The organism is Enterobacter quasihormaechei (assembly GCF_004331385.1).
GTDB lineage: Bacteria > Pseudomonadota > Gammaproteobacteria > Enterobacterales > Enterobacteriaceae > Enterobacter > Enterobacter quasihormaechei.
Genome location: NZ_SJON01000010.1, coordinates 1 through 57671, shown reverse-complemented (window position 1 = coordinate 57671; position 57671 = coordinate 1). Strand labels below are relative to the sequence as shown.

Here is a 57671-nt window from a genome sequence, read left to right as displayed (position 1 = left end):
TTTCCTTCACTGTTGATGCTAAAGCCGTCGCCATTGGCGACCACCATCACCTGTTGTCCGGCTTTTACCCGCCATGCCTGGCGCAGCATAGAGAGCTGTATCGCCTGTCCAGGGGCGACATCCCGCAGGCTGACCGCCTCCTGAGCCTGGTTAATGTCCAGCATAGTCCGCGGAGGAAGCTGATCCAGCCGGCCACGCTTCAGCGTTACGCTATCAGGTTGCAGCAGGCTGCCTCGCGGAATCGGAACGGCGGCGACAACATAATTGCCCGTCGCCTGTACCGCAACCTGTAAATACCGTTTTTCGTTGGCGCAACGCGCCAGCACGTTCACGTTGCCCCATAACTTTGTGCTGCCGGTTACGCTAAATGACGGGGCTACGCAGGACGGGTAAAGGTTAGGCGGGGTGCGCACGGTCACGCGTACGTCATCGCTGAAGCCGGCCAGCTTCTGCGCAAAGAAAGCATTGAGCTGGTCCTCTAATCCCTCAGCCTGCACCAGAGGGCTTAAAAGCAACAGGGTCGCCGCCAGGCCACGTTTAAAAGTCCGCATCGCACGTTCCACCATGTCCAGAATTAAGCAAATTCTACCCGCAGTGGTTTTGCATCAACGCAATAAATAGCGACGCATTTTGCGCTTATTCCGTCGATAGGGGAGACGGGGTGAGATTTAAGCTGTGAACTGAAATTTTCTCATCAGCGGAGGAGACATGCTCGATAAACTCGACGCCGCGTTACGTTTTCAGCAGGAAGCGCTCAACTTACGCACCCAGCGGCAGGAGATTTTAGCCGCCAATATCGCCAACGCGGATACTCCCGGGTATCAGGCGCGCGATATTGATTTTTCCAGTGAACTTAAAAAAGTGATGGAGCGTGGACGTGCCGAAGGAACGGGTGTCTCACTTGCCCTGACATCCTCACGGCATATTCCCGCTCAGGCGATGACCGCGCCAGCAACCGACTTACTTTACCGTATTCCCGATCAACCTTCGCTTGATGGTAACACCGTCGACATGGACCGGGAGCGCACTCAGTTTGCCGATAACAGTCTGCAATACCAGACCGGCCTGACGCTTCTCGGCGGGCAAATCAAAGGCATGATGACCGTCCTACAGGGGGGCAATTAGTAAATGGCCTTGCTGAATATTTTTGATATCGCCGGTTCGGCATTAACAGCCCAGTCCAAACGACTGAACGTGGCGGCCAGTAACCTGGCCAACGCCGACAGCGTGACCGGCCCGGACGGACAACCGTATCGCGCTAAGCAGGTCGTCTTCCAGGTGGATGCTGCACCGGGTGCGGCAACGGGCGGCGTGAAGGTGGCGGATGTGGTTGAGAGCCAGGCACCTGACAAGCTGGTTTACGAGCCAGGCAATCCGCTCGCGGATGCCAGCGGTTACGTGAAAATGCCAAACGTGGACGTGGTCGGGGAGATGGTGAACTCCATGTCCGCGTCACGCAGCTACCAGGCAAACGTCGAAGTGCTTAATACCGTGAAGAGCATGATGCTCAAAACACTCACTCTCGGCCAGTAAAGGAGACACGCATGTCCATCGCCGTAAACGTGAATGACCCGACCAATACCGGCGTCAACAGCACCAGCAGTGCGACCGGTTCCAGTTCCCTTACCGGGAGCAATGCCTCCGATTTACAGAGCAGCTTTCTGACCCTGCTGGTGGCGCAGCTGAAAAATCAGGATCCAACCAACCCGATGCAGAACAACGAACTGACCACGCAGCTTGCGCAGATCAGCACCGTCAGCGGCATTGAGAAACTGAACACCACGCTGGGCTCTGTCTCCGGTCAAATCGATAACAGCCAGTCCTTACAGGCCGCCAACCTGATCGGTCATGGGGTGATGATCCCCGGGACCACGATCCTGGCGGGCACCAGCACCACCGAAGGCACATCCACCACAACCACGACGCCGTTTGGCGTTGAGTTGCAGCAGCCGGCCGACAAAGTCACCGCCACAATCAAAGACGCCAGCGGCAACGTGGTGCGCACGATTGAGATTGGCGAGCTTAAGGCGGGCGTTCATACCTTTACCTGGGATGGCAGCCTGACCGACGGCACCAAAGCCCCTAACGGCTCGTATCAGGTTGCGATTAGCGCCAGCAACGGCACCACTCAGCTGGTGGCGCAGCCGCTACAGTTTGCCCTGGTTCAGGGCGTCATCAAGGGTAGCGATGGCAACAAACTGGATTTGGGTACTTCCGGTACCACCACACTCGACGAAGTTCGGCAGATTATCTAAGCCTTCATACTTATCAGGAGTAAGTCATGGCCTTTTCTCAAGCGGTCAGCGGCCTGAATGCTGCGGCCACCAACCTGGACGTCATTGGCAACAACATCGCCAACTCCGCGACCTATGGTTTTAAATCCGGTTCTGCGTCTTTTGCAGATATGTTTGCAGGCTCTAAAGTGGGCCTGGGCGTGAAGGTTGCGGGTATCACCCAGGACTTCACCGACGGCACGACCACCAACACCGGTCGCGGCCTGGACGTCGCCATCAGCCAGAATGGTTTCTTCCGCATGGTGGACGCTAACGGTTCCGTATTCTACAGCCGTAACGGCCAGTTCAAGCTGGATGAAAACCGTAATCTGGTGAACATGCAGGGGCTTCAGTTAACCGGTTACCCGGTTGCCGGCACGCCTCCTACGGTGCAAACCGGTGCGAATCCGCAGGCGATCTCCATTCCCACGACGCTGATGGCGGCGAAGTCCACCACCACGGCCTCTCAGCAGATCAACCTGAACTCCACCGATACCGCGCCAACCGTCGCCTTCGATTCGACCAACCCTGACTCTTACAACAAGAAAGGCACCGTGACGGTGTTTGACAGCCAGGGTAATGCGCACAACATGAACCTGTTCTATGTCAAAAACGCGACTCCGGCTAACTCATGGAAAGTGTATGCGCAGGACGGCAGCGTAGCGGGAGATACCGCTAAGCTGGCAACAACGCTGACCTTTAACGCGAGCGGCGTACTGACGGGTGGTGATGATATCAAGATCACAACAGGTACCGTTCCAGGTGCTACGCCAGCCACGTTTGACATGAGTTTCGCGAACTCCATGCAGCAGAACACCGGTGCGAACAACATCGTGGCGACGAGCCAGAACGGCTATAAGCCGGGCGACCTGGTGAGCTACCAGATTAACGATGACGGCACCGTTGTCGGTAACTACTCGAACGAACAGACCCAGGTGCTGGGCCAGATCGTGCTGGCTAACTTCGCCAACAACGAAGGCCTGAAGTCCGAAGGGGATAACGTCTGGTCTGCCACCCAGTCTTCCGGTGTTGCCCTGCTGGGCACCGCGGGCTCCGGTAACTTCGGCACGCTGACCAACGGCGCGCTGGAAGCGTCCAACGTCGATCTGAGTAAAGAGCTGGTGAACATGATCGTCGCGCAACGTAACTACCAGTCGAACGCGCAGACCATCAAAACCCAGGATCAGATCCTCAACACGCTGGTTAACCTGCGTTAAGCAGCTGACGGGAAAGCGCAATGGATCACGCAATATATACAGCGATGGGCGCAGCAAGCCAGACGCTCAATCAGCAGGCTGTTACCGCCAGCAACCTGGCAAACGCCTCCACGCCAGGTTTTCGCGCGCAGCTCAACGCGCTGCGTGCGGTGCCGGTAGAAGGGCTGTCATTGCCTACGCGTACGCTGGTCACCGCCTCCACGCCGGGTGCCGACATGACGCCAGGCCAGATGGATTACACCGCGCGTCCGCTGGACGTGGCCCTTCAGCAGGACGGCTGGCTGGCGGTGCAAACGGCTGACGGCGCAGAAGGGTATACCCGCAACGGTAATATTCAGGTGAGCGCCACCGGACAGCTTACGATTCAGGGGCATCCGGTGATGGGCGAAGCCGGTCCGCTGACGGTGCCTGAAGGGTCAGAGCTGACCATTGCGGCAGACGGGACCATCTCGGCGTTGAATCCGGGCGACCCGGCCAACACCGTTGCGCCTGTCGGTCGTCTGAAGCTGGTGAAAGCGGAAGGCAATGAGGTGCAGCGTGGCGATGACGGGATGTTCCGTCTGACCCAGGCCGCGCAGGCCACTCGCGGCGCCACCTTACAGGCCGACCCGACCATCCGCGTGATGTCCGGCGTGCTGGAAGGCAGTAACGTCAAACCGGTCGAAGCCATGACCGACATGATCGCCAGCGCCCGCCGCTTCGAAATGCAGATGAAAATCATCAGCAGCGTCGATGAAAACGCGAGCAAGGCTAACCAACTTCTGGCTATGAGTTAACAGGACTCCCTATGATCAGTTCCTTATGGATCGCGAAAACCGGTCTGGACGCACAGCAAACCAACATGGATGTGATTGCCAACAACCTGGCAAACGTCAGCACCAACGGTTTCAAGCGCCAGCGTGCGGTTTTTGAAGATTTACTTTATCAAACGATTCGTCAGCCGGGGGCGCAGTCTTCTGAGCAAACCACGCTGCCGTCCGGTCTGCAAATTGGTACCGGCGTGCGCCCTGTCGCCACCGAGCGTCTGCACAGCCAGGGCAACCTGTCCCAGACCAACAACAGTAAAGACGTGGCAATTAAAGGCCAGGGCTTCTTCCAGGTGCAGCTGCCGGACGGAACCTCTGCCTATACCCGCGACGGCTCGTTCCAGGTGGATCAGAACGGCCAGCTGGTGACGGCGGGCGGCTTCCAGGTGCAGCCTGCCATCACCATTCCGGCGAACGCGCTGAGCATTACCATTGGCCGTGACGGCATCGTCAGCGTTACCCAGCAGGGTCAGGCGGCGCCGGTCCAGGTTGGCCAGCTCAACCTGACGACCTTCATGAACGATACCGGACTGGAAAGCATCGGCGAGAATCTCTACACCGAAACGCAGTCTTCCGGTACGCCAAATGAGAGTACGCCGGGCCTGAACGGTGCGGGGCTGCTGTACCAGGGTTATGTGGAAACCTCTAACGTCAACGTGGCGGAAGAGCTGGTGAACATGATCCAGGTTCAGCGCGCGTATGAAATTAACAGTAAAGCAGTGTCGACGACCGACCAGATGCTGCAAAAACTGACGCAACTCTAAGGTGTAGCCCGGTGCGGTAAACGTCGCACCGGCTCCCTGTTTTCGAAGATGAAGGCAATGCAAAAAAACGCGGCGTTTCGTTATCCGATCCTGACTGTTCTGGCCGTCACCCTCAGCGGGTGTGCCTGGATCCCGTCTAAACCATTGGTACAGGGTGCGACTACCGCCCAACCCGTTCCCGGCCCCGCGCCGGTGGTGAACGGCTCCATTTTCCAGACCGCGCAGCCGATTAACTACGGTTATCAGCCGCTGTTTGAAGACCGTCGTCCGCGTAACGTCGGCGATACGCTGACCATCGTGTTGCAGGAAAACGTCAGCGCGAGCAAGAGCTCGTCGGCGAACGCCAGCCGCGACGGCAAAACCAATTTTGGCTTCGACACCGTACCGCGCTATCTGCAAGGGCTGTTCGGCAACGCCCGTGCGGATGTGGAAGCCTCTGGCGGCAACACCTTTAACGGTAAAGGCGGCGCGAACGCCAGCAACACCTTCAGCGGCACGCTGACGGTCACGGTTGACCAGGTTCTGGTGAACGGCAACCTGCACGTGGTGGGTGAAAAACAGATCGCCATTAACCAGGGCACGGAATTTATTCGCTTCTCCGGTGTGGTTAACCCTCGCACCATCAGCGGCACCAACACCGTACCGTCCACCCAGGTGGCGGATGCGCGCATTGAGTACGTCGGTAACGGCTATATCAACGAAGCGCAGAATATGGGCTGGCTGCAACGCTTCTTCCTTAACCTATCGCCGATGTAAGCGAGGTGACCTATGTATAAATTTCTCTTCGCCGTGGCGCTGTCGCTGGTGGCTACCGTTGCGCAGGCCGATCGCATTCGCGATCTCACCAGCGTGCAGGGCGTGCGTGAAAACTCCCTGATCGGCTACGGCCTGGTGGTGGGGCTGGACGGTACGGGTGACCAGACTACCCAGACGCCGTTCACCACCCAGAGCCTGAATAACATGCTCTCTCAGCTCGGTATTACCGTCCCGGCCGGGACCAATATGCAGCTGAAAAACGTGGCGGCGGTGATGGTGACCGCGTCGTACCCGGCGTTTGCGCGCCAGGGGCAGACCATTGACGTGGTTGTCTCGTCGATGGGTAACGCCAAAAGTTTGCGCGGCGGTACGCTGCTGATGACCCCGCTGAAAGGCGTCGACAGCCAGGTGTATGCGCTGGCGCAGGGCAACATTCTGGTTGGCGGGGCAGGCGCGTCGGCAGGCGGCAGCAGCGTGCAGGTGAACCAGCTGAACGGGGGACGTATCACCAACGGCGCCATCATTGAACGTGAACTGCCAACCCAGTTCGGCACCGGCAACACCATTAACCTGCAACTGAATAACGAAGACTTCACGATGGCGCAGCAGATTGCTGACACCATCAACCGCAGCCGGGGCTACGGCAGCGCCACCGCGCTGGATGCCCGCACCGTACAGATCCGCACGTCAACCGGCAGCAGTAACCAGGTGCGAATGCTGGCCGAAATCCAGAATATGGACGTGAACGTGCCGCTTCAGGATGCGAAAGTTATTATCAACTCCCGTACCGGCTCGGTGGTCATGAACCGCGAAGTGACGCTGGACAGCTGCGCCGTGGCGCAGGGCAACCTCTCCGTGACGGTTAACCGTTCGGCCAACGTCAGCCAGCCGGATACGCCGTTTGGTGGCGGTCAGACGGTGGTGACGCCGCAAACGCAGATTGATTTGCGACAGAGCGGCGGTTCGTTGCAGAGCGTGCGCTCCAGCGCCAACCTGAACAGCGTGGTGCGTGCCCTGAACGCGCTGGGCGCAACGCCAATGGATCTCATGTCCATTCTGCAATCCATGCAAAGTGCAGGCTGCCTGCGCGCCAAACTGGAAATCATCTAAATGCTGACCGATAGCAAACTGTTGACCAGTGCCGCCTGGGATGCCCAGTCGCTCAACGAGCTGAAAACCAGCGCGGGTAAGGATCCGGCGGCGAATATCCGCCCGGTTGCCCGCCAGGTGGAAGGCATGTTCGTGCAGATGATGTTGAAAAGCATGCGTGAAACGCTGCCAAAAGATGGCATGTTCAGCAGCGATTCCACGCGGCTTTACACCAGCATGTACGATCAGCAGATTGCCCAGCAAATGACCGCCGGAAAGGGGCTCGGCCTGGCGGACATGATTGTGAAACAGACCGCAGCCGCTCAGGGTCTGCCGCCTGAAGAGGCCCCGCAGCAGGTGCCAATGAAGTTTGATCTGGAAAAGGTGACCAGTTATCAAAATCAGGCGTTGACGCAGATGGTGCGTAAGGCGATGCCGAAGCCGGCAGAAACGCGTGACGAGCCGCTCTCCGGCGACAGCAAAGACTTCCTGGCGCAGCTCTCCCTGCCGGCGCGTCTTGCCAGTGAAGAGAGTGGCGTCCCGCACCATCTGATTCTGGCGCAGGCAGCGCTGGAGTCGGGCTGGGGGCAACGTCAAATCCGCAGGGAAAACGGCGAGCCGAGCTTCAACATCTTTGGCGTGAAGGCCACCTCCAGCTGGAAGGGGCCGACCACGGAAATCACCACGACTGAATATGAAAACGGTGCGGCAGTGAAGGTGAAAGCCAAATTCCGCGTCTACAGCTCCTATCTTGAAGCGTTATCGGATTATGTCGGGCTGCTGAGCCGGAACCCGCGCTACACCGCCGTGACCCAGGCCGCCACGCCAGAGCAGGGCGCTCAGGCGTTGCAGAATGCCGGCTACGCCACCGATCCAAACTATGCCCGCAAGCTGACCAGCATGATCCAGCAGCTGAAATCCATGTCTGAGAAGGTCAGCAAAGCCTATAGCACAGATCTCGAAAATCTGTTCTGAAAGTTCTCAAGTCCCGGTGGAGGTTGCCGATAACCTTCATCAGGACTTGTGTCTGAACGTATAAAAGGAACCCCCATGTCCAGTTTGATTAACAGCGCCATGAGTGGCCTCAGTGCTGCGCAGTCGGCACTCAATACCGTCAGTAATAATATTTCAAGCTACAACGTGGCAGGTTATACCCGCCAGACCACCATTCTGGGCGCATCAAACAGCACCCTGACCGGCGGCGGCTGGGTGGGTAACGGGGTCTATGTCTCCGGCGTTCAGCGTGAATATGATTCATTTATCACCAACCAGCTGCGCGCGGCGCAGAACCAGAGCAGCGGACTGACCACGCGCTACCAGCAGATGTCAAAAATTGACGACGTGCTTTCGGATACCACTAACTCGCTCTCTGCCAACCTCCAGGATTTCTTTAAAAGTCTGCAAACGCTGGTGAGTAACGCAGAAGATCCGGCTGCACGCCAGACGGTACTCGGGAAGGCGGATGGTCTGGTAAACCAGTTCAAAACCAACGATCAGTATCTCCGCGATCAGGATGCGCAGGTGAATACGGCGATTTCTACCAGCGTCGATCAGATCAATAACTACGCGAAGCAGATTGCCAACCTTAACGACCAGATTTCCCGACTGACTGGCGTAGGGGCGGGCGCATCCCCGAACGAACTGCTCGATCAGCGCGATCAGCTGGTGAGTGAGCTGAACAAGATTGTCGGCGTGGACGTGACCGTGCAGGACAGCGGCACCTATAACATTTCTATCGCCAACGGTTACACCCTGGTACAGGGCAGCAACGCAAGCCAGCTTGCTGCGGTGAAATCCAGTGCGGATCCCGCGCGTACCACGATTGCCTATGTGGATGCCGCCGCGGGCAACGTGGAGATCTCGGAAAAACAGATCACCACGGGGTCGCTTGGCGGGCTGTTAACGTTCCGTTCTCAGGATCTGGATCAGGCGCGAAATACGCTTAACCAGATGGCGCTGGCGTTTGCCGATGCTTTGAATACCCAGCACCAGGCGGGCTTTGATGCGAACGGGGATGCAGGCGGTAAGCTGTTTGATTTTGGCTCCCCGGCGGTACTGAGTAACGGCAAAAACACCGGGAACGCGGCCGTTACGGCAACGATGACGGACAGTACGAAGGTGCAGGCGACAAACTACAAAGTTGAGTACAACGGTACCGACTGGACCATCACCCGTCTGTCAGACAACACCAGCTTCACGGCCAAGCCGGATACTGGCGGTAACCTGTCGTTCGATGGTCTCAACGTCAACATTAGCGGTTCGGCCAATAATAAAGACAGCTTTATCGTGAAGCCGGTGAATGACGTCATCGTGAATATGGACGTGGCGATCAGCGACGAGTCCAAACTGGCGATGGCTTCCGCGAAGGGAAGCGGTGAAAGCGACAATACCAACGGTCAAAAGCTTCTGGATTTGCAGAGCGCCAAGCTGGTCGGTGGGAACAAAACCTTTAACGACGCGTATGCCGCTCTGGTCAGTACGGTGGGCAGCACCACGGCGTCCCTGAAAACCAGCAGCGAAACCAAGGTGAACGTGGTGACGCAGCTGACCAAACAGCAGCAGTCAATCTCCGGGGTTAACCTGGATGAAGAGTATGGCAACCTGCAACGCTATCAGCAGTACTATCTGGCGAATGCGCAGGTGCTGCAAACGGCGAGCGCGCTGTTTGATGCATTGATCAATATCCGCTAAGGCTGAGGCATAAAAAATGCGTATTAGTACTCAAATGATGTATGAGCAAAGCATGCGCGGCGTGACGAACTCCCAAAGCCTCTGGCTCAGCTACGGCGAGCAGATGTCTACGGGCAAGCGCATCAACCGTCCGTCTGACGATCCGATTGCCGCCTCGCAGGCCGTTGTGCTCTCTCAGGCTCAAACGCAAAACAGCCAGTATGCACTGGCGCGCTCCTTCGCTACGACGAAAGTCTCGCTGGAAGAGAACGTGTTATCGCAGGTGACAACCGCAATCCAGGCGGCTCAGGAAAAGATTGTCAATGCGGGCAACGGCACGTTAAGCGACGATGACCGCGCTTCGCTGGCAACGAACCTGCAAGGTATTCGCGATCAGCTGATGAACCTGGCTAACAGCACGGACGGTAACGGTCGCTATATCTTTTCAGGATACAAAACCGAAGCGGCGGCGTTCGACCAGACGACCGGTATGTATCAGGGCGGCGGTACGCCAATCAGCCAGCAGGTTGACTCCGCGCGGACGATGCAAATCAGCCATACGGGCGCTGAAGTTTTCGACAGCTTCACCAGCAATGCAAAGCCGGAGCCAGATGGTAGCGCTCAGGAAACGAATTTGTTCAAGATCCTCGACGCTGCCATCGGTGCGCTGAATACGCCGGTTGGCGATGACGAAACGAAGGCCGAAGCGTTTACCGCGGCAATTGATAAAGCCAACCGTGGCCTGAGCAACTCCCTCAACAATGTATTGACCGTGCGCGCCGACCTTGGCATCAAGCTGGACGAGCTGGGCAAGCTGGATTCTCTGGGTGAGGATCGCGCGCTGGGCCAGACCCAGCAGATGAGTGACCTGGTGGACGTGGACTGGAACTCGGTGATTTCGTCCTACACCATGCAGCAGGCGGCGTTGCAGGCCTCGTATAAAGCCTTTAGCGATATGCAGGGTATGTCGTTGTTCCAGATGAACAGATAATACTCAGACCTTTTGGAACATGTCTTGAAACTGGGCATGTTTTGTCTGCCCAACCCATCCGGGTTGGGCATTTTTTTTACACGCTTTCTGCCTGTGCGGACAGCACCCGGGCGCTTTCAATCACTCTGATAGCCAGCGCAATGGCGCCACACAGGGTCGCCAGCCCAACCACGCCCGTCCAGCCCGCCAGCGTATAGATATTGCTGCCTAATGCCGAACCCAGCGCCATTCCGATGAAAATGACGGTAAACAGCAGGGCGTTAAGACGTCCGCGTGCCTGCGGCTCAAGGCCGTAAACCAGGTTCTGGTGCGCCACGAGGCTGGACTGCAAGCCGAGATCGAAACCCACCGCGGAGATCGCTATCAGGATCAGCTGACCGTGTACACCCAGCGCCGGCATCAGGAACATCAGGGCAAACGACACGGTGACCAGTGCGGCACCCAGCTGGGTCACTTTACCGGCGCCCAGCTTATCGGCCAGGCCACCCGCCAGCGGTGCGGCCAGCGCGCCTGCGGCACCGGCAATACCAAACCCACCCGCCACGGCGCTGCCAAGGTGATAACGTTCCAGCAGCATGACCGCCAGCGTCGACCAGAACGCGCTGAAGGCAATCGACAGAAAACCCTGAGCCAGCGAGGCCCGACGCAGCGCCGGGTAGCGACGCCACAGGTGTTCCATGGAGCGCATCAGCGCCGGGTAGCTGAGCGTGGAGTGAACAGCGAAGCGGGGAAGCACGGCCCACATCGCTACGCCGACAAGCGCAATACTTGCGGCGGCCAGCTGATACATCACCCGCCAGCCAAAGGCTTCACCCACCACGCCGCTTACGGTTCTGGAGAGCAAAATGCCCAGCAGCAGGCCGGTCATCACCGTGCCGACAGTTTTACCCTGTTTCCCTTCCGGTGCCAGGATCGCTGCCGCCGGGACGATATCCTGAGCCATGGTAGCGGCCATGCCAATCAGCAGGCTGGTGAGCAGCAGGGAGTGCAGTTGTCCGGTCAGGCTACAGCCCAGCAAGAACAGCGCCAGGGCCGCGCTTTTTATCAGGATCAAGGTCCTGCGGTCATGACGATCGCCGAGCGGGAGCAGAAACAGGATGCCTAAGGCGTAACCCGCCTGGGTGAGCGTCGGGACCATACCCATGCCTTCGATACTCAGGTGCAGGTCTGTGCCCATCAACGGCAGCAGAGGCTGGGCATAATAGATGGATGCCACGCTGAAGCCAGCGCCAAGCGCCAGCATAACGATTACCCAGCGGCTCACGGCCTGGGTGGTGGTTGTGGTAGTGTTCATAAGATGTTCCTCATTCGTCGTGTGCGGCTATTTTTTATCAGGACGCCTTGCGACGGTAGCGGGCGCAGTGGTAAAACGCTTATACGTTGAACGTATGATAATAAAACCTATGAAAAGAGCTGAGCGTATAGACAGGGTAGAGCTGATGCGCACGTTCGTTCGCATCGTTGAGGCAGGGTCACTCTCTGCGGCGGCTCGCCAGCTGGCAACAACCCAGGCGACGGTAAGCCGACGGTTGCAGTCGCTTGAAACCATGCTGGGCGTGCGCCTGATGCTGCGTACAACCCATACTGCCCGTCTTACCGATGACGGCGAACGCTGCTATCAGCATGCCCGACGGGTGATTGACAGCTGGCTGGCGCTGGAAGACGAGGTGGGGCAGAAAGAGGATGAGCCGGTCGGTGTTCTGCGGGTGAGGGCTCCCCACGCGTTTGGCCAGGATCAGCTTCTGAAGCCGTTAACCGAATTTTTGCAGCGCTATCCGCTGCTCTCAATCGAATGGATGCTCAACGATCGTTCAGTTGATTTCCTCGGCGACAACCTGGACTGTGCTATCCGGGTAGGCGCTGAAGTCGATCCGGCAACCGTGTCCGTGCTGCTGGCTGAAGTGCCGCGCTCGGTGGTGGCGTCGCCGGCGCTGCTGGCCCGTTTTCCCGCCGTTAACACGCCGGACGATCTGCAACACCTCCCCTGGATTGCCATCAGCTCTTTTTACCAACGTCATGTGGAGCTTTTTCATGAGGCATCACCAGCCACGGCGCGTGTGACCATTACGCCACGTCTGAGTACCGACAGCCTGTATGTGGCCCGCAATACGGCGCTCACCGGCCTTGGCGTGGCGGTGGTCTCCAGCTGGACGGTGCAGGATGATATTCAGGAAGGGCGGCTGGTGCACTTGCTGCCGGAGTGGCAGCCGGCAGCGTTACCGGTGCATCTGGTTTACCCCTGGTCCCGCTACTATCCGGCGCGCTTGCGGCGTTTTCTGGAAATGATGCGGCAGATCATGCCGGAGGTCACCGGAATGAGAAAGCCCGTGCAGCAGCCATAAAAAAAGCCGACCCGAAGGTCGGCTTTCAGTCTTAGGGTGTGTTATTCCACAGACTGCGGACGGGTAGCAGGCGCAGTAGCCATGTGCGTTGCACTGTGACCACCGGCAGCACCTTTACCTTCGAAGTTGAATTCCGGACGTACCCAGTCGCTATGGCGCGGCGCTTCAGGCACATACTCTGGTGCCGGGGCGCGGGTCATAGGTGCTGTAGCAACGTGCGCAGGCGCTGGTGCGGCAACTGCCTCAACCGGCGCAGGCTTCACTTCAGGCGCTTTCACTTCTTCGACAACAGGTTCAACCTGAATCTCGACGTCCTGAACCACCTCTTCGGTAACCGTTTCGACGGCAACGTCTGCGGTTTCTTCCACTGCTGGTGCAGGTTCAGCGTGTTCCACGACCTCTTCAGCCACTACGGCATCTTCTTCGGCGATAATCTGCGGGGCGGCATCAACCGGTGCAGCAATCACTTCAGGATGGGTCGTTTCGACTTCCACAGCCTGTGGTGCCGCCGTTTCTACAGCCTGAGGCTCAACAACCTGCGGCTCTGCCACGGTTGCCGCTTCAGTCACGACGTTTTCTGTCGCGGCTACCGGTGCAATCACCTCTTCGGTTACAGCCTGCTCTTCAACAGCCTGCTCAGGGCGAGCAACCGGATAGCGGATCCAGACTTTACCGGAGGCCATCTCTGGTGACGCGCACGCCACGGTCAGCGGCATTGGCGACTGAGTCGGGTAACGCTCGTCACGGTAGCGACGACGACGCTGGCCGCTCACGCGCAGGTGACGTGGAGAACGGCGGGAGCGACGCGGCATGCCTGCGTTGTCACGGTTTTCGCTGCTCTCGTCCTGCTCAACCTGATTTTCCACCACGGCTGGCAGGTCAACTTTCGCAACCTGTGTACCCGTTGTGCTTTCTGGCGCTTCGACCGCGATGACTTCGCTTTCTTCCGCCTGAACAGCACCGACACGTACTTTCTGGGTCAGCTGACGCTGCTTGCGACGCGGCATAACCTGGGTGCGCTCTTCCTGCTCAGCGTCCTGCTGTTCTACAGGCGCTTCGCGATTCAGGTTTTTGACTTCCTGCTGAGCCTGGCGCTTCTCGTCGTTACGACGACGGCTACGCTCGCGGCGAGGCTGCTGCTCGTCACGCTGTTTGCTTTTCTCGGACTCATCGCCCGCCTGCTGGCGAATTTCACGATCTTCAACGTTCTGCTGTTGCTTCTCGCGACGGTTGCGACGGTTGTCCTCGCGTTGCTCACGACCTTCGTTGTTCTCGGAACGATTATCACGGCGCTCATTACGATCGCCACGCTCGTTGCGGTCGTTACGATCGCGACGATTGTTCTGACGCTTACGACGGTCCTGCTGACGCTCTGGTTTCGCTTCTTTTGGCGCTTCTTTTGGCTGCTCAGGCTGAACTTCTTCGCCGGCAAACATTTTTTTCAGCGCACCGATGATGCGGCTCAGGAGACCCGGTTGCTCAGGCTGCGCTTTTGGCGCGGCAGGGGCGGCTTTCTGTACAGCAGGTTTTTCCGCTGGTTTTTCCAGCGTCGCTTCCGGCGGGGCTTCCGGCATGATGAAGGTCGCTAAAGCTGGCTGCTCAGGCAGTTTACGCTCAGCAGGTTCTTCATCGGATGGCAGCGCCATTTCTTCTTCATGCAGCTTCGGCAGCAGGTAGCTGAGGGTGCTTGTCTCTTCGCCTTTACGGACGCGCAGCACGTGATAGTGCGGGGTTTGCATCTCGTCGTTTGGCACGATGATGCAGCGAACGCCACCCTGACGCGCTTCGATTGCGCTGACCGCTGCACGTTTTTCGTTCAGCAGGTAGGAGGCAATTGGCACCGGCACAATGGCGTGAACCTCTTTGGTGTTCTCTTTCAGCGCTTCTTCTTCAATCAGGCGCAGAATGGAGAGGGAGAGAGATTCATTGTCACGCACGGTACCCGTACCGGAACAGCGTGGACACACATGATGGCTGGACTCGCCCAGTGACGGGCTGAGGCGCTGACGGGACATCTCCAGCAGGCCAAAGCGAGAAATATGGCTGATCTGGATACGGGCACGATCCTGACGCACCGCTTCACGCAGGCGGTTTTCAACCGCGCGCTGGTGGCGAACCGGGGTCATGTCGATGAAGTCGATAACGATCAGACCGCCCAGGTCGCGCAGGCGGAGCTGGCGGGCGATTTCATCAGCGGCTTCAAGGTTGGTGTTGAAGGCTGTCTCTTCGATATCGCCGCCGCGGGTTGCACGCGCGGAGTTGATGTCGATGGCGGTCAGCGCTTCGGTGGTATCGATAACGATAGAACCGCCGGACGGCAGACGCACTTCACGCTGGAAGGCAGACTCGATCTGGGATTCGATCTGATAGTGGCTGAACAGCGGGATTTCACCGGTGTACAGTTTAATTTTGCTGGTGAAATCCGGGCGACCCAGTGCGGCGATGTGCTGGCGAGCCAGCTCAAGCACTTTCGGGTTATCAATCAGAATTTCACCGATGTCCTGACGCAGGTAGTCACGGAAGGCACGCACGATGACGTTGCTTTCCTGGTGGATCAGGAACGGCGCTGGACGGCTTTCTGCCGCTTTCTTGATGGCTTCCCAGTGCTTCAGGCGGAAGCTCAAGTCCCACTGCAAGGCTTCGGCAGATTTGCCGACGCCCGCGGTGCGCACGATGAGACCCATGCCGTCTGGCAGCTCAAGACTTGCCAGCGCTTCTTTCAGCTCGGTACGGTCATCACCTTCGATACGGCGAGAGATACCCCCGGCACGCGGGTTGTTTGGCATCAATACCAGATAGCTTCCTGCCAGACTGATAAAGGTGGTCAGTGCGGCACCTTTGTTGCCACGCTCTTCTTTATCGATCTGAACGATAACTTCCTGACCTTCACGCAGAACATCTTTAATGTTCGGACGGCCATGGGAGTTGTAGTTGGCAGGAAAATATTCGCGGGCGATCTCTTTGAGAGGAAGGAAACCGTGACGCTCAGCACCGTAATCGACAAATGCAGCTTCAAGGCTTGGTTCAATGCGGGTGATTTTGCCTTTGTAAATGTTCGCTTTTTTCTGTTCGTGTCCAGGACTTTCGATATCCAGATCGTACAGGCGCTGCCCATCCACAAGGGCGACACGCAACTCTTCTTGCTGAGTTGCGTTGATTAACATTCTTTTCATCGTAACTTACTCGTTATTCTTACATTGACGACAAAGCTGCGGGCAAGGTGACGCTTTCCGGGGTATGAACCGATGGCCTCGTGTCTATTCACGTCGCCAACCTCACGGTTGTCGCTCGCTTAAGAGGCGCAGAGTGTCGGTTGCCTGTATTTCATACGGAAACACAGCGCAATTATCAGGGGAATTGCCTGGGAAAACTCTCCAGAGAACAATCCTTATACCGGGAAGTACTGCAACCCGCAGCCCGCTAACTGCCTGAAAGATCAATACGTCTTACGCCATTGCTGCGTGGATGATCGGTCAGACAAAATTGGTCATTCCGTCGAGATCCTTACAAAACCCGGATTTAACGCGGAAAACGGATTCATTATTCCACTGCTCGCCGGGTTATAGCAAGATGACTTTTACCAATTATCACCCGGTTACTCACAGTTTCTTCACTTCAACGGGGTGATTGGTTTAATAACCACCAAATCGATTGCGCGAAAGCGGAGTGTTCCGGATAAAAGTAAATATAAGCATAGAAAAATGAGTGGCGCTATTGCCTGACGCTATTTAGAATCGCCAACCATGAAAACAGAGACTCCAGCCGTAAAAATGGTTGCCATCGCCGACGATGACGCGGGGCAACGTATCGATAATTTTTTGCGCACCCAGCTGAAGGGCGTGCCAAAAAGTATGATTTATCGCATCCTGCGTAAGGGCGAGGTGCGGGTGAATAAAAAACGCGTGAAGCCTGAGTATAAGCTCGAGGCGGGCGATGAAGTCCGCATTCCACCGGTACGCGTAGCAGAGCGTGAAGAAGAGGTCGTTTCTCCGAAGCTGCAAAAAGTCGCGGCACTGAGCGAGGTTATCCTTTATGAGGACGATCACATTCTGGTGCTGAATAAACCGTCCGGAACGGCGGTACACGGGGGGAGCGGTCTCAGCTTCGGCGTGATCGAAGGTTTACGCGCGCTGCGCCCGGAAGCGCGTTTCCTTGAACTGGTTCACCGTCTTGACCGTGATACCTCCGGCGTGCTGCTGGTAGCGAAAAAGCGTTCTGCCCTGCGTTCCCTGCATGAACAGCTTCGCGAAAAAGGGATGCAAAAAGATTACCTGGCGCTGGTACGCGGCCAGTGGCAGTCCCATGTAAAAGTGGTGCAGGCACCGCTGCTGAAAAACATTCTGCAAAGCGGCGAGCGCATTGTTCGTGTTAATCAGGAAGGGAAACCGTCTGAGACGCGCTTTAAAGTAGAAGAGCGCTACGAATTCGCCACGCTGGTGCGCTGTAGTCCGGTGACGGGGCGTACGCACCAGATTCGCGTGCATACCCAGTTTGCGGGCCATCCGATTGCGTTTGACGACCGCTATGGCGATCGCGAGTTTGATAAGCAGCTGGCGGGTACGGGGCTTTCGCGTCTGTTCCTGCATGCGGCAGCGCTGAAGTTTACCCATCCTAATACCGGGGAAGTTATCCGTATTGAAGCGCCGCTGGATGAGCAGCTCAAACGCTGTCTGAAAGTTCTGCGTGGCTGATTTTGTGCCGGGTAGCGCTGCGCTTACCCGGCCTACATGTATTTCTCCCTCTCCCTGTGGAAGAGGGCCGGGGTGAGGGCATCAGGCCGCAACGGTCACATCGTCAGCGGATTACATTCTTCTCGTCTTAACATCTGGCACAGCGCTATCAGCGGCAGACCCACCAGCGTGTTGGGATCCCGACCGTCCAGCTTGTCGAACAGCGCAATCCCCAGCCCCTCACTTTTGAAACTGCCCGCGCAGTTCAGAGGACGTTCCCGACGCACGTAATCCATAATCTCCTGCTCGCTAAGATGACGAAAGTGCACGTCGAACGGCTCGCATTCGCTTTGCAGATGACCGCTGGCCGAATTATAAAGCGCCAGGCCCGTATAAAAGGTCACAATACTGCCTCGCGCACGCAGAAGTTGCTGGCAGGCGTTTTCTTCCGTATGCGGTTTGCCGGTGATTTCGCCGTCCAGCACGCAAACCTGATCGGAGCCTATAATCAGATGAGCGGGGTAGCGTTCGGCCAGCGATTGCGCTTTCTCCTTTGCGAGACGGGTCACCAGATGACGCGGTGACTCTCCCGGCTGCGGCGTCTCATCAACGTTGGGTGCGGCGCATTCAAACGGGATCCCGAGCTTTTCCAGCAGCATTCGGCGATAGGGGGAAGTGGAAGCAAGTACGAGATTTGGCATATTTTTATCACCAGATATAGCGTATCGATGCCAGCCATTTTAAACTACAGGCCGCAATGTGTGCGAATAATTGGCAAAAGGCAGCTCTGGTTGCCTTTTTCTTTGACTCTATGACGTTACAAAGTTAATATGCGCGCCCTATGCAAAAGGTAAAATTACCCCTGACTCTTGATCCGGTTCGTACGGCTCAAAAACGCCTCGATTACGAAGGAATTTATTCTTCCGATCAGGCCGAGCGTATTGCCGAGTCTGTAGTCAGTGTGGACAGTGATGTAGAATGCTCCATGTCGTTCGCTATCGATAACCAGCGTCTCGCCGTCTTAACCGGTGATGCAAAGGTAACGGTAACGCTCGAATGTCAGCGTTGCGGGAAACCGTTCGTACAGCATGTTCACACAACGTATTGTTTTAGTCCGGTTCGTTCTGACGAACAGGCTGAAGCACTCCCGGAAGCGTATGAGCCGATTGAGGTTAACGAATTCGGTGAAATCGATCTTCTGGCTCTGGTTGAAGATGAAGTCATCCTCTCCTTGCCAGTGGTTCCGGTGCATGATTCTGAACACTGTGAAGTGTCCGAGGCGGACATGGTCTTTGGGGAACTGCCTGATGAAGCGCAAAAACCAAACCCATTTGCCGTATTAGCCAGCTTAAAGCGTAAGTAATTGAGGAGTAAGGTCCATGGCCGTACAACAGAATAAACCAACCCGTTCCAAACGTGGCATGCGTCGTTCCCATGACGCGCTGACCGCAGTTACCAGCCTGTCTGTAGACAAGACTTCTGGTGAGAAACACCTGCGTCACCACATCACCGCTGACGGTTTCTACCGCGGCCGCAAGGTTATCACTAAGTAATCACGCGTCAGCGTGATTAGGCTTAGTGAGGAACTTCCCCGTGCAAACGGGGAGTTTACCGAACCAGGCTGCGACGATACCTTGACACGTCTAACCCTGGCGTTAGATGTCATGGGGGGCGATTTTGGCCCTACCGTGACAGTGCCTGCAGCATTGCAGGCACTGAATTCTAATTCGCAACTCACACTTCTATTAGTCGGTAATCCCGACACAATCACGCCATTACTTGCAAAAGCTGACTTTGAACAACGTTCGCGTCTGCAGATTATTCCTGCGCAGTCAGTTATTGCCAGTGATGCCCGGCCATCGCAGGCTATTCGTAATAGCCGTGGCAGCTCTATGCGCATGGCGCTGGAGCTGGTGAAAGAAGGGCGAGCGCAGGCTTGCGTCAGCGCCGGAAATACGGGCACGCTGATGGGGCTGTCGAAATTATTGCTCAAGCCGATTGAGGGCATTGAGCGTCCGGCGCTGGTGACGGTGTTACCGCACCAGCAGAAGGGCAAAACGGTGGTGCTCGATCTGGGCGCTAACGTAGATTGTGATAGTACAATGCTGGCTCAGTTTGCCGTGATGGGGTCGGTGCTGGCAGAAGACGTGGTCGGGATTAACAACCCCCGCGTTGCGTTATTGAATATTGGTGAAGAAGAAACCAAAGGCCTGGACAGTATCCGCGACGCTGCGGAAATACTCAAACAGGTTCCCTCCATCAACTATATTGGTTATCTCGAAGCCAATGAGTTGCTGACGGGCAAAACGGACGTATTAGTGTGTGATGGCTTCACCGGAAACGTAACGTTGAAGACCATGGAAGGGGTCGTACGAATGTTCCTTTCCCTGCTGAAATCGCAGGGAGACGGTAAAAAAAGGTCCTGGTGGCTGATTTTATTAAAGCGTTGGTTACAAAAAAGCCTGACGCGGCGATTCAGTCACCTCAACCCCGACCAGTATAATGGCGCCTGTCTGTTAGGATTGCGCGGCATCGTGATTAAGAGTCATGGCGCCGCCAATCAGCGAGCCTTTACCGTCGCGATTGAACAGGCAGTGCAGGCGGTGCAGCGACAAGTTCCTCAGAGGATTGCCGCTCGCCTGGGATCTGTATTAGCTAAAAGTGACTGAGCGTACATGTATACGAAGATTTTAGGTACCGGCAGCTACCTGCCAAAACAAGTGCGTACCAACGCCGATCTTGAAAAAATGGTAGATACGTCTGACGAGTGGATTGTCACGCGCACAGGTATCCGTGAACGTCGTATCGCCGCGCCAGACGAAACTGTGTCCACCATGGGCTACGAAGCCGCTCAGCGCGCGCTTGAGATGGCAGGCATTGATAAAGAACAGATCGGGCTTATTGTGGTGGCGACAACGTCTGCCACGCATGCCTTCCCAAGCGCGGCGTGCCAGGTGCAGAACATGCTCGGCATTAAAGGCTGCCCGGCGTTTGACGTTGCCGCAGCGTGTGCGGGCTTCACCTATGCGCTGAGCATCGCCGATCAGTACGTGAAATCGGGCGCGGTAAAATATGCGCTGGTGATCGGCGCTGACGTGCTGGCGCGTACCTGCGATCCAACCGATCGCGGCACGATCATTATTTTTGGCGACGGTGCGGGCGCGGTACTGCTGGGGCAGTCCGACGAGCCGGGCATCATCTCCACGCATCTGCATGCTGACGGTCGCTACGGCGAACTGTTAACGCTGCCTAACGCCGATCGCGTTAACCCGGACAGCGCGATCTACCTGACGATGGCGGGTAACGAGGTGTTTAAGGTGGCCGTCACTGAACTGGCCCACATCGTTGACGAGACGCTGGAAGCAAATAATCTGGACCGCGCCGCGCTCGACTGGCTGGTGCCGCACCAGGCTAACCTGCGTATTATCAGCGCGACGGCGAAGAAGCTGGGCATGTCAATGGATAACGTTGTGGTGACGCTCGATCGCCACGGCAATACCTCTGCGGCATCGGTACCGTGCGCATTTGACGAAGCGGTACGCGATGGACGAATTAAACGGGGCCAACTGGTCTTGCTTGAAGCCTTCGGTGGTGGGTTCACCTGGGGTTCCGCGCTGGTTCGTTTCTAGGATAAGGATTAAAAAATGACGCAATTTGCTTTTGTGTTCCCGGGACAGGGCTCGCAAACCGTTGGGATGTTGTCTGAAATGGCGGCAAACTATCCGGTTATCGAAGAGACTTTCCGTGAAGCTTCTGACGCGCTGGGTTATGATCTGTGGGCGCTGACCCAGCAGGGTCCGGCCGAAGAGCTGAACAAAACCTGGCAGACCCAACCGGCACTGCTGGCTGCCTCCGTTGCGCTGTGGCGCGTATGGCAGCAGCAGGGCGGCAAAGCGCCAGCGTTGATGGCGGGCCACAGCCTCGGCGAATATTCTGCGCTGGTCTGTGCGGGCGTTATTGCCTTTGCTGATGCGGTTCGTCTGGTTGAATTGCGTGGTAAATTCATGCAGGAAGCGGTGCCAGAAGGCACGGGCGGCATGTCTGCCATCATCGGTCTTGATGATGCTTCTATTGCGAAAGCGTGTGAAGAATCTGCTGAAGGTCAGGTGGTTTCTCCGGTAAACTTCAACTCGCCGGGCCAGGTAGTTATTGCCGGTCATAAAGAAGCGGTTGAACGTGCCGGTGCCGCCTGTAAAGCTGCGGGCGCGAAGCGCGCGCTGCCGCTGCCGGTGAGCGTGCCGTCTCACTGTGCTCTGATGAAGCCTGCCGCCGATAAGCTGGCGGTTGAGCTGGAAAAAATGACCTTTAACGCACCGACGATTTCCGTTGTGAATAACGTCGATGTGAAATGCGAAACCGCACCCGACGCTATCCGTAACGCGCTGGTTCGCCAGCTTTACAGCCCGGTGCAGTGGACCAAAACCGTTGAGTTTATGGCGTCTCAGGGCGTTGAGCATCTGTACGAAGTCGGCCCTGGTAAAGTTCTCACCGGCCTGACGAAGCGTATTGTTGACACCCTGACGGCCTCGGCGATTAACGAGCCGGAAGCAATGAAAGCGGCACTCTCGCAATAAAAGAGGAATACCATGAGTTTTGAAGGAAAAATTGCCCTGGTGACCGGCGCAAGCCGCGGTATCGGGCGTGCTATTGCTGAAACACTGGTTGCGCGCGGCGCGAAAGTGATCGGGACTGCGACCAGCGAGAAGGGCGCAGAGGCCATCAGCGAGTATCTGGGTGCGAACGGTAAAGGTCTGGTACTGAATGTGACTGAGCCAGCATCTATCGAATCTGTTCTGGAAAATATTCGCGCAGAGTTTGGCGAAGTGGATATTCTGGTCAATAATGCCGGGATCACTCGCGACAATCTGCTGATGCGAATGAAAGATGATGAGTGGAACGATATTATCGAAACCAACCTGTCATCTGTATTCCGTCTGTCAAAAGCGGTAATGCGCGCTATGATGAAAAAGCGTCATGGTCGTATTATCACTGTGGGTTCTGTGGTTGGTACCATGGGAAATGCTGGTCAGGCTAACTACGCTGCGGCGAAAGCAGGTCTGATCGGTTTCAGTAAGTCGCTGGCGCGTGAAGTCGCGTCCCGCGGAATTACTGTAAACGTTGTTGCTCCGGGCTTTATTGAAACGGACATGACGCGTGCGCTGACGGATGATCAGCGTGCGGGTACGCTGGCGGCAGTTCCGGCGGGTCGTCTTGGCGACCCTAAAGAAATCGCCAGCGCGGTTGCATTTTTAGCCTCTGACGAAGCGGGTTACATCACTGGTGAAACCCTCCACGTCAACGGCGGGATGTACATGGTTTAATCACGATCGAAAATATTTGCGTTATTTGGGCAAATGGCCTCAAAATAACGTAAAATCGTGGTAAGACCTGCCGGGATTTAGTTGCAAATTTTTCAACATTTTATACACTACGAAAACCATCGCGAAAGCGAGTTTTGATAGGAAATTTAAGAGTATGAGCACTATCGAAGAACGCGTTAAGAAAATTATCGGCGAACAGCTGGGCGTTAAGCAGGAAGAAGTTGTGAACTCCGCTTCCTTTGTTGAAGACCTGGGCGCAGATTCTCTTGACACCGTTGAGCTGGTAATGGCTCTGGAAGAAGAGTTTGATACTGAGATTCCGGACGAAGAAGCTGAGAAAATCACCACCGTTCAGGCTGCCATTGATTACATCAACGGTCACCAGGCGTAAGTGAACATCTCCAGGCGGTCATTCGACCGCCTGAGTTTTATCTTTTGTAGTCCCACGAATCTCTTTTTTTATCCCTCCCTGGAGGACAAACGTGTCTAAGCGTCGTGTAGTTGTGACCGGACTTGGCATGTTGTCTCCTGTCGGCAATACCGTAGAGTCCACCTGGAAAGCTCTCCTTGCCGGTCAGAGCGGCATCAGCCTAATCGACCATTTCGATACTAGCGCCTATGCAACGAAATTTGCTGGCTTAGTAAAGGATTTTAACTGTGAAGAGATCATCTCGCGCAAAGAACAGCGCAAGATGGATGCCTTCATTCAATATGGAATTGTCGCTGGCGTTCAGGCCATGCAGGATTCTGGCCTTGAGATTACGGAAGAGAACGCTACCCGTATCGGCGCTGCTATCGGCTCCGGGATTGGCGGCCTTGGCCTGATTGAGGAAAACCATACGTCTCTGATGAATGGCGGCCCGCGTAAAATCAGCCCGTTCTTCGTTCCGTCTACGATTGTAAACATGGTGGCAGGTCACCTGACCATTATGTTCGGCCTGCGTGGCCCAAGCATCTCAATCGCGACAGCCTGTACGTCTGGCGTGCATAACATCGGCCAGGCCGCGCGTATTATCGCGTACGGCGATGCAGATGCTATGGTTGCGGGCGGTGCTGAAAAAGCCAGTACCCCGCTGGGTGTCGGTGGCTTCGGTGCAGCGCGTGCGCTCTCAACCCGTAACGATAACCCGCAGGCGGCAAGCCGTCCGTGGGATAAAGACCGTGACGGTTTCGTGCTGGGTGACGGTGCGGGCATGATCGTACTGGAAGAGTACGAACATGCGAAAAAACGTGGCGCGAAAATTTATGCTGAAATCGTTGGCTTTGGCATGAGCAGCGATGCGTATCACATGACGTCACCACCAGAAAATGGTGCGGGCGCCGCGCTGGCTATGGCTAACGCGATTCGTGATGCGGGCATTACTCCGGCACAGATTGGCTACGTTAACGCACACGGGACGTCTACTCCTGCGGGCGATAAAGCAGAAGCGCAGGCTGTTAAGTCTATCTTCGGCGAATCTGCCAGCCGTGTACTGGTGAGCTCCACGAAATCCATGACCGGTCACCTGCTGGGTGCGGCGGGCGCGGTAGAGTCAATCTACTCTATCCTGGCGCTGCGCGATCAGGCTGTACCGCCAACCATCAACCTGGATAACCCGGATGAAGGTTGCGATCTGGACTTCGTTCCTCACGAGGCGCGCCAGGTGAGCGGTATGGAGTACACCCTGTGTAACTCCTTCGGTTTCGGTGGAACTAACGGTTCTCTGATCTTCAAAAAGGTCTGAGTCTGATTAGTCACTGATGTTAAAAAAGGTCCGCTTGTCGGGCCTTTTTTATTAGGTGAAATCCACTTGTCCGGCTATCAACATCCTGCCAGACTGTGCCTCCACGCATAAGGAGCCACCATGTTTTTAATCAATGGCCTTGAGCAAGAAACGCTGCCGGCAAGCGACAGGGCGACCCAGTTTGGCGATGGCTGTTTCACAACCGCGCGTATTCTCGACGGTGGCGTGTGCCTGCTCGAAGCCCATATCCTTCGTTTACAAAAAGCCTGCGAAACGTTACTGATCCCCTTCTCAGCGTGGGGCATTCTCGAAAGCGAGATGCGTCGGTTGGCGTCAGCGAAAACAAGCGGCGTTTTAAAGGTGATCATCAGCCGCGGAAGCGGCGGGCGAGGGTACAGCGGCTCTGCCTGTCTGCATCCTACGCGGATCCTTTCCGTTTCAGATTATCCTTCCCACTACGCGCACTGGCGTGAAGAGGGCGTAGCGCTGGCGCTGAGCCCGGTACGCCTGGGGCGAAACCCGATGCTTGCCGGAATAAAACATCTTAACCGCCTTGAACAGGTGCTTATTCGTACTCATCTTGAGCAGACGGAGGCCGGGGAGGCGCTGGTTCTTGACAGCGAAGGGTACATTACGGAATGCTGTGCGGCTAATTTACTCTGGCGGAAGGGCAGTGGCGTATTCACGCCTTCGCTGGAGCAGGCCGGCGTCAACGGCATAATGCGACAGTTTTGTTTGCAACAGCTGGCACGCGCTGACGTTCGCGTTGTCGAAGTTAACGCTAAGGAAGAGGCGCTGCTGGCCGCGGATGAAGTTGTTATCTGCAATGCGCTAATGCCCGTTGTCCCCGTTCGCGCTTATGGCCACACGTGCTGGTCATCCCGCGAGCTGTTCCAGTTTCTGGCCCCGTTATGTGAGCAAACCAGGTAGTCATGAAGAAAATGTTACGCTTTGTCCTCCTTCTTATCGTTGCGTTCGGTATTGCCGGCGGAGCGGGAGTGTGGAAAGTCCGTCAGCTGGCGGACAGCAAGATCCTGATTAAAGACGAGACGATTTTTACGCTGAAAGCGGGTACCGGGCGGCAGGCGCTTGGTCAGCAGCTGTATGGCGACAAAATCATCAACCGCCCACGTGTCTTCCAGTGGCTGCTGCGTATTGAGCCTGAACTGTCCCACTTCAAGGCCGGGACCTATCGCTTTACCCCTGGCATGACCGTGCGCGAGATGCTGCAACTGCTGGAGAGTGGTAAAGAAGCCCAGTTCCCGCTGCGTTTTGTTGAGGGTATGCGTCTGAGCGATTACCTCAGGCAGCTGCGCGACGCGCCGTATATCAAGCATACGCTCAAGGATGATCGCTACCAGACGGTTGCGGAAGCCTTAAAATTCGACCATCCCGAGTGGATCGAAGGCTGGTTCTGGCCCGACACCTGGATGTACACGGCAGGCACGACGGACGTGGCAATCCTGAAGCGCGCGCACAACAAAATGGTCGCGGCGGTAGAGTCTGCCTGGAAAGGGCGAGCTGAAGGCCTGCCGTATAAAGATCAAAACCAGTTCATGACGATGGCCTCTATCATCGAGAAAGAGACGGCCGTCGCTGCCGAACGCGATCAGGTTGCCTCGGTGTTTATTAACCGTCTGCGCATCGGCATGCGTTTGCAGACCGATCCTACCGTTATCTACGGCATGGGCGAAAACTACAGCGGCAAGATTTCCAGAAAAGATCTGGAGACGCCAACGGCGTATAATACCTACGTCATTAGCGGCTTGCCGCCTGGACCGATCGCAACACCAGGTGAAGCCTCGTTGAAGGCTGCCGCGCACCCGGCCAGGACACCGTATCTCTATTTTGTGGCTGATGGAAAAGGGGGGCATACCTTTAACACCAACCTGGCCAGCCACAATCGCTCTGTTCAGGACTATCTGAAGGCACTTAAGGAAAAAAATGCGCAGTAAATACATTGTCATTGAGGGACTCGAAGGGGCGGGAAAAACCACCGCCCGTAACGTGGTGGTTGATACGCTGACATCGCTTGGCGTCGCCGACATGGTCTTCACCCGCGAGCCGGGCGGTACGCAGCTGGCGGAAAAACTGCGCAGTCTGGTTCTGGATATCAAATCCGTCGGCGATGAAGTTATTACCGACAAAGCGGAAGTGCTGATGTTCTATGCAGCGCGCGTTCAGCTGGTGGAGACGGTGATCAAGCCCGCGCTGACAGAAGGGAAATGGGTAATTGGCGATCGCCACGATCTCTCAACCCAGGCGTATCAGGGCGGTGGCCGAGGTATCGATCAGGCTATGCTGGCTACGCTTCGCGACGCGGTTCTGGGCGATTTCCGTCCTGACCTGACGCTGTATCTCGACGTGACCCCTGAGGTGGGCCTGAAGCGCGCCCGGGCGCGCGGCGAGCTGGACCGAATTGAACAGGAGTCTTTTGACTTCTTTAACCGCACCCGCGCGCGTTATCTGGAACTGGCCGGACAGGACAGTACCATTCGTACCATCGACGCGACGCAATCCCTGGAAGACGTGACGCGTGATATTCAGCAGACCGTTACGCAGTGGGTACAGGAGCAGCAGGCATGAAATGGTATCCATGGTTGCGCCCGCACTTTGAACAGCTGATTAACAGCTATCAGGTTGGTCGGGGGCATCATGCGTTACTGATCCAGACCCTGCCGGGCATGGGCGATGATGCGTTGATCTACGCCATCACGCGCTTTCTGATGTGCCAACAGCCGGAAGGGCATAAAAGCTGCGGCAAGTGCCGGGGCTGCCAGCTCATGCAGGCGGGCACGCATCCTGACTATTACACCCTCGAACCCGAGAAGGGCAAAAATACGCTCGGCATCGACGCGGTGCGTGAGGTCAGTGAGAAACTGTACGAATATGCGCGTCTGGGAGGGGCGAAAGTGGTGTGGCTGAAGGACGCCGCGCTGCTCACGGAAGCCGCTGCCAACGCGCTGTTAAAAACGCTGGAAGAGCCGCCAGAAAATACCTGGTTTTTCCTCTCCTGCCGCGAGCCGGGCCGACTGCTGGCGACGCTGCGTAGCCGCTGCCGACTTCACCACCTTGCAGCCCCCCAGGAGTCGTGGGCGCTCGCCTGGCTGGAGCGTGAAGTGACGGTGTCACAGGATGCGGCGCTCTCGGCGTTGCGCCTGTACAGCGGTGCGCCTGCGGCTGCGCTGGCCTTATTGCAGCCTGAGGTGTGGTCCCAGCGTGAAACGCTTTGTCGTGCGGTTGAATCAGCCCTCGATAACCATGACTGGCTGAGCGTCCTGCCAGCGCTGAACAGCGATCAGGCTCCGGAACGGCTCCACTGGCTGGCCGCACTGCTGCTGGATGCGCTCAAAATCCAGCAAGGGGCGACGCTTCTGACTAACCCTGACGTGTGGACGCTGGTCACCACGCTGGCGAATCGCCTGTCCGGGTCGTCGCTGCACGCTATCCTTCATGATATCTGCCAGAGTCGTGAACAACTTTTGACGGTAACGGGTCTTAATCGCGAGCTTTTACTGACCGACCAGTTACTGCGTATCGAACACTACCTGCAACCGGGTGTTATACCGCCGGTTTCCCACCTCTGAGAGAGACATTATGTTTTTAGTCGACTCACACTGCCATCTTGATGGCCTGGATTATCAATCCCTGCATAAAAATGTGGACGACGTGCTGGCGAAAGCAGCCGAGCGCGATGTGAAATTTTGCCTGGCCGTGGCGACCACGCTGCCGGGCTACCGCACCATGCGTGAACTGGTTGGCGAGCGTAACAACGTTGTCTTCTCCTGCGGCGTGCATCCGCTGAATCAGGATGAAACGTACGAGGTTGAGGATTTACGCCGCCTTGCCGCAGAAGAGGGCGTCGTGGCGATGGGCGAGACCGGCCTCGACTACTTCTACACGCCAGAGACGAAACCTCGCCAGCAGGAATCCTTCCGCAACCATATCCGTATTGGTCGTGAACTGAATAAGCCGGTTATCGTTCATACCCGCGACGCACGCGCCGACACGCTGGAGATCCTGCGGGAAGAAAAGGTGACGGATTGCGGTGGCGTACTACACTGTTTCACAGAAGACAGAGAAACTGCGGGTAAGCTGCTTGATTTAGGCTTTTATATCTCGTTTTCGGGGATCGTTACGTTCCGTAATGCTGAACAGCTGCGTGATGCGGCGCGCTATGTTCCGCTGGATCGTATTCTGGTGGAAACCGATTCCCCGTACCTGGCGCCGGTGCCTCATCGCGGCAAAGAGAACCAGCCGGCGATGACCCGTGACGTTGCTGAGTATATGGCCGTTCTGAAAGGTGTCAGTATTGACGAGCTGGCTCGCGTGACCACGGAAAACTTCGCCAGCCTGTTCCATATCGACCCCGCCCGCCTGCAATCTGTCTGATACGCCTGTTTTTTTTAGGCTCGTAATTAATAAGCAAAACGAGTAAAGTTCACCGCCTCATTCAGGGCGGTGATGGCGTTTTTAGACACATCCAGACATGCTTTATGTAAATATCTGCAAGTTTTTTGGTCGTCTTGAACTGAAACGTGATAGCCGTCAAACAAACTCAGAGGGAATTATTTTACTCTGTGTAATAAATAAAGGGCGCTTAGATGTCCTGTCCACGGCGCGGTACTCCCCCCGGGCCAATGCGTGAAAGCGTAAAAAAAGCACAAATACTCAGGAGCACTCTCAATTATGTTTAAGAATGCATTTGCTAACCTGCAAAAGGTCGGTAAATCGCTGATGCTGCCAGTATCCGTACTGCCTATCGCAGGTATTCTGCTGGGCGTCGGTTCTGCAAACTTCAGCTGGCTGCCAGCCGTAGTTTCCCACGTGATGGCCGAAGCAGGCGGTTCTGTTTTTGCTAACATGCCGCTGATCTTCGCTATCGGTGTTGCGCTGGGCTTCACCAATAACGACGGTGTATCCGCTCTGGCGTCCGTTGTTGCTTACGGCATCATGGTGAAAACCATGGCTGTGGTTGCGCCGCTGGTCCTGCATTTACCTGCTGAAGAGATTGCCGCTAAGCACCTGGCTGACACCGGTGTTCTCGGTGGTATCATCTCCGGTGCGATTGCAGCGTACATGTTTAACCGCTTCTATCGCATCAAGCTGCCTGAGTATCTGGGCTTCTTCGCGGGTAAACGTTTTGTGCCGATCATTTCGGGTCTGGCCGCGATTTTCACCGGTGTGGTCCTGTCCTTCATCTGGCCACCAATCGGTACGGCTATCCAGACCTTCTCTCAGTGGGCGGCTTACCAGAACCCGGTTGTGGCGTTCGGTATCTACGGCTTCATTGAGCGCTGCCTGGTACCATTTGGTCTGCACCACATCTGGAACGTTCCATTCCAGATGCAGATTGGTGAATACACCAACGCAGCAGGTCAGGTGTTCCACGGTGACATCCCACGCTACATGGCGGGCGACCCAACGGCAGGTAAACTGTCTGGTGGCTTCCTGTTCAAAATGTACGGTCTGCCAGCCGCTGCGATTGCTATCTGGCACTCTGCTAAACCAGAGAACCGTGCAAAAGTGGGCGGTATCATGATCTCCGCAGCGCTGACCTCGTTCCTGACCGGTATCACCGAGCCGATCGAGTTCTCCTTCATGTTCGTTGCGCCGATCCTGTACATCATCCACGCGGTACTGGCAGGTCTGGCATTCCCAATCTGTATCCTGCTGGGTATGCGTGACGGTACGTCCTTCTCTCACGGCCTGATCGACTTCATCGTTCTGTCCGGTAACAGCAGCAAGCTGTGGCTGTTCCCAATCGTGGGTGCGGGCTACGCAGTGGTGTACTACACCGTCTTCCGCGTGCTGATCAAAGCACTGGACCTGAAAACTCCGGGTCGTGAAGATGCAACTGAAGACAGCAAAGCCGGTGCGACCAGCGAAATGGCACCTGCACTGGTTGCGGCCTTCGGCGGTAAAGAAAACATCACTAACCTGGACGCGTGTATCACTCGTCTGCGTGTGAGCGTTGCCGACGTGGCGAAAGTAGACCAGCCGGGTCTGAAAAAACTGGGCGCAGCGGGCGTCGTTGTTGCAGGTTCTGGTGTTCAGGCTATCTTCGGAACAAAATCCGATAACCTGAAAACCGAAATGGATGAGTACATCCGCAACAACTAAGCTGTGACCTGGGGAGACTAAGGCAGCCGAATGGCTGCCTTTTTTATTGCTGCGGTTTGTGGTGCGGGGTGGCGGCTACGCCTTACCCGTCCTGAATGAGGGGTAGGCCCGGTAAGCGTAGCGCCACCAGGCTTAAACTCAGAAGTCGTAGCTCGCGCTCACCGAAACGTTCAGCGGTGCGCCATACACCACATACGATCCGACGTAGTCGTAATACTCTTTGTCGAACAGGTTGTTGACGTTAGCCTGAACGGCAAAGTCTTTGGTGACCTGATAGCGGCTGAACAGGTTCACCAGCCCATAGCTGCCTTGCTCCGCGCGGGAACGTCCTGCCGGACCGCCTTCCACGTCCGTCCATACCTTGTTCTGCCAGTTTACGCCACCGCCCACGGTCAGCTCCGGCAGCATGGGCAACTGATAACGGGTGAACAGCTTCATGGTCGTGCGCGGCTGATCGGAACTGACGGCGTTGCCATTTTTATCTTCAGCAATGTAACGCGTCGCGCCGAAGGTCAGCTGCCAGTTATCGGTCAGGGCACCGTTGAGCTCGAATTCAACGCCTTTGCTGACCACGCCGTCCAGCGATTCATAAATCGACTCACCGCTCGGCATGTAGGTATAGGTGTTGCTTGCGACGTTATCCTGCTCAATGCGGAAAATCGCCAGCGAGGTGGTGAGGCGGGTATTAAACCAGTCGGCCTTCACGCCCGCTTCATAGCTTTTGCCCGTGGTAGGGTCGAGATAACGTCCGCTGGCGTCGCGCTTATCCTGCGGCTGGAAGATGGAGGTATAGCTGACGTAGGTCGACCAGTCCTCATTGATGTCATACACCAGGCCCGCGTACGGCGTTACGTCATCTTGGGTACTTTCCAGACGGGTGTTTGGGGAACCTGCCGGATTATAGCGAATGTTATAGCTGGTGTAGCGCGCGCCCAGAATCAGGTGCAGCGGGTCGGCCAGCGAGAAACGCGCGGAGGAATAGGCTGAAGACTGACGAATATCATCTTTGCTGTAGAGCTTCCACGGGGTCCACTGCGGATCGGCAATGTTCCCGTTCCAGTTCTTAAAGTTGCCGACGTCAACCATGCCGTATACCGCATCCGGCATAGTATTGTCGTAATGGTTGCGCTGACGGCTGAAGCTGCCGCCGAACATCATTTCGTGCTGACGACCAAAGAGATCGAAGCCGCCGCGCAGGAAAGCGTCGACCGCATCCTGTTTACGTTCCCCGCGGTTCCAGCCGCCGTAACCCACCAGGCCCGCGCCGGTCTCTTTATCAGGATAACCAGACATATACATCAGCTTAGAGTCAAAGTTGGTTTCAGCATGCATGCCGTTGATGTGCGCTTCCCAGCCATTATCGAAACGCTGGGTCAGGTTAGCGAAGATGCGGGTGCTGTCTTTATCCGAATAGGCCCAGTCAGGCGCGACGGTCTGGCTGCGATTGTAGTTGGTCTTACTTCCGTCGCTGTACCAGGTCGGCAGGCCACCCCAGGTTGGGTCGGCGGTATGGCTTTCCTGATACTCATACCCTACCGAGAGGGTCGTGCTGTCGGTGACATCTGCGTCCATCACACCGTAGAGGAATTTCTTCCGGTAGTGGTAGTTATCCACGAAGCTGTCGTTATCCTGATAACCGGTGATAAGACGGCCCCGCACCTTACCTGACTCCACCAGCGGCGCCTGGAGATCCAGCACGTAGCGCTGCTTGTCCCAGCTGCCGTAGCTGGCAGAGACGTTGCCTTTAAATTCCGGGCTGTCCGCATGCTTGCGCACCATATTAACGTACGCCGCCGGGTTGCCCGTACCGGACATCAGGCCGGTGGCGCCACGGACCACTTCAATGCGGTCATAAATTGCGGTGTCGGCGGCGGTATCACCAAAGTTCCACACTTCACTGATGGACGTCGGAAGGTCGTCATAGGCGTAGTTGCTGACGAAAAATCCGCGTGAGTAAAACACGGTACGGTCGCTATCCTGTACCTGCGCCGTAATGCCCGTGGTGTTCGTCAGCACCTGGCCGATAGATTGCAGATTCTGATCAGCCATACGCTGCTGGCTAATGACGCTGACGGACTGTGGGATATCACGAGGGACCAGCAACAGTTTGGTGCCGGTAGTGGTGGTTTTTACGCTGTAATCCTGATCCTGGCTGGCAGACAGATCCTGTGTGTTGTCAAAACCTCCGTCAACGACGACGGTATCTTCGGTTGAAGCAGCGAAAGCGGCGGTTGGCGTCAATGCCATAGCAATGCAGGCTGCCAGCAACGAAGGTGTTGCGACAGGCTGGCGTTGCCCATCCCTGGTGTGATTAATGAAAGACATCATCAAACCCTTAGTGAATGGTGAAGGTGGTGCGCGACAGCTCCGCTAGCACGGGCTGACGTCGTTTTCTATGTTAAAAATGCGCATGAAAATGCAAATGCGAAATATACGCATTGTGATTAACGCTGTAAACAGATGTTTCGGGATGAACTGAAATCAGGTTTCAGAATAGAAATGTCCTAAAGCGATGCCTCTTCAGCCAGATGGCGGACAATCAGGAAAGAAATCACGGGAGAAGGTTGAAAGGACAGGAGAAAGTCGCTCATACTCTTGTGTTGTGTCATGCAGTAAAACAGACAATGTGTGTTAACAACGGACGCACGACGCCAGATTAAATTTAAAAGGAAAATGTCATGGCTGAAGAAACGATTTTCAGTAAAATTATCCGCCGCGAAATTCCGTCGGATATTGTCTATCAGGATGAACTGGTCACGGCTTTCCGCGACATTTCTCCCCAGGCGCCGACGCACATCCTTATTATTCCCAATATTCTCATCCCGACCGTCAATGACGTTAAAACCGAGCACGAAGTGGCGCTAGGCCGTATGCTTACGGTGGCCGCGAAAATCGCTGAGCAGGAAGGGATTGCTGAAGACGGATACCGTTTGATCATGAACTGCAATCGCCATGGCGGGCAGGAAGTCTATCATATTCATATGCATCTGCTGGGTGGACGTCCACTGGGACCGATGCTGGCACATAAAGGTCTTTAATATGTTAATTGGGCGTATTGCAGCGCTGATCGTGACGCTGGTAATGGTAGGGTGCAGCGCGCGTCCTGCCATCCCGGTCAGTGAAGAACAGACGCTGGTGATGGAGTCTTCAGTGCTTGCTGCGGGCATCACGGCCGAGCAGCCTTCACTGACCATTAGCGAAATCCAGTCTTCTGCCTCCTCTACGCTCTATAACGAAAGGCAAGAGCCAGTGACGGTGCATTATCGATTCTACTGGTATGACGTGAGAGGTCTTGAGATGCATCCGCTTGAGGCGCCGCGCAGCGTGACCATTCCGGCAAGATCGTCGGTCACGCTCTACGGCAGCGCCAGCTATCTGGGTGCACATAAGGTGAGACTTTATCTTTATTTGTAAGGGGTGAACCTTGATTAAAACGATGAGCCGTTATGCGCTCCTGAGTGCCTTCGCACTCTTTCTGGCAGGCTGTGTGACGCGAACTGAAGAACCTGCACCGGTGGATCAGGCGAAGCCGGGGACGGAACAGCCCACAACGCCGACGGAACCTGTGCCAACCGTGCCGTCTGTACCGACCATTCCGGCGCAGCCTGGCCCGATCGAACATCAGGACGATACCGCACAGCCTGCGCCGCGCGTGCGCCACTATGACTGGAACGGCGCGATGCAGCCGATGGTGGGCAAAATGTTGCAGGCACAGGGCGTTACGCCCGGCAGCGTCCTGCTGGTGGACAGCGTGAACAACCGTACGAATGGTTCCCTGAATGCGGGCGAAGCAACGGAAACGCTGCGCAATGCGCTGGCGAACAACGGTAAATTTACGCTGGTCTCAGCCCAGCAGCTCGCGGTCGCTAAGCAACAGCTTGGTCTGTCGCCTCAGGACAGCCTGGGTTCGCGCAGTAAAGCCATTGGTATTGCCCGCAACGTTGGCGCGCAGTATGTCCTTTATTCTAACGCGACGGGTAACGTGAATACGCCGTCGTTGCAGATGCAGTTAATGCTGGTTCAGACCGGCGAAATTATCTGGTCAGGTAAAGGTGCCGTTACGCAACAATAAGCGCACGCGTCATGATGTCCTGACGCGCTATTTCCCTCAGTACCGTGTTATCGCGCCGCAAGCCCCCGTCGGGCTTGGCGGCGCGAGTTGCATTATTGAGCATGGTGATCATCGGCTGGTTTTACGCCAGCATCACGATGCCGCCGCGCCTGCCTCCCATTTTCGTCGTCAGTTCCGCGCCCTGAAGCGCCTGCCCGCCGACCTTGCGCCGCAGCCCCATCTCTTTATCAGGGACTGGATGGCGGTGACGTTTATTGCGGGTGAGATCAAACGCGAGCTACCCGATCCCCCGACGCTGGCAGCCATGCTGTATCATCTGCATCGCCAGCCGCGTCTGGGCTGGCGGGTAACGTTGCTCCCCTTGCTGGAACGCTACTGGCAGCAGGCCGCGCCTGGACGACGCACACCATTCTGGCTGGCGCAGCTGAAGCGGCTGCGTAAAGCAGGAGAGCCGCAGGCGTTACGCCTGGCACCGCTGCATATGGACGTCCACGCGGGGAATATCGTTCATACGGCGGCAGGCGAGAAACTTATCGACTGGGAATATGCCGGGGACGGTGACGTGGCGCTCGAACTTGCCGCGGTCTGGATGCCCGACGAGGCCTCGCGCGGGCAGCTGATAGCCGCTTATGCCCGAAACGCCAACATGAATGCGCTCGCCCTTGCGCGGCAGGTTGCGCGCTGGCGGCCGTGGGTAATCATGCTCATGGCGGGCTGGTTTGAAATGCGCTTTCATCAAACAGATGACGAACAATTTATTGCGCTGGCAGATGATGCCTGGCGCCAGTTACAAACGAAAGGATAAGAGAGGTTGGTGTGGGTCCAGTAATGTTGGATGTTGAGGGGTTTGAGCTGGATGCGGAAGAGCGCGAAATCCTGGCGCACCCGCTGGTAGGGGGGCTGATTCTTTTCACCCGCAATTATCACGATCCGGCGCAGCTGCGTGAGCTGGTTCGTCAGATCCGCGCGGCTTCGCGCAATCACCTGGTGGTCGCGGTAGATCAGGAAGGTGGCCGCGTACAGCGTTTCCGGGAAGGGTTTACCCGTTTACCTGCCGCGCAATCTTTCGCAGCGCTGCTGGGAACCGAAGAGGGCGGTCAACTGGCGCAGGACGCTGGCTGGCTGATGGCCAGCGAGATGATCGCCATGGATATCGACATCAGCTTCGCTCCGGTGCTGGACGTGGGCCACATTAGCGCGGCAATTGGTGAGCGTTCGTATCATGACGATCCGCGTATCGCGCTGGCAATGGCGACGCGCTTCATTGACGGAATGCATAACGCGGGCATGAAAACCACCGGCAAACACTTCCCGGGCCACGGGGCGGTGACGGCGGATTCCCATAAGGAAACCCCGCGCGATCCGCGCCCGGAAGCAGAAATTCGCGCTAAAGATATGTCTGTTTTCCGCTCGCTGATTACCGATAACAAGCTGGACGCGATCATGCCTGCGCACGTCATTTACAGTGATGTCGATCCGCGCCCGGCCAGCGGCTCTCCGCACTGGCTGAAAACCGTGCTGCGTCAGGAGTTAGGCTTCAACGGCGTAATTTTCTCCGACGATTTATCCATGGAAGGAGCGGCGATCATGGGCAGCTATGCTGAACGTGGACAGGCATCTCTGGATGCGGGTTGCGATATGATCCTCGTCTGCAATAATCGTAAAGGTGCGGTGAGCGTGCTGGATAACCTGTCGCCGATCAATGCTGAGCGTGTTACACAATTGTATCATAAAGGTTCATTTAGTCGTCAGGAGCTGATGGACTCGGCGCGCTGGAAAGCGGTAAACGCCCGGCTCGAAGCCCTGAACGAGCGCTGGCAGGCACATAAAGCAGCCCTTTAATTCATCCCGGAAGGCGTAGCGTGGTGAGACGATGATCATCTATTTACACGGTTTTGACTCAAACAGTCCTGGTAATCATGAGAAAGTGCTGCAATTGCAGTTTATCGATCCGGATGTTCGGCTGATTAGCTACAGCACGCGTCATCCGAAGCATGACATGCAGCATCTGCTGAAAGAAGTGGATAAAATGTTGCAGCTTAATATCGACGATCGCCCGCTAATTTGCGGCGTAGGGTTGGGGGGATACTGGGCAGAGCGCATCGGTTTTTTGTGCGATATGCGCCAGGTCATTTTCAATCCTAACCTGTTCCCGAACGAGAACATGGAAGGCAAGATTGACCGTCCGGAAGAGTACGCCGATATCGCAACCAAATGCGTGAGCAATTTCCGTGAAAAGAACCGCGATCGCTGTCTGGTGATCCTCTCCCGCAACGATGAAGCGCTGAACAGCTCCCGCGCCGCCGAGCTTCTGCATCATTACTACGAAATTGTCTGGGACGAAGAGCAGACCCACAAGTTCAAAAACATCTCGCCGCATTTGCAGCGTATTAAGGCCTTCAAAACGCTGGGCTGATTTCCCTGAACCTGATAGAGGCCCGGTACGCGAAAGCGTGCCGGGCCTCTTTTTTGTCGGAATTGTCTACTTTTAAACCATCAAAACTTGATACATATCAATTTTGGTATGACCAATGCGCCTGACGTGCTATTCTCAATGAATCTGAATGGTTTCAGCGCAGTAACCTGTTGTTAATTAAGGGTTATTTCTATAACTTTTAATTAACAATTGGTTAATAATTTGAGGGGGTCACGTTGACTACGCCATTGAAAAAGATAGTGATTGTCGGCGGTGGTGCTGGCGGACTGGAGCTGGCGACACAGCTGGGTAAGAAGCTGGGGCGCGGTAAGAAAGCCAAAATTACGCTGGTGGATCGTAACCACAGCCACCTGTGGAAGCCGCTCCTGCACGAAGTGGCGACCGGGTCGCTGGATGAGGGCGTGGATGCGCTGAGCTATCTGGCGCATGCGCGTAACCACCATTTCCAGTTCCAGCTGGGCTCCGTGGTGGATATCAACCGTGAAAATAAAACCATCACGCTGGCCGAGCTGCGGGATGACAAAGGCGAGCTGCTGGTCCCTGAGCGCAAGCTGGCCTATGACACGCTGGTGATGGCGCTGGGCAGTACGTCCAATGACTTCAACACGCCAGGCGTGAAAGAGCACTGCATCTTCCTGGATAACCCGCATCAGGCGCGTCGTTTCCATCAGGAAATGCTTAACCTGTTCCTGAAGTACACCAATAACATGGGGGCCAACGGCAAGGTTAACATTGCTATCGTGGGCGGCGGGGCAACGGGCGTGGAGTTATCGGCGGAGTTGCACAATGCGGTTAAGCAGCTGCACAGCTACGGCTACAAGGGGCTGACTAACGAAGCGCTGAACGTGACGCTGGTGGAAGCAGGTGAACGCATTCTGCCGGCGCTGCCGCCGCGTATCTCCGGCGCTGCCCATAACGAGCTGACCAAGCTGGGCGTGCGCGTACTGACCCAGACCATGGTGACCAGCGCGGATGAGGGCGGTCTGCATACCAAAGACGGCGAGTACATCCAGGCCGACCTGATGGTCTGGGCCGCTGGTATCAAAGCGCCTGATTTCATGAAGGATATCGGTGGGCTGGAGACGAACCGCATTAACCAGCTGGTGACCGAGCCGACGCTGCAAACCACGCGCGATCCGGACATCTTCGCCATCGGTGACTGTGCCTCCTGCGCGCGTCCGGAAGGCGGGTTTGTGCCTCCTCGCGCTCAGGCAGCACACCAGATGGCAAGCCTCGTGCTGCACAACATCCTGGCGCAGGCGAAAGGCAAACCGATGAAAGCCTATGTCTACAAAGACCATGGCTCTCTGGTGTCGCTCTCCAACTTCTCCACCGTAGGCAGCCTGATGGGCAACCTGATGCGCGGCTCCATGATGGTTGAAGGGCGTATCGCCCGCTTCGTGTACATCTCTCTGTACCGTATGCACCAGATTGCGCTGCACGGCTACTTCAAAACCGGCTTAATGATGCTGGTCGGCCGTATCAACCGCGTGATCCGCCCACGCCTGAAGCTGCACTAATTTATCCCTCCCTCCGGGCCCGCCGGAGGGAATTTTTAGCACATCATGCTGTTCATCCTGCTCCTGACGCTTAAGAGTTCTCCTAAACACGCCTTATGCCAGGTCAATGCCCCATTTTTTGATCCTTTGTCTTATTGGCGAAGCGCTTAGCGCACTGCAAAATTGCTACCAATTGCAACAAAGGAGGAAGTCCCGTGAATAAATCAATGTTGGCGGGTATAGGGATTGGCGTCGCAGCTGCGCTGGGTGTGGCTGCCGTTGCCAGTCTGAACGTACTTGATCGTGGCCCGCAGTATGCGCAGGTGGTTTCCGCTACACCGATTAAAGAGACGGTCAAGACGCCTCGTCAGGAGTGCCGTAATGTTTCTGTCACCCATCGTCGTCCGGTTCAGGACGAAAACCGTATCGCGGGCTCCGTGCTGGGTGCGGTTGCCGGTGGGGTGATTGGTCATCAGTTTGGTGGTGGCCGTGGTAAGGATGTCGCGACGGTTGTCGGTGCGCTGGGTGGCGGTTATGCCGGTAACCAGGTGCAGGGCGCGATGCAGGAAAACGACACCTACACCACAACGCAGCAGCGCTGTAAAACCGTGTATGACAAGTCTGAAAAAATGTTGGGTTACGACGTAACCTACAAAATCGGCGACCAGCAGGGGAAAATCCGTATGGATAAAGATCCTGGCACGCAAATCCCGCTCGACGGTAATGGTCAGCTGATACTGAATAACAAAGCGTAAAAAAGATGTTCTCTGAACTTAGCTCCTCATGCGCTCAGGCTGAGGAGCTTTTTTTTGCTTCAGAGCTTAAGCAGTTCCGGCCACAGGCGCAGCGTTGTTTGCGTAATACCCTGCAACTTTTCCAGCGTCGCGCCTTCACGGGCGCTTATCGACATCCCCTGCAAAATACAACTCAGATACTGGGCCAGCTCCTGCGGACGGCAGTGCGCCGGAATTTCGCCGCGCTGCTGGCGCTGAGTCAGAAACGTACTGAGCGTCTCCTCCTGCATCGCATGACGTGATTTAACCGTGTTGGCTATCTCCTTCGACGATGCGGCGAGGGTGGCGGAGGTGTTGATCATAAAACAGCCCGCGGGCGTGTCTTTACTGGTGAAGCAGGTTGCAACCGCGCAGAAATAATCCCGCAATGCCTGCTCAACGGTTTTATCTTCACAGAACAGCTGCGCTTCATGTTTTGACGCGAAGCGCGAGATGTATCTGTCCAGAACGGCCCGGAATAAGCCTTCTTTGTTGGTGAACTCTGCATAGAGGGTAGGGGCTTTTGCGCCGGTTGCTTCCACCAGATCGGAAAGCGACGTGGCTTCATACCCATGCTGCCAGAAGAGCGTCATGGCCTTATCGAGCGCCGCATCCCTGTCGAACACTTTTGGTCGGCCACGGCTTTTCTTTGCGCAACTCGTGACGTCGGTTGTCATATGCCGTTGGTCCTCTGTTGATTTGTTGAATAATCATTATAAAAATAAATGCCTGCTACGACCAGCAGTGATTTCTGAAAAATAATTTTAATTTATCTTTATGAAATATAAGGCAAAACAAATTAATTTAATGGTCATTATAAAAATGGGTTGACGTGTGACCTGGATCACATCTATCATTTATCTATCGATCGTTAATTAAATAACTAACGACCACACCATCATCTGCTAAAGGTAAAAAATTATGAAAAACGTTAAAACCCTCATCGCTGCCGCCGTTCTGAGTTCACTCTCTTTCGCAAGCTTCGCTGCTGTTGAAGTTCAGTCTACTCCAGCAGACCAGCAGAAAGTCGGTACCATCTCTGCCACCGCCGGGACTAACCTGGGCTCTCTGGAAGATCAGCTGGCGCAAAAAGCTGACGAAATGGGTGCGAAATCATTCCGCATCACCTCTGTGACCGGTCCTAACACCCTGCACGGTACCGCAGTTATCTACAAATAAGCGTAACGCAACCCTCCGTTATGCCACTGCAATAAAAAACGCCCTGCTCATGCAGGGCGTTTGTCGTTATGACTGGTTTACATCGACTGTTGCGCAATCTCATGATGCCGCGTGACGTTGGTCGGCATTCCCGAGCGCGCTTCCATCGCCCGCTCCATCACCGCGCCATCGGTGTTGGCGTTTGTTTTAAAGCTCACCATAGCCGCATTCAGATTAATAGGCAGCGTCTGCGGATCGTCATTGATGTTTTTCGACAGCGGCTGGTGGATCTCAACCAGACGGACGCCACCCGGCTCTTCAGACACCTTAATCGGCGTGTTGATGATATTCACTTTCGTGCCAGGGGTAATCACGCTGTACAGCGTCTTGATGTCGTCATCGCGCAGGCGAATACAGCCGGAGCTGACGCGCATCCCGATCCCGAAATCCGCATTCGTGCCGTGCAGAAGATAAACCCCACCGTAGGCCGCCAGGCGGATCGCGTGGTGCCCCATCGGGTTGTCCGGGCCAGCGGGAACCACAGCGGGCAGATCGATACCTTGTGCTTTATAGCGGGCGCGAATGTTTGCCGTCGGCGTCCAGGTAGGATTGGCGCGCTTATCAGAGACGGTGGTGACCATGGTCGGGGTAAGCGTATCGCCCCCCAGCTGGCCGATACCGATAGGGTAGACGGTGACTTCATTCTTGCCCGGCGGGTAGTAATACAGACGCAGCTCGGCGAGATTAATCACAATGCCCTGACGCGGCGCGTCCGGGAGAATGGTTTGCAGTGGAATCGTCAGCACGCTGCCGGCCCGGGGCACATAGGGGTCAACGCCCGGGTTGGCCTGCAACAGCGCCAGGAACCCGACATTATATTTTTTGGCAATTGCTTCCAGCGAGCCGCCATCATTTTCAACGACATGGAAGCGGTTCTGGCCCACGACGTTGCTGCCAGCAGGCGGAAGAGGCCAGGTATTAGCGCGCGCGGGCAGCGCAACGGCAACCGCTGCGGCCAGCGCAAACAGCGTGATCCAGCGGGTAAAACGCGAAGAGGTCATCATTATCATAATCCATACAAATGATAAGGTTATTGTTTTATAAGGCGTTAATGATAAGTATGGCGAATGTATAGTCGGGAAGATTGGGCGAAGTGCAAAGAGTTTGTAAATTGTCCCCCACCAGCCGAACGCTGGCGGGGGCAATCATTTAAGCGATAGCGTTCTCTTCCAGCTGGCGCATAAAGTTACGCACCCAGTCCATGCGTGTTTTACGCTCTGTCAGATCCTGGGTGAATTTCAGACGCGTCGGGCCATCAAGACGGAAATGCTGCGGCTGTTTTTGCAGCAGGCCAATCAGCCACATCGGGTCGACGTGGTTCTTCTCGGCAAATTCAATCATGCCGCCTTTCTCGTTGCCTTCGAGCTTGCGGATCCCCAGCTTCTGGGCCTGCTGACGCAGCCGGGCGATATCCAGCAGGTTGCGCGCCGCGTCCGGCAGAATGCCGAAACGATCAATCAGCTCAACCTTGATCTCCTCGAGCTCGCCTTCGCTTTTCGCGCTGGCAATGCGTTTGTAGAACGACAGTCGCGTGTTGACATCAGGGATGAAGTCGTCCGGCAGCAGGGAAGGCATGCGCAGCTCCACTTCGGTCTGCTGGCTGGTGAGATCTTCCAGAGACGGTTCACGTCCGGCTTTAAGCGCGTCGACGGCATTTTCCAGAAGCTCCATATACAGCGAGAAACCGATAGTTTCCATGGAGCCGCTCTGGTCTTCACCCAGCAGCTCACCGGCGCCGCGGATCTCCAGATCGTGCGTCGCCAGCGCAAAGCCCGCGCCCAGATCTTCCAGCGAGGCGATGGCTTCCAGACGCTTTTGCGCGTCGGTGGTCATCGCCTTCGGATGCGGCGTCAGCAGCCACGCGTAGGCCTGATGGTGCGAACGCCCGACGCGGCCGCGCAGCTGGTGCAGCTGGGCCAGACCGAAGTGATCCGCGCGCTCGATGATGATCGTGTTTGCCGTCGGAATGTCGATCCCGGTTTCAATGATGGTGGTACACACCAGCACGTTGAAGCGCTGGTGGTGGAAGTCGTTCATCACCCGCTCCAGCTCGCGCTCGCGCATCTGGCCGTGACCGATGGCGATGCGCGCTTCCGGCACCAGCTCTGCCAGCCTGTCGGCGGCTTTCTGGATATTTTCGACGTCATTGTAGAGATAGTAAACCTGGCCGCCGCGCAGCACTTCGCGCAGGATCGCCTCGCGCACCACCAGATTGTCATACTCGCGCACGAAGGTTTTCACCGCCAGACGGCGCGCCGGCGGGGTGGCGATAATCGACAGATCGCGCATGCCGCTCATCGCCATGTTCAGGGTGCGCGGGATCGGCGTTGCGGTGAGGGTCAGGATGTCGACGTCGGCGCGCATCGCTTTGATGCGCTCTTTATGGCGCACCCCGAAACGGTGCTCCTCGTCGACAATCAACAGGCCCAGATCTTTCCACTTCACGTCGCTTTGCAGCAGCTTGTGGGTACCGATCAGGATATCAATTTTGCCTTCGGTTGCCTGCTCCAGGATCTGCGTCTGCTCTTTGGCGCTGCGGAAGCGGGACAACATTTCGATACGCACCGGCCAGTTGGCGAAGCGGTCGCGGAAGTTGTCAAAGTGCTGCTGGGCAAGAAGGGTGGTCGGCACCAGCACCGCCACCTGCTTGTTGTTCTCAACCGCCAGGAAAGCGGCGCGCATCGCCACCTCGGTTTTACCGAAGCCCACGTCGCCACAAACTAAACGGTCCATCGCCAGCGGCTGGCACATGTCGCTCAGCACCGCGTTGATGGCCTGAGCCTGATCCGGCGTAGTTTCAAACGGGAAGCTGTCGCAGAACAGCTGGTATTGCTCCTTATCATGCTTAAACGCATAACCCTCTTTGGCCGCTCGCTGGGCGTAAATGTCCAGCAGCTCGGCGGCCACGTCGCGCACTTTTTCCGCCGCTTTCTGCCGCGCGCGTGACCAGGCGTCGCCACCCAGCTTATGCAGCGGCGCGTTATCTTCGGCACCGCCCGCGTAGCGGCTGATCAGGTGCAGAGACGACACCGGCACGTACAGTTTGGCGTCGTTGGCGTAGGTCAGCATCAGGTATTCACCTTTGATGCCACCGGCTTCGAGGGTGGTCATACCCTGATAGCGACCCACACCGTGTTCCAGGTGCACGATCGGCTGGCCGGGATGCAGCTCGGCCAGGTTGCGGATCAGGGTGTCCGGGTTGATGGTGCGACGGCTGTCCTGACGACGGCGCGCCACGCGTTCGCCCAGCAGATCGCTTTCACAAATCAACGCCAGGTTATTGAGCGTATCAATGAATCCGTGCTCGGCGGCGCCGATCATCAGGTAACGACCGTTACCGGTCGCCTCGCTCAGCCGCAGAATGCGTTTTGGTGCGACCTTAATCCGTCCCAGCAGTTCACCCAGCGCTTCACGGCGACCTTCGCTTTCAACGGAAAACACCACCGGTCCGGTAAAGGACTCAAGAAACTTGCGCAGATTATCCAGCGGGGATTTCTGCTGCGCCTGGACGGCCAGATCGGGCAGCGTCCGGAACGCGAGATTGGTGTTCGCCGCCTTATCGGCAAGCGAGTCGGTTTTGAGCTGCATGCGCGGCCAGCGTTTCAGCTCGGCGTTGAGCTCATCGGTACGCAGCCACAGCATTTCCGGCGGCAGCAGCGGACGCATCGGGTCCACGCCCCGGTTTTCAAAGCGGGCGCGCGTCTCGCTTTCAAAGCGGCTGGCGCTGGCGTCGATGTCGCCGGTATTCACAATCAGCGTGTTTGCCGGGAAGTAGCTGAACAGCGCCGGCAGCGGCTCGTTAAAGAACAGCGGCTGCCAGTATTCGATCCCGGCCGGCAGGGTGCCCTTGCTGACCTGCTGATAAATATGTTCAGCATCACGCTTCACGTCGAACCTGTCGCGCCACTGGCTGCGGAACAGTTCGATGGCGGTTTTATCCGTCGGGAACTCATGGGCGGGCAGCAGGTTAATGGATTCCACCTCTTCCAGCGTGCGCTGGGTATCGGCGTCGAACACGCGAAGGCTGTCGATCTCGTCGTCGAAGAAATCCAGACGATACGGCTGATCGCTGCCCATCGGATAGAGATCCAGCAGCGCGCCGCGCGTCGCGTACTCGCCGTGCTCCATCACCTGGTCGACATGACGATAGCCAGCGCCGTCCAGCTGCACGCGCAGGGCATCGCGCGACAGGCGCTGGCCTTTTTTCATGACCAGCGCGTGGCCGTGCAGGTAGCTGTGCGGGCAAACGCGCTGCATCAGGGTATTCACCGGCACAATCAGCACGCCGCGCTGCATGGTGGGAAGCTGGTACAGCGTCGACAGGCGCGAGGAGATAATCTCCTGGTGCGGAGAGAAACTGTCGTAGGGAAGCGTTTCCCAGTCGGCCAGGCTGAAGACCAGGCTGTCGGTGAACTGGCGGATCTCATCGTGCAGGCGCAGGGCGTTTTGCATGTCCGGGGCAACCAGCACCACCGGCCCAGGATGCCGCTCGGCAATTTCCGCCACCAGCGTGGCGCAGGCCGCGCCCGTCAGTTCGCCGAGCTGGCGTTGATCGCCTGGTTTAACAGGCAGGGAATAACGATAGTGTTCAGGCATGGCTATGTCAGAGTCTCTTGGGGATATACCAACAGTATTGGGGCATATCACTGATACGCAATGTCTTTATTATCCTCGATCGTTTTGCATTAGCAAATCGTAACCGCACAAGAGGAAAAGAGCCCCCGGACGGGGGCGGGGCAGGTTAGCGGGTAGCGGGCACGGCTGAAACACGCGCGGGTGGGGAGAAGAAAAAATCGCCAAAGAGAGCGGTGGAGAGCTTACGAGCCCCCAGCCCGACCAGCGTGCAGACGAGCAGGCTGATAAACGGATAGACCAGAATCAACGCAAGTTCAGCCCAGACAGGCCAGTACGCCGCATTCATTTCGCCGATCAGGATCAGGCTAAACGCCTCAATTAAAATGCGGTGGGTGGTGTAAATCGCGATAGTGTTCGACCCGATGACGTTCAGCAGATTATTGGGGTGAACGGCATAACGCTGCTCAATGCTGTAGAAAAGTTTCATGATGACCACGATCGACAGCAGAGAGAGCGGCAGAGGGATGTTAGCGAACCACAGCACCACGGACAGCGCGGCAGAGGCAATGAGTGCCAGCCAGCTGCGGCGCAGATTCAGCCCTTTCATCCACGCCATCAGCTGCGCGCCGTACCATGCGCCGAGGCTGTAGTAGATCATATTGCGCACGACGCTGTTCATTCCCCACCACGGCAGCGGCAGGAAATTAATTGCGACGCTTGCCAGCGCCAGAATTCCCAGCATCGGCAGTTTCCAGCGGCTCAGCAGTTTACAGAGCGTGAAGTAGACCACTAACGCGTACAGATACCACAGGCTGGTGCTGGCCGTGAGCATCCCCAGCACAAACCCTGAAACGGAATCGGCGTAGGCCGCATTGGAGGAGGTTGCCAGTTCACGCTCGGGGGCGAGCCAGGCGTTCAGATGGGTCAGCGCCTGCCATTGCAGTACGCCCCACAGCGCCAGCACCCAGACGATGCTCCAGATGCGCTTGTCGAGACTGGTACGCCAGTTCACCTCGTCAATGTATCGGCGGATCAAATAGCCGGAGATGAAGAAAAATACCGGCATACGGAACGGGGCGAGGTAAAGGTTAAAGTAGACCCAGCATTTGGCGAGAAGGCCTGATAGCGGATGCTGTAGCCCGTCCAGGTGAGGATAAAAGGTGATCACCGAGTGGTAAATTACCACCAGGCAGATGCACAGGCCTTTTATCTGGTTAATCCATAATGCTTTTTGTTTCATGGTGCGTGACGACCTTGTTGCCAAAAACGAAACGCCGATTGTTGTAAAATGAAGCCCTGATGTAACGGGTAACAGTCTGTATCAGGACGATTTTCGGAAAAGGTGGAGGCTGTCTGGCGGAAGAACGGTCAGTAGCATGATGATTTATCTGAATTTTTCGGAAAAATGATTACCGAATCTTACGGTTTCAGTCATTTACGCTTAACGGATTCGCTTATATACTCGTGGGTCTGCTATCAGCAAACAGACGGATTTCATGTATCAACCTGTCGCACTCTTCATAGGCTTACGTTACATGCGTGGGCGCGCCGCGGACCGCTTCGGTCGCTTTGTCTCCTGGCTTTCGACTATTGGCATTACGCTTGGCGTGATGGCACTGGTGACGGTGCTTTCCGTCATGAATGGCTTCGAGCGCGAGCTGCAAAACAATATCCTGGGGCTGATGCCGCAGGCCGTTCTCTCTTCCACTCAGGGTTCCGTTAACCCGCAACAGCTGCCGGAAAGCGCGGTGAAGTTACAGGGTGTCACCCGCGTTGCGCCCCTTACAACGGGCGATGTGGTGCTGCAAAGCGCCCGCAGCGTGGCGGTCGGGGTGATGCTCGGTATCGATCCGGCACAAAAAGATCCGCTGACGCCGTTTCTGGTTAACGTGAAGCAAACCGACCTCGAACCGGGTAAATATAACGTCATCCTCGGCGAGCAGCTGGCCGGGCAGCTTGGCGTTAACCGTGGCGATCGGCTGCGCGTGATGGTGCCCTCAGCCAGCCAGTTTACGCCGATGGGGCGTCTGCCAAGCCAGCGCCTGTTCAACGTGATTGGCACGTTTGCGGCGAACAGCGAAGTCGATGGTTACCAGATGCTGGTGAACATTCAGGACGCCTCGCGTCTGATGCGCTACCCGGCGGGCAATATTACCGGCTGGCGTCTGTGGCTTGACGCGCCGCTGAAGGTAGACACCCTCAGCCAGCAGGCGTTACCGGAAGGGACGAAATGGCAGGACTGGCGCGACCGTAAAGGCGAGCTGTTCCAGGCCGTGCGCATGGAGAAAAACATGATGGGGCTGCTGCTAAGCCTGATCGTGGCCGTTGCCGCGTTTAACATCATCACCTCGCTGGGGCTGATGGTGATGGAGAAGCAGGGCGAAGTCGCCATTCTGCAAACCCAGGGCCTGACCCCGCGCCAGATCATGGCGGTATTTATGGTTCAGGGCGCCAGCGCCGGCATCATCGGTGCGCTGCTCGGGGCGGCGCTGGGCGCGCTGCTCGCCAGCCAGCTCAACAATCTGATGCCGATCATCGGCGCGCTGCTCGATGGCGCGGCGCTGCCGGTGGCTATCGAGCCGCTACAGGTGGTCGGTATTGCGCTGGCCGCGATGGCCATTGCGCTGCTTTCTACGCTTTATCCTTCCTGGCGGGCTGCCGCCACTCAACCCGCTGAGGCTTTACGTTATGAATAAGATCCTGTTGCAGTGCGACAACCTGTCCAAACGCTATCAGGAAGGCGCTGTGCAGACCGACGTGCTGCACAATGTGAGCTTTAGCGTGGGTGAAGGCGAGATGATGGCGATTGTCGGCAGCTCCGGCTCCGGCAAAAGTACGCTGCTGCACCTGCTGGGCGGGCTGGACACCCCAACCGAAGGCGATGTGATCTTCTCCGGACAGCCGCTGAGTAAAATGTCGTCAACGGCGAAAGCCGAACTGCGTAACCGCGAGCTGGGCTTTATCTATCAGTTCCACCATCTGCTGCCGGACTTCACGGCGCTGGAAAACGTGGCGATGCCGCTGCTGATTGGTAAAAAGAAACCGGCGGAAATTAATGCCCGCGCCAGCGACATGCTAAACGCGGTAGGGCTGGGACATCGCGGTAATCACCGTCCGTCCGAGCTTTCCGGCGGTGAGCGTCAGCGTGTGGCGATCGCCCGCGCGCTGGTCAACAACCCGCGTCTGGTGCTGGCGGATGAACCGACAGGTAACCTCGATGCGCGTAACGCAGACAGCATTTTCCAGCTTCTCGGCGAACTGAACGCCGCGCAGGGTACCGCGTTTCTGGTGGTGACCCACGATTTGCAGCTTGCTAAGCGGATGGGCCGTCAGCTGGAAATGCGCGACGGTCGTCTGAACGCAGAACTGACGCTGATGGGAGCGGAGTAATGGCTTCACCGTTATCGTTACTCATCGGGTTACGCTTTAGCCGCGGTCGTCGCCGGAGTGGGATGGTATCCCTTATCTCCGTGATCTCCACCATCGGCATTGCCCTGGGCGTGGCGGTGTTGATCGTCGGCTTAAGCGCCATGAATGGCTTTGAGCGTGAACTGAATAACCGCATTCTGGCCGTTGTTCCTCACGGTGAAATCGAGCCGGTAAACCAGCCGTGGTCCAACTGGCAGGATGCCCTGAACAAAGTGGAAAAAGTGCCGGGCATCGCGGCGGCTGCACCTTACATCAACTTTACCGGGCTGGTGGAGAGCGGGGTTAACCTGCGCGCCATCCAGGTGAAAGGGGTAAATCCTCGTCAGGAAGCGCGTCTGAGCGCGCTGCCGCGCTACGTGCAAAATGGCGCATGGGCAAACTTTAAGGCTGGCGAGCAGCAGATCATCATGGGTAAAGGCGTTGCCGACGCGCTGAAGGTGAAGCAGGGCGACTGGGTATCGATCATGATCCCGAACGCCAGCGCCGACCACAAATTGCAGCAGCCTAAACGTGTGCGTCTGCACGTGACCGGTATTTTGCAGCTAAGCGGCCAGCTCGACCATAGCTTCGCCATGGTGCCGCTGGAAGATGCGCGTCAGTACCTGGACATGAGCGACAGCGTGACGGGGATAGCCATTAAGGTTAACGACGTTTTCAACGCCAATAAGCTGGTGCGTGATGCCGGCAGCGTGACCAATAGCTACGTCTACATCAAAAGCTGGATAGGCACTTACGGCTACATGTACCGCGATATCCAGATGATCCGCGCGATTATGTATCTGGCGATGGTGCTGGTGATTGGGGTGGCGTGCTTTAATATCGTCTCGACGCTGGTCATGGCCGTTAAGGATAAGAGCGGCGACATCGCCGTGCTGCGTACCTTAGGGGCAAAAGACGGTCTTATTCGCGCCATTTTCGTCTGGTACGGTTTGCTGGCGGGGCTGTTTGGCAGCCTCTGCGGCGTGGTCATCGGCGTGGTGGTGTCCCTTCAGCTGACGCCGATTATCAACGGGATTGAAAAGCTTATCGGCCATCAGTTCCTGTCCGGCGATATCTATTTTATTGACTTCCTGCCGTCTGAACTGCACTGGCTGGACGTTATTTATGTGCTGGTTACAGCACTTTTACTGAGTCTGCTGGCAAGCTGGTATCCGGCGCGTCGCGCAAGCCGTATCGATCCGGCGAGGGTATTAAGTGGCCAGTAATTTCGTCATGGTTTAGCGGTCTTTGGGCCGCTGAATCAAGCAGAGGAATGCATCATGTATTACGGATTTGATATTGGCGGCACTAAGATTGCGCTCGGCGTGTTTGATAACGATCTCACACTCCGGTGGGAAACGCGCGTGCCCACGCCGCGTGAAAGTTACGATGAATTTCTAACCGCTATCGCCGCGCTGGTAGCACAGGCGGATGAGCGGTTTGGCGTCAAGGGCAGCGTCGGCATTGGAATTCCGGGTATGCCCGAAACCGACGACGGCACGCTGTATGCCGCCAACGTTCCCGCTGCCAGCGGCAAGCCGCTGCGCGCCGATCTCTCGGCCCTCCTTGAACGCGACGTGCGTTTAGACAACGATGCCAACTGCTTTGCCCTTTCCGAAGCCTGGGACGACGAGTTTCGTCGCTATCCGCTGGTGATGGGGCTGATCCTCGGGACGGGCGTCGGTGGCGGGATTGTCATTAACGGCAAGCCCATTACCGGACGCAGCTACATCACCGGCGAATTTGGCCACATTCGTCTGCCGGTGGACGCGCTGGACGTGGTCGGGCGCGATTTCCCGCTTACCCGCTGCGGCTGTGGTCAGCACGGCTGCATTGAAAACTATCTGTCGGGACGGGGGTTTGCATGGCTGTATGAACACTTCTATCATCAGAAACTTGAGGCCCCCCAAATCATTACCTTGTGGGAACAAGGGGATGCACAGGCGCGAGAGCACGTTGAACGCTATCTCGACCTGCTGGCGGTGTGTCTGGGCAACATCCTGACCATCGTCGACCCGGATCTGCTGGTGATTGGGGGTGGGCTGTCAAACTTCACTGCGATTACGGAACAGTTGTCCGGGCGTCTGCCCCGACATTTATTGCCGGTCGCCCGCGTGCCGCGCATTGAGCGTGCGCGACACGGGGACGCAGGAGGCATGCGCGGAGCCGCATTCCTTCATCTCACCGATTAGTTTACGAGGTTACTATGCTGTCGCGTCGCCAGGGTCGACTCAGCCGTTTTCGCAAAAATAAACGCCGCTTACGTGAACGCCTGCGTCAGCGGATCTTTTTCAGAGACAGGATGATGCCAGAAGCGATGGATAAACCCAGAGTGGTGGTGTTGACCGGGGCGGGGATCTCCGCCGAGTCCGGTATTCAGACCTTCCGCGCGGCGGACGGGCTGTGGGAAGAACACCGAGTTGAAGATGTGGCGACGCCGGAAGGTTTCGCCCGCGATCCGGCGCTGGTTCAGGCGTTCTACAACGCCCGCCGTCGCCAGCTTCAGCAGCCGGAGATTGCGCCAAACGCGGCGCACCTGGCGCTGGCAAAGCTGGAGGAGGCGCTGGGAGATCGTTTTCTGCTGGTGACGCAAAACATCGACAATCTTCACGAAAGAGCCGGTAACCGCAACGTCATTCACATGCACGGCGAACTGCTCAAGGTGCGGTGCGCATGGAGTGGTCAGGTGCTGGACTGGAAAGAGGACGTGCTGGACGAAGACCGCTGCCACTGCTGCCAGTTTCCTTCGCGTCTGCGTCCGCACGTGGTCTGGTTTGGCGAAATGCCGCTGGGAATGGATGAGATCTACAGTGCCCTGGCCATGGCGGACGTCTTTATCGCCATTGGTACCTCAGGCCATGTCTATCCGGCGGCGGGATTTGTGCACGAAGCGCGACTGCAAGGTGCCCATACGGTGGAGCTCAATCTGGAGCCAAGCCAGGTCGGCAGCGAGTTTGAAGAGAAGCATTACGGTCTGGCAAGCGAAGTGGTGCCGGCCTTTGTGGATAAACTCCTGAAGGGGCTGTAAGGGTAACGGGCGACCTTGCGTCGCCCGTTATGCATTAACGACCGGCTTTCAGCTTCTGATAATACTCTTCATAAAGGCGGCTCGCGTCACCGACGTCGTTCTGCCATTCCCCTTTGCTGATGGTTTCAGCGTCCGGATAAAGCGATTTATCATTTGCCACTTCGGGGCTTAGCAGCTTCCGCGCGGCCAGGTTCGGCGTCGGATAGCCGATGGTTTCCGCCACCTGTTTTGCCACGTCCGGGCGCAGCAGGAAGTTAATCAGCTTCAGGGCGCCATCCACGTTTTTCGCATTAGCCGGAATTGAGAGGCTGTCCATCCAGAAGATCCCGCCTTCTTTCGGCCAGACAACCTCCAGCGGTGTCCCGGCCTGACGCGCAACGAACGCCGAGCCGTTCCAGACCATCCCCAGGTTCACTTCACCTTCCATATACGGGTTGGCCGGGTTATCGGAGTTGAACGCCGCCACGTTTGGCATCAGCTTTTTCAGTTCGTTATACGCTGCTTCGATCTCTTTCGGATCGGTGGTGTTGCCGGAATAGCCGAGTTTACGCAGCGCAATCTGGAACACTTCGCGCGCATCGTCGGTTAACAGCAGGCTGCTTTTGTATTCCGGCTTCCACAGGTCGGCCCACGAGGAAACCGTTTTTGGATCGACGGCGTCGCTGTTGACGCCAATTGCCGTCGCACCCCAGATGTAGGGAATGGAGTAGTCGTTGTTGGGGTCGAACGGTTTGTTCAGCATCTCAGGATCGAGGTTTGAAAAATGGGTTAGCTTCGTTTTGTCGATCTTCTGGATCATGCCCTCTTTGCGCATTTTGTCGACGAAATAGGTCGACGGCACCACCAGGTCATACGCGCCATCTTTGTAGGTTTTAAGCTTGGCATACATGGTCTCATTCGACTCATAGGTGGAATAGATCACCTTGATGCCCGTCTCTTTGGTGAACTGCTCCAGCAGGCCCGGCGGCACATACTCGGTCCAGTTGTAGAAATAGAGCGTTTTACTGTCATCAGCGTGCGCGGCACCCATACCAAGCACCAGCGCCGCAGCGGCAAGCATTTTTTTCATTTCTGTGTCCCCTGAGATTTTGTTTTATCACGAGCAATAACCTGGCTGGCAATGACCAGAACCAGCGATAACACCAACAGAATAGTCGCCAGCGCGTTCACTTCGGGTGAAACACCGACTTTAACCATTGAGTAGATCTTCAACGGCAGAATTTCATAGCTCGGCCCAGTGACGAAGGAGGATACGACCACATCGTCCATCGACAGGGTAAAGCTGAGCAACCACCCGGCTGCAACGGCAGGCATCGCCAGCGGCAGGATGATTTTGCGCAGAATAGTCATCTCGCTGGCACCCAGATCTTTCGCCGCTTCCAGCATGCGCACGTCGAACCCTTTCAGACGCGCGTAGACGGTCACCACCACAAACGGCAGGCAGAAGGTGATGTGCGAGAACAGCAGCGACCAGAAACCGAGCTGGACGCCCAGCAGCATAAACAGCACCAGCAGTGAAATGGCCATCACGATGTCTGGGGACATCATCACTACAAACAGCATGCCGCTGACGAACGGCTTACCGCGAAAACGGTAGCGGTACAGCGCCACGGCGGTCAGCGAGCCAATCAGCGTCGCGAAGGTGGCAGAGAACACCGCCATCGTCAGCGAGTGCTGCGCGGCCTGGAGCAGGCTGTCATTGTTCATCAGCAGGCCATACCATTTGGTGGTAAACCCTTGCCAGTTGATCCCGAAGCGTGAACTGTTAAACGAGTTCACGATCAAAATGATTATCGGAATATAGAGATACGCATAAATGGCGGTCATAAAACCACCGCGAAGCAGTCGACCGATCATTCCAGCTCCACCTTCTTATTCAGCAAGCGCGAGGCACGCCAGTAGACCAGCAGCATCAGCCCCATCACCACCGTCAGCGTAATGCTGGTGGCCGAGCCGAACGGCCAGTCGCGGATGTTCAGGAACTGGCTCTTGATCACGTTGCCGATCAGCAGGTTTTTCGCCCCGCCCATCAGGTCCGACACGTAGAACAGGCCCATCGCCGGCAGCATGACCAGCAGACAGCCGGCGATAATGCCCGGCATGGTCAGCGGAATAATGATGCGGATAAAGGTTTGCAGCTTGCTGGCCCCCAGGTCTCTCGCGGCTTCCAGCAGCGGTTTATCAAGCTTTTCAATGCTGGAGTAGAGCGGCATCACCATAAACGGCAGCAGGATATAGACCAGGCCGACGATCACCGCGCTCGGGGTGAACATAATGCGGATCGGCGTATCGATAATCCCCAGCCACAGCAGAAACTCGTTCAGATAACCTTTGGTGCTGAGGAAGATCTTCAGCCCGTAGATGCGGATTAACGAGTTGGTCCAGAAGGGCACAATCAGTAAAAACAGCAGCAGCGGACGCACTTTTTGCGGCAGGCGAGCCAGGAACCACGCGAACGGATACCCCAGCACCAGGCAGGCAACGGTGGCAATCAGCGCCATATTGAGCGAGTGCAGCAGCACGTCAAAGTAGAGCGGATCGAGCAGGCGCGCGTAGTTGTCCAGCGTAAAGACCATCGCGACGAAGTTCGCGTCGTCGCGGGTCAGGAAGCTGGTTACGATGATCATCAGGTTGGGTAGAAAGACAAACAACACAAGCCAACCGACGATCGTGGCAATCACCACATTCTGGAACTTACTTGTGTTCTTCATCAGCCAGTACAACCTCCCAGCTTTCTACCCAGTTGATGACCATCTTCTGATCCAGCGAGTGGTCGAAGTCCGGATCGTCCTCGTTGAAGAACTCGCTGACCATCACCATTTTGCCGTTTTCCAGTTCGACCACGGATTCGAGGGTCATGCCTTTATAGTTGCGTTCGCGAACGTAACCGATCAGACCTTCGGCGTCAGCCGTGTCGTGGATCTCATCGACGCGGAGATCTTCCGGGCGCAGCAGGACGTTGAGCCTTTGTCCCTTTTCCACGGCAAAGTTCACCGTGATGTTGCATTCGCGGCCTTCCACGTTGGCGCGCACGCGCTGCTCGTCAAGACGCTCAATCACCGTGGCGTTGAAAATATTGATTTCACCAATGAAGCTGGCGACGAACAGGTTTTTCGGCTCTTCGTAAATTTCACGCGGCGTACCGTCCTGCTCGATCTTGCCGTCGCGCATCACCACGATACGGTCCGACATGGTCAAGGCTTCTTCCTGATCGTGAGTAACAAACACGAACGTGATGCCGAGCTTACGCTGAAGCGCTTTCAGCTCGTTCTGCATCTGCTTGCGCAGCTTGTAGTCCAGCGCAGAGAGGGATTCATCCAGCAGGAGCAGGCGCGGTTTGTTGACCACGGCGCGGGCAATGGCCACGCGCTGCTGCTGTCCGCCGGATAGCTGATGCGGCTTTCGCTGGGCAAACTCTTCCAGCTGCACCATACGCAGGGCTTCGGTGACGCGGGGCGGGATCTCGCTGGCCGCTGTTTTTTGCATCCGCAGGCCAAACGCCACGTTCTCAAACACGGTCATGTGCGGGAACAGGGCATAGCTCTGAAAGACGGTATTGACGTGGCGATCTTCGGCAGGAACCTGGGTAATGTCCTGGTTCTCAAGATGGATGTGGCCGTTATCGACGCTTTCCAGCCCGGCGATAAGGCGCAGGACGGTGGTTTTGCCGCAGCCGGAGGGGCCAAGCAGCGTGAGAAACTCACCGTCATTGATGGTCAGATTCAGGTCGGAAATGACATCTTTGCCATCAAAACTTTTACGAATTCGTTCCAGTTGCACCAGCGGTGAAAGGGAACGGGGTTGTGTATTCAATTTTCGCGCTGTCCCATATAGACGCCTCAGGCAGCAGACTGAAGCGGGGTTTGTGTGTAACCACCTTGGTGACTCGTAATGAGGGCGGACATTCTACGGTAAACCCATTGAATCGCCAATCCTTCTCACTTATTCATAAGCTACATTTATTAACGCAGAACGATATAAACGTAAAAAGTTCTCGTTTGCGGGATAAAAGTGACCTGACGCAATATTTGCGTTTTGCTGCTTACTGATAATGTTGTCACAAAAAGTGAGGGTGACTGCATGGATAAACTACTTGAGCGTTTTTTACATTACGTTTCGCTGGATACCCAATCTAAGCCGGGTGTCCGACAGGTGCCAAGCACCGAAGGCCAGTGGAAGCTGCTCAACCTGCTGAAAGAGCAGCTTGAGGCCATGGGGCTGGTCAACGTCACGCTGAGCGAAAAAGGTACTGTGATGGGAACGCTGCCGGCCAACGTTGAGGGCGATATCCCGGCGATTGGCTTTATTTCTCATGTCGATACCTCACCTGATTTTAGCGGTAAACACGTTAATCCGCAGATTGTAGAAAACTACCGCGGCGGTGATATCGCGCTGGGGATTGGTGACGAAGTGCTGTCGCCGGTGATGTTCCCGGTGCTGCACCAGCTGCTGGGGCAGACGTTAATTACCACCGATGGCAAGACCCTGCTGGGCGCCGATGACAAAGCGGGTATCGCCGAAATCATGACGGCGCTGGCGGTGCTGAAGGGACAAAATATCCCGCACGGCGATATCCGCGTCGCCTTCACGCCGGATGAAGAGGTGGGTAAGGGCGCGAAACACTTTGACGTTGAGGCGTTTAACGCTCAGTGGGCGTACACCGTCGACGGCGGCGGCGTGGGCGAACTGGAGTATGAAAACTTTAATGCAGCATCGGTGACGATCAAAATTGTCGGGAATAACGTCCACCCGGGCTCTGCGAAAGGGGTGATGGTGAACGCGCTGTCGCTGGCCGCGCGTATTCATGCGGAAGTTCCCGCCGAAGAGAGCCCGGAGATGACGGAAGGGTATGAGGGTTTTTATCATCTGACCAGCATCAAGGGGACCGTGGACAGCGCGCAGATGCACTATATTGTCCGCGATTTTGACCGCAAAGCCTTTGAGGCGCGCAAGCGTAAGATGATGGAGATCGCGAAAAAAGTCGGCAAGGGGCTGCATCCGGATTGCTATATTGAGCTCATCATTGAAGACAGCTATTACAATATGCGCGAGAAGGTGGTGGAGCATCCGCACATTCTGGATATCGCCCGGCAGGCGATGCGCGATTGTGACATCGAGCCGGTGATGAAGCCGATCCGGGGTGGAACCGATGGTTCGCAGCTGTCGTTTATGGGCCTGCCGTGCCCGAATCTGTTTACCGGCGGGTATAACTACCATGGCAAGCATGAGTTCGTGACGCTGGAAGGGATGGAGAAAGCGGTGCAGGTGATTGTGCGCATAGCCGAGTTAACCGCGAAGCGGTAAGAAAAAGCCCGGTGGCGCTGCGCTTACCGGGCCTACAGGAACGGCTTTTGTAGGCCGGGTAAGGCGTAGCCGCCACCCGGCAAATGAACAGGGAGTTCACATGTCAAACTACCGCCGCCATTACATCCCCGGTGGGACCTGGTTTTTCACCGTCAATTTGCAAAACCGCCAGAGCGATTTGCTTACTCGCCACATCGAAAGCCTGCGTTCCGCTACCGCCGCGGTTAAGCGTGCTAAGCCCTTCACCATTAACGCCTGGGTTGTCCTGCCTGAACATATGCACTGTATCTGGACCTTACCGGAAGGGGACAGTGACTTTTCGGCGCGCTGGCGCGACATCAAAAAAACGTTCAGCCGCAGCATAGAGATGCGCCACGTCTGGCAACCGCGTTTCTGGGAACACACCATTCGCAATGAACAGGATTACCGGCGGCATAGGGATTACGTCTACATCAACCCGCTGAAGCATGGCTATGTCAGCAAAGTCATTGACTGGCCCTATTCAACGTTTCATCGGGATGTGCTTGAAGGGCTATATCCCGCAGAGTGGGCGGGTGAGGTGGAGGATTTTGTGGCGGGGGAGCGGAAGTAAAAAAGCCCGGTGGCGCTTC

At 56.4% G+C, this 57671-nt stretch carries 56 protein-coding genes (1 of these 56 running past the window's edge); 43 read left to right on the top strand and 13 right to left on the bottom strand.

Annotated features, from left to right (window positions below; all coding sequences use genetic code 11):
• On the bottom strand, positions 1-551 hold the 5' portion of the coding sequence (gene flgA, locus E0L16_RS14090) for a flagellar basal body P-ring formation chaperone FlgA (protein ID WP_131637186.1). It extends 109 nt beyond the left edge of the window; the window shows 551 of its 660 coding nt (coding positions 1-551); the start codon lies at positions 549-551; the stop codon falls past the left edge of the window.
• A gap of 157 nt (positions 552-708) precedes the next feature.
• Between flgA and flgB the strand changes: the two genes are divergently transcribed.
• The 11 genes from flgB to flgL all read left to right on the top strand — a co-directional run bounded on the left by flgB (position 709) and on the right by flgL (position 10566).
• A complete protein-coding gene (gene flgB, locus E0L16_RS14080) occupies positions 709-1125 on the top strand; it encodes a flagellar basal body rod protein FlgB (protein ID WP_131637185.1) in 417 nt (138 codons plus the stop codon).
• A 3-nt stretch (positions 1126-1128) separates the two neighbouring features.
• Positions 1129-1533 (top strand): flagellar basal body rod protein FlgC, encoded by a 405-nt coding sequence (gene flgC, locus E0L16_RS14075; RefSeq protein ID WP_003857997.1) that lies wholly within the window; start codon positions 1129-1131, stop codon positions 1531-1533.
• Between the two features lie 11 nt (positions 1534-1544).
• A complete protein-coding gene (gene flgD, locus E0L16_RS14070) occupies positions 1545-2255 on the top strand; it encodes a flagellar hook assembly protein FlgD (protein ID WP_131637184.1) in 711 nt (236 codons plus the stop codon).
• Positions 2256-2281: 26 nt separating this feature from the next.
• The gene (flgE, locus tag E0L16_RS14065; RefSeq protein ID WP_063449074.1) at positions 2282-3490 is read left to right on the top strand and encodes a flagellar hook protein FlgE; all 1209 of its coding nucleotides are present in this window, start codon (positions 2282-2284) and stop codon (positions 3488-3490) included.
• 20 nt (positions 3491-3510) lie between these two features.
• Positions 3511-4266 carry a flagellar basal body rod protein FlgF gene (locus E0L16_RS14060; protein ID WP_063449073.1) on the top strand — a complete coding sequence of 252 codons (756 nt, stop codon included), beginning with the start codon at positions 3511-3513 and terminating at the stop codon, positions 4264-4266.
• Between the two features lie 11 nt (positions 4267-4277).
• Positions 4278-5060, top strand: a complete 783-nt coding sequence (gene flgG / locus E0L16_RS14055; RefSeq protein ID WP_000625853.1) for a flagellar basal-body rod protein FlgG — start codon at positions 4278-4280, stop codon at positions 5058-5060.
• A 57-nt stretch (positions 5061-5117) separates the two neighbouring features.
• Positions 5118-5816 carry a flagellar basal body L-ring protein FlgH gene (gene flgH, locus E0L16_RS14050; RefSeq protein ID WP_003857987.1) on the top strand — a complete coding sequence of 233 codons (699 nt, stop codon included), beginning with the start codon at positions 5118-5120 and terminating at the stop codon, positions 5814-5816.
• Positions 5817-5828: 12 nt separating this feature from the next.
• Positions 5829-6926: a flagellar basal body P-ring protein FlgI gene (locus tag E0L16_RS14045; protein WP_063449072.1), complete on the top strand. Its 1098-nt coding sequence runs from the start codon at positions 5829-5831 to the stop codon at positions 6924-6926.
• Entirely contained in the window at positions 6927-7880 is a 954-nt protein-coding gene (gene flgJ / locus E0L16_RS14040) for a flagellar assembly peptidoglycan hydrolase FlgJ (RefSeq protein ID WP_112791712.1), read from the top strand. It begins immediately after the preceding gene.
• Positions 7881-7955: 75 nt separating this feature from the next.
• On the top strand, positions 7956-9596 hold the full coding sequence (gene flgK / locus E0L16_RS14035; protein WP_131637183.1) for a flagellar hook-associated protein FlgK: 1641 nt from the start codon (positions 7956-7958) through the stop codon (positions 9594-9596).
• Positions 9597-9612: 16 nt separating this feature from the next.
• Positions 9613-10566 (top strand): flagellar hook-associated protein FlgL, encoded by a 954-nt coding sequence (gene flgL, locus E0L16_RS14030; protein ID WP_131637182.1) that lies wholly within the window; start codon positions 9613-9615, stop codon positions 10564-10566.
• Positions 10567-10642: 76 nt separating this feature from the next.
• On the opposite strand, the gene E0L16_RS14025 is transcribed toward flgL, so the two are convergent.
• Positions 10643-11860 carry an MFS transporter gene (locus E0L16_RS14025; protein WP_131637181.1) on the bottom strand — a complete coding sequence of 406 codons (1218 nt, stop codon included), beginning with the start codon at positions 11858-11860 and terminating at the stop codon, positions 10643-10645.
• 109 nt (positions 11861-11969) lie between these two features.
• Here E0L16_RS14025 and E0L16_RS14020 point away from each other — a divergent pair, with 109 nt between their 5' ends.
• Positions 11970-12908 carry a LysR family transcriptional regulator gene (locus E0L16_RS14020; protein ID WP_180979050.1) on the top strand — a complete coding sequence of 313 codons (939 nt, stop codon included), beginning with the start codon at positions 11970-11972 and terminating at the stop codon, positions 12906-12908.
• Between the two features lie 41 nt (positions 12909-12949).
• Here E0L16_RS14020 and rne read toward each other — a convergent pair whose 3' ends face one another.
• Complete coding sequence (gene rne / locus E0L16_RS14015; RefSeq protein ID WP_131637180.1) at positions 12950-16081, bottom strand: ribonuclease E; 3132 nt, start codon at positions 16079-16081, stop codon at positions 12950-12952.
• Positions 16082-16651: 570 nt separating this feature from the next.
• On the opposite strand from rne, the gene rluC reads away from it, so the two are divergent.
• Positions 16652-17599, top strand: a complete 948-nt coding sequence (gene rluC / locus E0L16_RS14005; RefSeq protein WP_063866362.1) for a 23S rRNA pseudouridine(955/2504/2580) synthase RluC — start codon at positions 16652-16654, stop codon at positions 17597-17599.
• Between the two features lie 95 nt (positions 17600-17694).
• Here rluC and E0L16_RS14000 read toward each other — a convergent pair whose 3' ends face one another.
• A complete protein-coding gene (locus E0L16_RS14000; protein ID WP_107535120.1) occupies positions 17695-18279 on the bottom strand; it encodes a Maf family protein in 585 nt (194 codons plus the stop codon).
• Between the two features lie 140 nt (positions 18280-18419).
• On the opposite strand from E0L16_RS14000, the gene yceD reads away from it, so the two are divergent.
• The 14 genes from yceD to ptsG all read left to right on the top strand — a co-directional run bounded on the left by yceD (position 18420) and on the right by ptsG (position 30746).
• The gene (gene yceD / locus E0L16_RS13995) at positions 18420-18941 is read left to right on the top strand and encodes a 23S rRNA accumulation protein YceD (RefSeq protein ID WP_003857966.1); all 522 of its coding nucleotides are present in this window, start codon (positions 18420-18422) and stop codon (positions 18939-18941) included.
• 16 nt (positions 18942-18957) lie between these two features.
• Complete coding sequence (gene rpmF / locus E0L16_RS13990; RefSeq protein ID WP_003857964.1) at positions 18958-19131, top strand: 50S ribosomal protein L32; 174 nt, start codon at positions 18958-18960, stop codon at positions 19129-19131.
• 81 nt (positions 19132-19212) lie between these two features.
• Positions 19213-20247 carry a phosphate acyltransferase PlsX gene (gene plsX / locus E0L16_RS13985; RefSeq protein WP_207388508.1) on the top strand — a complete coding sequence of 345 codons (1035 nt, stop codon included), beginning with the start codon at positions 19213-19215 and terminating at the stop codon, positions 20245-20247.
• A 6-nt stretch (positions 20248-20253) separates the two neighbouring features.
• Complete coding sequence (locus E0L16_RS13980; RefSeq protein WP_063866364.1) at positions 20254-21207, top strand: beta-ketoacyl-ACP synthase III; 954 nt, start codon at positions 20254-20256, stop codon at positions 21205-21207.
• Between the two features lie 15 nt (positions 21208-21222).
• Positions 21223-22152: an ACP S-malonyltransferase gene (gene fabD, locus E0L16_RS13975; RefSeq protein ID WP_023335277.1), complete on the top strand. Its 930-nt coding sequence runs from the start codon at positions 21223-21225 to the stop codon at positions 22150-22152.
• A 12-nt stretch (positions 22153-22164) separates the two neighbouring features.
• Entirely contained in the window at positions 22165-22899 is a 735-nt protein-coding gene (gene fabG / locus E0L16_RS13970) for a 3-oxoacyl-ACP reductase FabG (protein WP_023335278.1), read from the top strand.
• Between the two features lie 154 nt (positions 22900-23053).
• Positions 23054-23290 carry an acyl carrier protein gene (gene acpP, locus E0L16_RS13965; protein ID WP_003857954.1) on the top strand — a complete coding sequence of 79 codons (237 nt, stop codon included), beginning with the start codon at positions 23054-23056 and terminating at the stop codon, positions 23288-23290.
• A 91-nt stretch (positions 23291-23381) separates the two neighbouring features.
• Positions 23382-24623: a beta-ketoacyl-ACP synthase II gene (gene fabF / locus E0L16_RS13960; protein WP_063866366.1), complete on the top strand. Its 1242-nt coding sequence runs from the start codon at positions 23382-23384 to the stop codon at positions 24621-24623.
• A 120-nt stretch (positions 24624-24743) separates the two neighbouring features.
• On the top strand, positions 24744-25553 hold the full coding sequence (gene pabC / locus E0L16_RS13955) for an aminodeoxychorismate lyase (protein ID WP_131637178.1): 810 nt from the start codon (positions 24744-24746) through the stop codon (positions 25551-25553).
• A gap of 2 nt (positions 25554-25555) precedes the next feature.
• Positions 25556-26578 (top strand): cell division protein YceG, encoded by a 1023-nt coding sequence (yceG, locus tag E0L16_RS13950; RefSeq protein WP_102749687.1) that lies wholly within the window; start codon positions 25556-25558, stop codon positions 26576-26578.
• Positions 26568-27209: a dTMP kinase gene (tmk, locus tag E0L16_RS13945; protein WP_131637177.1), complete on the top strand. Its 642-nt coding sequence runs from the start codon at positions 26568-26570 to the stop codon at positions 27207-27209. Before yceG ends, tmk begins: the two co-directional genes overlap by 11 nt.
• Positions 27206-28210 carry a DNA polymerase III subunit delta' gene (gene holB / locus E0L16_RS13940; protein ID WP_112791721.1) on the top strand — a complete coding sequence of 335 codons (1005 nt, stop codon included), beginning with the start codon at positions 27206-27208 and terminating at the stop codon, positions 28208-28210. The genes tmk and holB overlap by 4 nt, the downstream gene beginning before the upstream one ends.
• A 10-nt stretch (positions 28211-28220) precedes the next feature.
• Positions 28221-29015, top strand: a complete 795-nt coding sequence (locus E0L16_RS13935; RefSeq protein ID WP_112791722.1) for a metal-dependent hydrolase — start codon at positions 28221-28223, stop codon at positions 29013-29015.
• Positions 29016-29312: 297 nt separating this feature from the next.
• Positions 29313-30746 carry a PTS glucose transporter subunit IIBC gene (gene ptsG / locus E0L16_RS13930; protein WP_003857942.1) on the top strand — a complete coding sequence of 478 codons (1434 nt, stop codon included), beginning with the start codon at positions 29313-29315 and terminating at the stop codon, positions 30744-30746.
• 138 nt (positions 30747-30884) lie between these two features.
• Here ptsG and fhuE read toward each other — a convergent pair whose 3' ends face one another.
• Complete coding sequence (gene fhuE / locus E0L16_RS13920) at positions 30885-33071, bottom strand: ferric-rhodotorulic acid/ferric-coprogen receptor FhuE (protein WP_131637176.1); 2187 nt, start codon at positions 33069-33071, stop codon at positions 30885-30887.
• 353 nt (positions 33072-33424) lie between these two features.
• Between fhuE and hinT the strand changes: the two genes are divergently transcribed.
• The 8 genes from hinT to E0L16_RS13880 all read left to right on the top strand — a co-directional run bounded on the left by hinT (position 33425) and on the right by E0L16_RS13880 (position 39509).
• A complete protein-coding gene (gene hinT / locus E0L16_RS13915) occupies positions 33425-33784 on the top strand; it encodes a purine nucleoside phosphoramidase (protein ID WP_006809243.1) in 360 nt (119 codons plus the stop codon).
• Between the two features lies 1 nt (position 33785).
• Positions 33786-34160: a YcfL family putative periplasmic lipoprotein gene (locus E0L16_RS13910; protein ID WP_063866373.1), complete on the top strand. Its 375-nt coding sequence runs from the start codon at positions 33786-33788 to the stop codon at positions 34158-34160.
• A 13-nt stretch (positions 34161-34173) separates the two neighbouring features.
• On the top strand, positions 34174-34818 hold the full coding sequence (gene lpoB / locus E0L16_RS13905) for a penicillin-binding protein activator LpoB (RefSeq protein ID WP_131637229.1): 645 nt from the start codon (positions 34174-34176) through the stop codon (positions 34816-34818).
• Positions 34799-35623, top strand: a complete 825-nt coding sequence (gene thiK, locus E0L16_RS13900) for a thiamine kinase (protein WP_131637175.1) — start codon at positions 34799-34801, stop codon at positions 35621-35623. The genes lpoB and thiK overlap by 20 nt, the downstream gene beginning before the upstream one ends.
• Before the next feature lie 11 nt (positions 35624-35634).
• The gene (gene nagZ / locus E0L16_RS13895) at positions 35635-36660 is read left to right on the top strand and encodes a beta-N-acetylhexosaminidase (protein ID WP_131637174.1); all 1026 of its coding nucleotides are present in this window, start codon (positions 35635-35637) and stop codon (positions 36658-36660) included.
• Between the two features lie 31 nt (positions 36661-36691).
• Positions 36692-37234: an alpha/beta hydrolase YcfP gene (gene ycfP / locus E0L16_RS13890; protein WP_032624474.1), complete on the top strand. Its 543-nt coding sequence runs from the start codon at positions 36692-36694 to the stop codon at positions 37232-37234.
• Positions 37235-37470: 236 nt separating this feature from the next.
• Positions 37471-38775 (top strand): NAD(P)/FAD-dependent oxidoreductase, encoded by a 1305-nt coding sequence (locus E0L16_RS13885; RefSeq protein WP_107535128.1) that lies wholly within the window; start codon positions 37471-37473, stop codon positions 38773-38775.
• A gap of 194 nt (positions 38776-38969) precedes the next feature.
• The gene (locus E0L16_RS13880; protein WP_074160888.1) at positions 38970-39509 is read left to right on the top strand and encodes a glycine zipper 2TM domain-containing protein; all 540 of its coding nucleotides are present in this window, start codon (positions 38970-38972) and stop codon (positions 39507-39509) included.
• Positions 39510-39568: 59 nt separating this feature from the next.
• Here E0L16_RS13880 and E0L16_RS13875 read toward each other — a convergent pair whose 3' ends face one another.
• Positions 39569-40204 carry a TetR/AcrR family transcriptional regulator gene (locus E0L16_RS13875; protein ID WP_131637173.1) on the bottom strand — a complete coding sequence of 212 codons (636 nt, stop codon included), beginning with the start codon at positions 40202-40204 and terminating at the stop codon, positions 39569-39571.
• Positions 40205-40448: 244 nt separating this feature from the next.
• Between E0L16_RS13875 and bhsA the strand changes: the two genes are divergently transcribed.
• Positions 40449-40706, top strand: a complete 258-nt coding sequence (bhsA, locus tag E0L16_RS13870) for a multiple stress resistance protein BhsA (RefSeq protein WP_006809234.1) — start codon at positions 40449-40451, stop codon at positions 40704-40706.
• A 77-nt stretch (positions 40707-40783) separates the two neighbouring features.
• Here bhsA and ldtC read toward each other — a convergent pair whose 3' ends face one another.
• The 3 genes from ldtC to E0L16_RS13855 all read right to left on the bottom strand — a co-directional run bounded on the left by ldtC (position 40784) and on the right by E0L16_RS13855 (position 46560).
• Positions 40784-41749 carry a L,D-transpeptidase LdtC gene (gene ldtC, locus E0L16_RS13865; RefSeq protein ID WP_131637172.1) on the bottom strand — a complete coding sequence of 322 codons (966 nt, stop codon included), beginning with the start codon at positions 41747-41749 and terminating at the stop codon, positions 40784-40786.
• 145 nt (positions 41750-41894) lie between these two features.
• A complete protein-coding gene (gene mfd, locus E0L16_RS13860; RefSeq protein ID WP_102749694.1) occupies positions 41895-45341 on the bottom strand; it encodes a transcription-repair coupling factor in 3447 nt (1148 codons plus the stop codon).
• A gap of 145 nt (positions 45342-45486) precedes the next feature.
• A complete protein-coding gene (locus tag E0L16_RS13855) occupies positions 45487-46560 on the bottom strand; it encodes an acyltransferase family protein (protein WP_131637171.1) in 1074 nt (357 codons plus the stop codon).
• 256 nt (positions 46561-46816) lie between these two features.
• On the opposite strand from E0L16_RS13855, the gene lolC reads away from it, so the two are divergent.
• From lolC to cobB, 5 genes are read left to right on the top strand one after another with little or no spacing between them, the layout of a single operon-like run.
• A complete protein-coding gene (gene lolC / locus E0L16_RS13850; protein ID WP_107535131.1) occupies positions 46817-48016 on the top strand; it encodes a lipoprotein-releasing ABC transporter permease subunit LolC in 1200 nt (399 codons plus the stop codon).
• The gene (lolD, locus tag E0L16_RS13845) at positions 48009-48710 is read left to right on the top strand and encodes a lipoprotein-releasing ABC transporter ATP-binding protein LolD (RefSeq protein ID WP_032624471.1); all 702 of its coding nucleotides are present in this window, start codon (positions 48009-48011) and stop codon (positions 48708-48710) included. Before lolC ends, lolD begins: the two co-directional genes overlap by 8 nt.
• The gene (lolE, locus tag E0L16_RS13840; protein WP_107535132.1) at positions 48710-49954 is read left to right on the top strand and encodes a lipoprotein-releasing ABC transporter permease subunit LolE; all 1245 of its coding nucleotides are present in this window, start codon (positions 48710-48712) and stop codon (positions 49952-49954) included. The genes lolD and lolE overlap by 1 nt, the downstream gene beginning before the upstream one ends.
• Before the next feature lie 54 nt (positions 49955-50008).
• Entirely contained in the window at positions 50009-50920 is a 912-nt protein-coding gene (nagK, locus tag E0L16_RS13835; protein WP_131637170.1) for an N-acetylglucosamine kinase, read from the top strand.
• A 14-nt stretch (positions 50921-50934) separates the two neighbouring features.
• Entirely contained in the window at positions 50935-51756 is an 822-nt protein-coding gene (cobB, locus tag E0L16_RS13830; RefSeq protein WP_063449043.1) for a Sir2 family NAD+-dependent deacetylase, read from the top strand.
• 34 nt (positions 51757-51790) lie between these two features.
• Here cobB and potD read toward each other — a convergent pair whose 3' ends face one another.
• Genes potD through potA form a run of 4 tightly spaced genes read right to left on the bottom strand, consistent with a single transcriptional unit; the run spans position 51791 to position 55599 of the window.
• On the bottom strand, positions 51791-52825 hold the full coding sequence (gene potD, locus E0L16_RS13825; RefSeq protein WP_063449042.1) for a spermidine/putrescine ABC transporter substrate-binding protein PotD: 1035 nt from the start codon (positions 52823-52825) through the stop codon (positions 51791-51793).
• Complete coding sequence (gene potC, locus E0L16_RS13820; protein WP_015570805.1) at positions 52822-53613, bottom strand: spermidine/putrescine ABC transporter permease PotC; 792 nt, start codon at positions 53611-53613, stop codon at positions 52822-52824. The genes potD and potC overlap by 4 nt, the downstream gene beginning before the upstream one ends.
• Positions 53610-54467, bottom strand: a complete 858-nt coding sequence (gene potB / locus E0L16_RS13815; protein ID WP_063449041.1) for a spermidine/putrescine ABC transporter permease PotB — start codon at positions 54465-54467, stop codon at positions 53610-53612. Before potB ends, potC begins: the two co-directional genes overlap by 4 nt.
• Positions 54451-55599, bottom strand: a complete 1149-nt coding sequence (potA, locus tag E0L16_RS13810) for a spermidine/putrescine ABC transporter ATP-binding protein PotA (protein ID WP_165498414.1) — start codon at positions 55597-55599, stop codon at positions 54451-54453. The genes potB and potA overlap by 17 nt, the downstream gene beginning before the upstream one ends.
• A 237-nt stretch (positions 55600-55836) precedes the next feature.
• Here potA and pepT point away from each other — a divergent pair, with 237 nt between their 5' ends.
• Positions 55837-57060 (top strand): peptidase T, encoded by a 1224-nt coding sequence (pepT, locus tag E0L16_RS13805; RefSeq protein WP_063866386.1) that lies wholly within the window; start codon positions 55837-55839, stop codon positions 57058-57060.
• Between the two features lie 100 nt (positions 57061-57160).
• Complete coding sequence (locus tag E0L16_RS13800) at positions 57161-57652, top strand: REP-associated tyrosine transposase (RefSeq protein ID WP_131637169.1); 492 nt, start codon at positions 57161-57163, stop codon at positions 57650-57652.
• The last annotated feature ends 19 nt before the right edge of the window (positions 57653-57671 follow it).

Bases quoted from the DNA above. Each gene is read 5' to 3' on its own strand.
- flgB (WP_131637185.1), top strand. From the start codon at position 709: ATGCTCGATAAACTCGACGCCGCGTTACGTTTTCAGCAGGAAGCGCTC.
- flgC (WP_003857997.1), top strand. From the start codon at position 1,129: ATGGCCTTGCTGAATATTTTTGATATCGCCGGTTCGGCATTAACAGCC.
- flgD (WP_131637184.1), top strand. From the start codon at position 1,545: ATGTCCATCGCCGTAAACGTGAATGACCCGACCAATACCGGCGTCAAC.
- flgE (WP_063449074.1), top strand. From the start codon at position 2,282: ATGGCCTTTTCTCAAGCGGTCAGCGGCCTGAATGCTGCGGCCACCAAC.
- E0L16_RS14060 (WP_063449073.1), top strand. From the start codon at position 3,511: ATGGATCACGCAATATATACAGCGATGGGCGCAGCAAGCCAGACGCTC.
- flgG (WP_000625853.1), top strand. From the start codon at position 4,278: ATGATCAGTTCCTTATGGATCGCGAAAACCGGTCTGGACGCACAGCAA.
- flgH (WP_003857987.1), top strand. From the start codon at position 5,118: ATGCAAAAAAACGCGGCGTTTCGTTATCCGATCCTGACTGTTCTGGCC.
- E0L16_RS14045 (WP_063449072.1), top strand. From the start codon at position 5,829: ATGTATAAATTTCTCTTCGCCGTGGCGCTGTCGCTGGTGGCTACCGTT.
- flgJ (WP_112791712.1), top strand. From the start codon at position 6,927: ATGCTGACCGATAGCAAACTGTTGACCAGTGCCGCCTGGGATGCCCAG.
- flgK (WP_131637183.1), top strand. From the start codon at position 7,956: ATGTCCAGTTTGATTAACAGCGCCATGAGTGGCCTCAGTGCTGCGCAG.
- flgL (WP_131637182.1), top strand. From the start codon at position 9,613: ATGCGTATTAGTACTCAAATGATGTATGAGCAAAGCATGCGCGGCGTG.
- E0L16_RS14025 (WP_131637181.1), bottom strand. From the start codon at position 11,860: ATGAACACTACCACAACCACCACCCAGGCCGTGAGCCGCTGGGTAATC.
- E0L16_RS14020 (WP_180979050.1), top strand. From the start codon at position 11,970: ATGAAAAGAGCTGAGCGTATAGACAGGGTAGAGCTGATGCGCACGTTC.
- rne (WP_131637180.1), bottom strand. From the start codon at position 16,081: ATGAAAAGAATGTTAATCAACGCAACTCAGCAAGAAGAGTTGCGTGTC.
- rluC (WP_063866362.1), top strand. From the start codon at position 16,652: ATGAAAACAGAGACTCCAGCCGTAAAAATGGTTGCCATCGCCGACGAT.
- E0L16_RS14000 (WP_107535120.1), bottom strand. From the start codon at position 18,279: ATGCCAAATCTCGTACTTGCTTCCACTTCCCCCTATCGCCGAATGCTG.
- yceD (WP_003857966.1), top strand. From the start codon at position 18,420: ATGCAAAAGGTAAAATTACCCCTGACTCTTGATCCGGTTCGTACGGCT.
- rpmF (WP_003857964.1), top strand. From the start codon at position 18,958: ATGGCCGTACAACAGAATAAACCAACCCGTTCCAAACGTGGCATGCGT.
- E0L16_RS13980 (WP_063866364.1), top strand. From the start codon at position 20,254: ATGTATACGAAGATTTTAGGTACCGGCAGCTACCTGCCAAAACAAGTG.
- fabD (WP_023335277.1), top strand. From the start codon at position 21,223: ATGACGCAATTTGCTTTTGTGTTCCCGGGACAGGGCTCGCAAACCGTT.
- fabG (WP_023335278.1), top strand. From the start codon at position 22,165: ATGAGTTTTGAAGGAAAAATTGCCCTGGTGACCGGCGCAAGCCGCGGT.
- acpP (WP_003857954.1), top strand. From the start codon at position 23,054: ATGAGCACTATCGAAGAACGCGTTAAGAAAATTATCGGCGAACAGCTG.
- pabC (WP_131637178.1), top strand. From the start codon at position 24,744: ATGTTTTTAATCAATGGCCTTGAGCAAGAAACGCTGCCGGCAAGCGAC.
- yceG (WP_102749687.1), top strand. From the start codon at position 25,556: ATGAAGAAAATGTTACGCTTTGTCCTCCTTCTTATCGTTGCGTTCGGT.
- tmk (WP_131637177.1), top strand. From the start codon at position 26,568: ATGCGCAGTAAATACATTGTCATTGAGGGACTCGAAGGGGCGGGAAAA.
- holB (WP_112791721.1), top strand. From the start codon at position 27,206: ATGAAATGGTATCCATGGTTGCGCCCGCACTTTGAACAGCTGATTAAC.
- E0L16_RS13935 (WP_112791722.1), top strand. From the start codon at position 28,221: ATGTTTTTAGTCGACTCACACTGCCATCTTGATGGCCTGGATTATCAA.
- ptsG (WP_003857942.1), top strand. From the start codon at position 29,313: ATGTTTAAGAATGCATTTGCTAACCTGCAAAAGGTCGGTAAATCGCTG.
- fhuE (WP_131637176.1), bottom strand. From the start codon at position 33,071: ATGTCTTTCATTAATCACACCAGGGATGGGCAACGCCAGCCTGTCGCA.
- hinT (WP_006809243.1), top strand. From the start codon at position 33,425: ATGGCTGAAGAAACGATTTTCAGTAAAATTATCCGCCGCGAAATTCCG.
- E0L16_RS13910 (WP_063866373.1), top strand. From the start codon at position 33,786: ATGTTAATTGGGCGTATTGCAGCGCTGATCGTGACGCTGGTAATGGTA.
- ycfP (WP_032624474.1), top strand. From the start codon at position 36,692: ATGATCATCTATTTACACGGTTTTGACTCAAACAGTCCTGGTAATCAT.
- E0L16_RS13875 (WP_131637173.1), bottom strand. From the start codon at position 40,204: ATGACAACCGACGTCACGAGTTGCGCAAAGAAAAGCCGTGGCCGACCA.
- bhsA (WP_006809234.1), top strand. From the start codon at position 40,449: ATGAAAAACGTTAAAACCCTCATCGCTGCCGCCGTTCTGAGTTCACTC.
- ldtC (WP_131637172.1), bottom strand. From the start codon at position 41,749: ATGATGACCTCTTCGCGTTTTACCCGCTGGATCACGCTGTTTGCGCTG.
- mfd (WP_102749694.1), bottom strand. From the start codon at position 45,341: ATGCCTGAACACTATCGTTATTCCCTGCCTGTTAAACCAGGCGATCAA.
- E0L16_RS13855 (WP_131637171.1), bottom strand. From the start codon at position 46,560: ATGAAACAAAAAGCATTATGGATTAACCAGATAAAAGGCCTGTGCATC.
- lolC (WP_107535131.1), top strand. From the start codon at position 46,817: ATGTATCAACCTGTCGCACTCTTCATAGGCTTACGTTACATGCGTGGG.
- lolD (WP_032624471.1), top strand. From the start codon at position 48,009: ATGAATAAGATCCTGTTGCAGTGCGACAACCTGTCCAAACGCTATCAG.
- lolE (WP_107535132.1), top strand. From the start codon at position 48,710: ATGGCTTCACCGTTATCGTTACTCATCGGGTTACGCTTTAGCCGCGGT.
- nagK (WP_131637170.1), top strand. From the start codon at position 50,009: ATGTATTACGGATTTGATATTGGCGGCACTAAGATTGCGCTCGGCGTG.
- cobB (WP_063449043.1), top strand. From the start codon at position 50,935: ATGCTGTCGCGTCGCCAGGGTCGACTCAGCCGTTTTCGCAAAAATAAA.
- potD (WP_063449042.1), bottom strand. From the start codon at position 52,825: ATGAAAAAAATGCTTGCCGCTGCGGCGCTGGTGCTTGGTATGGGTGCC.
- potC (WP_015570805.1), bottom strand. From the start codon at position 53,613: ATGATCGGTCGACTGCTTCGCGGTGGTTTTATGACCGCCATTTATGCG.
- potB (WP_063449041.1), bottom strand. From the start codon at position 54,467: ATGAAGAACACAAGTAAGTTCCAGAATGTGGTGATTGCCACGATCGTC.
- pepT (WP_063866386.1), top strand. From the start codon at position 55,837: ATGGATAAACTACTTGAGCGTTTTTTACATTACGTTTCGCTGGATACC.
- E0L16_RS13800 (WP_131637169.1), top strand. From the start codon at position 57,161: ATGTCAAACTACCGCCGCCATTACATCCCCGGTGGGACCTGGTTTTTC.